This is a genomic window from Paenirhodobacter hankyongi, assembly GCF_003664585.1.
Taxonomy (GTDB): Bacteria; Pseudomonadota; Alphaproteobacteria; order Rhodobacterales; family Rhodobacteraceae; genus Rhodobacter; species Rhodobacter hankyongi.
The window spans coordinates 1-57,671 of the sequence record NZ_RCHI01000018.1 but is presented as its reverse complement, the minus strand read 5'-3'; the positions used below and the strand labels follow the sequence as shown (position 1 = coordinate 57,671).

Here is a 57,671-nt window from a genome sequence, read left to right as displayed (position 1 = left end):
TACCGTCGTGGACAGTGCCCGTCCACCGGCCCGAGCACTCCCAGTTCCTTGCGTATTTTGGAAGATGATTTGAGCTATTCATTGAACGCGTTGGTCCTTTTCGATCTGATTGAAGCGGATGCGGCGGGCGGCTATCCGACATGTTTGGTGTGAGACTGGCGAGGATTGCCGCAGATGATCCATCGGCCAACACCCGCCCTGCGCTGAGAGCCGAGCTCCCAAGCACGCACGTAGACGCATCATCGCCCGCGCTACTGGATCGTTTGAATAGGCTGTGCACTGCTACCACCCCATGCTTGAACGTCATCCGCAATCGGGTGCACGCTTTCATCTTCTGAAGTCTCCAGATCTAGGCGGGCATGATCGTTTTGGACAAGCCACGTCCAGAACAATTCATGCATTCGCTCTCTGCCACACGCAGCGCCCATGACGCATCGAGCCGAAACCGCGCCCGACATCTCACGGTCCTCAGGCCGGCGGTGCGCACGAGTACGGGGCGCGGCATATGCTGCGAACCTACATGCCGATCGAGTGATCCCTGGCCTCGTGACCGAGTTTGGCGCCCCTCCGATTGCGAGCAAGGCTGCACGCCCCTCGGTGGCAAGTGGTTCTTGGTCACCGAGCCCACTCGGCCAAGGCTGATCGCCAAAACTCCGACGAGCAATCCACCTTCGGCAAGCAGGCGATCCCTACGAGTATTTGGCGTGGCGGGAAGCGGTCTGCAACAAATGGCAGAACATGCGACGTGCAAAACAGCAACGGACCGCCGCAAGCCGAAGACTTGACATCGGACTACATATTTCACGGGCCCGACAGGACGCTTCTGCGCCCAGATGACCGCCCCGACCGATAGCCCCATTGTTCTGAGCTATTGGCAAGTTCTGGCCAGCCACTACAGGGAGGGGCAAACCGAAAGATTGTTTTGGCCGTCAATTCCTCCATCCTGTCGTATAATCACTTAGCGACAGGGGAGAGGAGAACGCGCCGCGGGTCTTGGGTGAGGGTAACGCATGCCGGTTCAGATTCACCACATTCGATATGTTATCGCCGCAGTTGAAAACGGCAGTTTTCGACGCGCCGCATCGACACTAAGCGTTCAAGAATCGGCTCTCAGTCGGCGCGTAGGTGAGCTCGAAGCCCGGCTTGGTGTTCCCTTGTTCGTCAGGAACCATTGCGGCGTAAAGCCCACCGAAGCGGGCGAGAAATTCGTCCGGCGCGGCCGCAACGCGATTGAGCAGATCCAACTGGCCCTGGCGGAGGCCCGTTCGGACGCTAAACCTCTCGAAGACACCCTCAGGATCGGTATCTTCTCCTCGCTCGCCTCGGGGTTCCTCGCCGATCTCATTCGCACTTTCGGTGCGGCCTATCCCAATGTGCAGCTCACCTTCACCGCGGCCAATCCGGCCAAGCAGGTTGCGGCCGTGCGCCGGTTTGAGCTGGATATCGCCTTCCTGACGGGCACCGCGCGCTGGGATGGGTGCGAGGTGCAACCGCTCTGGTCGGAGCGGGTCTTTGTCGTCTTGCCGGAAACAGACCCGCGCGGTGACGCCATGACGATGCATCTTCCGGATTTGCGCACCGATCGGTTCATCGTCACCCGTGCGCCTCCCGGCGAAGAAATCCACGACTTCCTGATCCAGCGCCTGGCAGCGCTTGGCCATCACCCCGATATCGTCCGGCATGATGTCGGGCGAGATGATCTGATCCAGCTGGTAGCACTGGGGCACGGCCTCACCCTGACCAGCGAGGCGACGATTGCCGCGAAGGCCCCCGGCGTTCGGTTTCGGCCGCTCGCGGACGAGTTGCTCCCCTTCAGCGCGGTCTGGGCTTCGCGAAACGAAAACCCCGCCTTGCTCATGCTGCTGGAGACGGCCCGTCAACTCTCGCTCGACGCGGCCTATCATCCAACGGCTGAGCCCGAAACCTGACACCGCCGGGGCCTGGCAGGGAGTTGTCCGCTAGGTTCGGACGCCCTTGCGCGCCTTGGCAAAGCCCCGATCGGTCGCGATGAACCTCTCCAGCATCGGCACGATGAGCCGCGCCGGGGCAACGGCCCCCTGCCCGCCTTCGCGTCCGAGGATTTCCCCATAGGTCACCAGATCGCGGTGCAGGCCCGCGGGCAGATCGATCGTCAGCTTGACCGGCTTGTCATCGGCAAGGGGCCCCAGTTTCAGATTGCCCATGTCATCCTCCGTAGGGTTCGAGCACGAGATCGCGGCTGACGATCACCCGCAACGGGAAGCCGGGCCGAATGGTCAGTGTCGGCGCGACGGCCAATTGGCGCTGGACGATCTGCTGTCCGGCATCGTTGACCGTGTCCACCGCACCGTCCTGCAGCGCTTGCAGAAGCCGGTCGTCATCATCGGTGGCGAGCTCCGCGGTGAAAGCGAGAAGCGTGGCAAGCCCTGCGGCCTTGGCCAGATCGCCCCAATGGTGATCGACACCGTCCTCGAGCCCGGCATAGCCCGCGGCATCGGCGCCCGGCAGGCGTTCGAGCACGATCGAGCGGCCATTGGGGAGGATCAGCCGGTTCCAAACCAACAGCACCCGGCGCTGGCCGAAGCTGACGCCATTGTCGTATTCGCCGATGATGCGGGTGCCCTGCGGGATCAGGAGCAGGCTACCGGTTGGGCTGTCATAGACGTTCTGGGTGACCTGCGCGGTGATCTGTCCCGGCAAGTCCGAGCGGATACCGGTGATAAGCGCCGCCGGGATCACCGAGCCTGCCTGAAGGATATAGGGCGAGGCCGGGGCTGCGATGCGGTCGGTTGTGACGGTCTGGCGATCGACAGACCCATTGAGGAAAGCCTGCTGGCGATCCTGCCCGACAGCCTCCGCCGCTCCGGAAAGCGCTGTGCCAACGCCCCCGAGCCCCGCGCCGCCCTGTGCACCCGGCCGGGTCTGGAAGAACAACCCGCTGGTGCGGGCTGCGTCCATCTCGGCCAACCGCCTTTGCTCTTCCGGGTCCACGGCGGGAGCAGAGATCGCCGGAGTGGCAATCGGCTGGCCCCGTTCCTGCGCGCTGTGGATCGCGCCACCGAGATCGCCGGGAAGCGCCGGCCCGAGACGCGGCACGGCATCGTAGCTGCCCGGCAGGTCCCGCAGCCCATCAGCGGGCTGGCGATTATCGGTGGTGATCAGCTCCTCGGGCCCGGCTCCACGATCGGGGCTTTGCAGCGCATAGATCAGCGCACCGCCAATCCCGAGCCCTGCAACGAGGCCAAGACCCGCCAGAACCTTGCGCGAAAGGCGCGTGACCCGGGGCGGATCGGCGCGCAACCGCATCGGCGCGGCGAGATCCTCTTCGGTGCCGGTGCTCGGTTCAGTCATGACCCTGCCTCGCTTTCGGCGCATCGGTGCTTGTGTCCGCCTGCGGTGCGAGACGCAGGATTTTCACCACCTGCTGGTTACGGCCGCTGCCGAGCCGCAACTCGGCGGCACCGAAGAGCCGGTCGACGATCAGCACGTTGCGATAGATGCGGCTGTTGACGATCTCGGGTTTCCCGTCCGAGCCGAGCACGAAGAGCGGCGGCATCTCGCCCTGTGCAATTCCCGCCGGAAAGACGACATAGACGCGGCGGCCATCATCGAAGACCGAGACCGGACGCCAGGGCGGCGCATCGCCCTGCAGCCCGTAGCGGTGGTTGCGCGCATTGAGCGGCGGGATCGCCGGCGTTGCCGCCGTGACCCGCTGGGGTGACGCGCGGCGCGGATAGGCCCAGGAGACCGCGGGCATCCAGGTTTGCTCGCCCGCGCGCAGCTCGATCAGATAGGTCCGCCGGTCGGTGGAGATCACCAGATTGGTGCTTATGTCGCTGCGCGTCGGTTTGACCAGCACGAGCACGCGGCGCGCGCTGCCCGAGCCGCTCTCGGTATCGCCGATGATCCAGCGGGTGGTGTCGCCCGCCGCGATCGGACCGGTGCCGGTCAGCGCCTCGCCGGGTTCAAGCGCGATGGTGGTGATCTGGCCGGGCGCGGCATAAACCTGATAGAGCGCCCCTTCCGACCAGGGATAGATCTGGATCGCGTTGAAATAACCGTCCCGGCGCGGTTCGACCCGGGCGGCAGCATTGGCGTTGGTCACCCGAGCCACGGGCGTCGCGGCGCTGACCCCGCCCCGGCTCGGGGTCCAGGCCGGCGGGGTGCGCAGGGCGCGGGGTTGATCGTCGGAGGTCGTGGTCCGCGTTGCCGGGAGCGGTGGCACCTCGTCGTCATAGGAGAACTCGGGCGCCGGGCGCGTGGCGCAGCCGGCAAGAAGCGACACGCTCAGCAAGGTCACGACGGGCATGGAGGAGGCATGGATCATTGGCTCATCTCCCGCGACCAGTCGATCGCGTTGACATAGAGTCCGAGGGGATTGGCGCGTAGGCGTTCGGGTGTGCGCGGCGGCTGGATCACGATGGTGAGGATGGCGGTCCAGCGCTCGGAGCGGGCGAGCTGGCCGCCCTCGTAATGCCGCTCGCTCCAGGCTACCCGGAAACTGTCGGGCGAGGCACGAATGACCGAGGAAACCTCGACCGAGACCTGTTCCTTGCCGACACGGGTGAACGGATCGCTTGCCCGGGCATAGTCGCCCAGCGCCACCGCGCCGCGATCGGTGGTGTAATCATAGGCGCGCAGCCAATTTTGGCGCACCACGATCGGATCGGCGGAAAGCCCGCGCACCTCTTCGATGAACCGGGCGAGATGGAAGGCGATCTGCGGATCGGTGGGCCGGTAAGTGGCGGTGGCGGCCTCGACCGCGCGCGCCTCGCCATGGCGGTCGATCTCGACCACCCAAGGCACGATGGTGCCGCGCGCCGATTGCCAGACCAGCGCGGCGGCGAATCCGGCGGAAAGAAAGAGCGAACCGAAGGCCATGAGCCGCCAGTTCCGGGCCTGCACGCGGGCGGAGCCGATACGCTCGTCCCAGACCTGGGCGGCCTTTTGATAGGGCGTTTCCGGTTCCGGGGTCTTGCCGTAATGGGGGGATGAGCGTTTGAAGAAGGTCATGAGCGATCCCTTTCCGAGAGGCTGATGGCGGCACCGGCGCCGTGGCTGTCACCTGCACGCAAGGCATGGCCTGCCGAGGTGATGCCGTGGCTCAGCGCCTGTTTGCGGCGCATGGATTTGGCCCAATCGGGTGGGCCGGACGAGAACAATGGCGCTGCTGCGGTTGATCCCTCGGCAATGGTACCCATCGAAGAGCTTCCGCCACTGGCGGCGAACCCTGCCTTGGCCCCGCTGGAATAGCTCTCCTTCGCTGCCTCACCTGTCCGCGTGGCAGCTTTGCGCAGCGGCGACGCCGCAGCGGACCCGGCAGCCCGGGCGACCCCGCCCAGCCCCGAGGCCACGCCGGATACGTCGGACTGGCCGATGGAACCAAGCGAATAGGCGCTCGAGGCAGCACCTGCCGCGCCTATGGCTCCGCGCGATGACGCGACACCGCCAGAAACCGCGGCCCCAGCCCCGCGCGCCGCGAGCATGGCACCACTGCCGGTGGCGAGGGCCGCTCCGCCCACGGCAAGACCTGTTCCCACCGCTGCGCCCGCACCAAGTTGCGGCCCGCCCGAGACCAGGCCCGTGGCGATGCCCGGGCCGAATATGCCGAGACCCAGAAGCGAAAGCGCCGCGAGCACAATGGCCATGGCCTCGTCGATGGTCGGGGTCGCACCGCCGAAACCAGCGGTAAACTGCCCGAACAGCGTCGAGCCGATGCCGATGATCACGGCGAGAACCAGCACCTTGATGCCCGAGGAGATGACGTTGCCGAGCACCCGTTCGGCCATGAAGGCGGTCTTGCCGAACAAGCCGAAGGGGATGAGCACGAAGCCCGCGAGCGTCGTCAGCTTGAACTCGATGAGGGTGACGAAGAGCTGCACCGCGAGGATGAAGAAGGCGAGAAGCACCAGCGCCCAGGCGAAGAGCAGACAGGCGATCTGGACGAAATTCTCGAAGAAGGAGACGAAGCCCATCAGGTCGGAAATGCTTTCGAGGAGCGGCCGGCCGGCATCGAGCCCGGTCTGGGCCACCTGCCCGGGACGCAAGAGATCGCTGGCTGAGAAACTCGTGCCCGAACCCATCAGCCCCAGCCCCGCGAAACTGTTGAAAACGATCTGCGCGAGGCTGTTCCAGTTCGAGATCAGATAGGCGAAGGTCCCGACGAAGAGCGTCTTCTTCACCAGCCGGGCAAGGATGTCGTCATCGGCGCCCCAGGCCCAGAAGAGCGCGGCGAGCGTCACGTCGATCACGATCAGCGTGGTGGCGATGAAGGCCACCTCGTTGCCCAGAAGCCCGAATCCGCTGTCGATATAGGAGGTGAAGACTCCGAGGAAGGTGTCGATAACGCCGGTACCGCCCATGGATCAGTGCTCCGCGTCCCGAGACCCGGTATCGCGTCCGAGGAAGCGGTCGCGGGTCTCGGCCCAGATGGCCATGCAATCGGGATCATTGGCGGCGGCTTCGCCCATTTGCTGGCAGCGGCGTTGCCCCTCGCGCAGGGGATCGGCGGGGGTGATCGCTGGCGCCGCGGAGATTGCGCGCGGCGGCGCATCTTCTGGCCAGCTCATCGCGATCAAAGAGGCGGTGAGCGCGACGGCCAACAGCGCAACCGCCGCGACCCGGGTGAGTGTCCTGCTGTCCATGCGTCCCCTGCCCCTCGGTCTCAGTTGTGAAACATCTGGGCGGAGCCCGGCTGATAGCCGGTGCCCGGGGTCAGGAACCGCTCGCGCTGAACCCGCCCCTGCTCGGCGGCGGCGGCACGTTCGGCCTCGGCCAGCGCCTCGGCCCGACCGTTGGCGGCGGTAACGGCGGTGAGGTCGGCGATTTGCTGGGCTTGCAGCGCGAGGAGTTGGTTGCCCGCCTGCGTGGCCTGAAGCGCACCGACCGCGCTCTGGCTTTCGCCCACGAGGGCGGAGAGCTGAGCGCGCTGCGCGTCGATATTGCCGACGACACCGGCCTGTACGCGCATCGCATCCTGCAGCCCGCCCACCGTATTGCCCCAGCGGGTGCGGGCGTCGGAGAGCAACTGCGCATCGCTTGAGGACAGCGGGATATGGGCATAGTCCTGCTGGAACATCTGGTCGATCTGCTGCACGTCGAAGGCGATGTTCTGCGCCTCGGAGAGAAGCGTGCGGGTACGATCGACATTCTGCTGCAGCGCAGTCAACGCCGAATAAGGCAGGCTCGTCAGGTTGCGAGCCTGGTTGATCAGCATCTGCGCTTCGTTCTGAAGCTGGGATATCTGGTTGTTGATCTGCTCCAGCGCGCGCGCCGCGGTGAGCAGGTTCTCGGCATGGTTGGTCGGATCGTAAACGATGAACGGCCCGCTTCCGAAACCGAAGAGCGCATGCGCCGGCGGTGCCAGAAGCGGCGAGGCGCTCAGCGGCACGGCGAGCGCCAGCGCGAGCATCGAGACACGGGGGAGTTTGAAACGGGCAAGAGTGTTGGGGATCATGATGTCACCTCCTGATCGGGTTGGGGTTGTCGAAGAGCCCCGGCCTCGGGCACGAGGTTCGTGAGCTCCGGGATGAGATTGGCGGCCCAGTCGACCCCGCGGGCGCGCAGCCAGGCGGTGAGAAAGCCCCCTGCCCCGACCTCGGCGAGAATCTGGCCGATGCGGGCCTGATCGGATTTGGCCGAGGCGGCGCAGAGCGCGAGGCCGACCTCGCTGAGGCCAAGCTCGAAGAGCCGGTTGCCGCGCCGCGACTGGCAGTAATAGTCGCGCTTCGGCGTGGCACGGGCGAGGATCTCGATCTGCCGGTCGTTAAGCCCGAAGCGGCGATAGATCGCGGTGATCTGCGGCTCGATGGCGCGCTCATTAGGCAGCAAGAGCCGCGTCGGGCAGCTTTCGATGATGGCCGGTGCAATGGGCGAAGTGTCGATATCCGACAACGACTGCGTTGCAAAAACGACCGAGGCGTTCTTCTTGCGCAGGGTCTTGAGCCATTCCCGGAGCTGGCCCGCGAAGCTCTCATCATCGAGCGCAAGCCACCCCTCGTCGATGATGAGCAACGTGGGGCGCCCGTCGAGCTGGTCGCCGATGCGGTGGAAGAGGTAGGAGAGCACGGCGGGCGCGGCCGCAGTGCCCACCAGCCCCTCGATCTCGAAGGCCTGCACCGAGGCTGTCCCGAGGTTTTCCGCCTCGGCATCGAGCAGGCGACCATGGGCCCCACCCAGGCAAAAGGGGCGCAAGGCCTGTTTGAGCTCGTTCGATTGCAGGAGCACGGCCAACCCGGTGAGGGTGCGCTCGCCGACCGGGGCGGAGGCCAGCGAGTTGAGCGCAGTCCAGAGATGGTCTTTCACCTCCGGGGTGATCGTGATCCCTTCGCGAGCCAGGATCGCGGCGATCCAGTCCGCAGCCCAGGCGCGTTCGGAGGGCGCGTCGATCCGCGCCAGGGGCTGCAGCGCCACGGAGGTGTCATCCCCTTCCGTCAAGTCTCCGCCCAGATCGTACCAGTCCCCGCCCATGGCCAGCGCCGCGGCCCGGATCGAGCCGCCGAAATCGAAGGCAAAGACCTGCGCCTGGGCGTAGCGGCGAAACTGCAGCGCCATGGCGGCGAGCAGCACCGACTTGCCCGCGCCGGTCGGCCCCACCACCAGCGTGTGACCGACATCGCCGACATGGAGCGAAAAGCGGAAGGGGGTCGATCCCTCGGTCTTGCCGTAAAGCAGAGGCGGCGCCTTGAAATGCGCGTCCTCGGCATCACCCGCCCAGACCGCCGAAAGCGGGATCATATGGGCGAGGTTCAGGGTCGAGATCGGCGGCTGGCGGACATTGGCATAGGCATGGCCGGGCAGCGAACCCAGCCAGGCATCGACCGCGTTGATCGTCTCGACCATGGCGGTGAAATCCCGGCCCTGGATGACCTTTTCGACCAGTCGAAGTTTCTCGTCGGCAAGGCGCGGGTCATCATCCCAGACGGTGATGCTGGCGGTGACATAGGCCTGTCCCGCGAAGTCGGCGCCGAGCTCCTGCAGCGCGAGATCGGCATCGGCCGCCTTGTTCGCGGCATCGGTATCGACCAGCGCCGATTGCTCGTTGGTCATCACCTCGCGCAGGATGGCGGCGATGCTCTTGCGCTTGGCAAACCACTGCCGGCGCAGCTTGGTGACCATCCGCGTGGCCTCGAGCTTGTCCATCAGGATCGCGCGGGTCGACCAGCGATAGGGAAAGGCCAGCCGGTTCAGCTCATCGAGGATGCCGGGCGTCGTCGCGGTCGGAAAGCCGGTGATGGTGAGAACGCGCAGATGCGCCCGGCCGAGCTGCGGCTCGAGCCCGCCGGTGAGCGGCTGATCGGCGAGCAGAGCGTCGAGATAGATCGGCACCTCGGGAAGGCGCACGCGCTGGCGATTGGTGGAGATGGTCGAGTGCAGGTAGGTGAGCACCTCGCCATCATCGAGCCAGCGGCATTCCGGCATGAAACCGTCGTGCAGCGCCAACACCCGGTCGGAACGGTCGATGAATCCGCGCAGGATCTCATGGGCGTCCACGCCGGAGTGTTCGCGCCCCTCGTAGAGCCAGGTCTCGGCCCGCGCCGCATCTTCGGCGGGCGGCAGATAGAGCAGGGTCAGGTAATAGCCCGAGATGAAATGCATCCCCTGCTCCTCGAAGGCGGCCTTGCGCTCGGCATCGAGCAGCGCCGAGGCGGGATCGGGGAAGTAGCTCTCGGGATAGGTCGCGGCCTCGGAGCGTTGCGCCTCGACGAAGATCGCCCAGCCCGAGCCGAGCCGGCGCAGGGCGTTGTTGAGCCGCCCGGCGACGGCGACCAGTTCCGCCGCCACCGCGCTGTCGAGGTCAGGCCCGCGAAACTGCGCCGTGCGCTGGAAGCTGCCGTCCTTGTTCAGCACGATGCCCTTGGCCACCAGCGCCGCCCAGGGCAGGTAATCGGCCAGATGCGCCCCGCGGGGACGGTATTCGGAGAGGTTCATCACGCCCCTGCCCTCCTTCAGACCTGCAGATGCCCGGGCAGGCGCAGATGCCTGCGCCCGACCTCGACGAAAAGCGGATCGCGCCGCGCGGCCCAGACCGCCGCCGCGTGCCCCAAAAGCGCAACCGCGATCCCCACCAGCCAGAGCTGGAGCCCGAGGCCGATGGCCCCGGCCAGCGTGCCGTTCAGGATCGCGAAAGCGCGCGGCGCCCCACCGAGCAGGATCGGCTCGGTCAGCGCCCGGTGGACCGGCACGGAAAAGCCCGGCACCTCGGAGAGTTGCTCCAGCATCAGATCAGCGCCCCGCCGCCGAAGCTGAAGAAGCTCAGGAAGAAGGAGCTGGCGGCAAAGGCGATGGAGATGCCGAAGACGATCTGGATCAGGCGGCGAAAGCCCCCCGAAGTGTCGCCGAAGGCCAGCGCGAGGCCGGTGGTAATGATGATGATCACCGCGACGATCTTGGCGACCGGCCCCTCGATCGACTCGAGGATGCTTTGCAGCGGCGCCTCCCAGGGCATGGACGAGCCCGAGGCCCGGGCCGGTTGGGCGAGCACGAGGCTCACCCACGCGAAAGTGGCAGCCGTCGCTGCTTGGCGAGGAAGATGAAGGGGGTTCGGGATCATGCGCTGTCTCCTGTTTCGTGAGCGGTGGAAGTCGGGAATTCGGCCGGGAAAATCCGGTAATCGCCATCGGCGCCGAGCCCTTCGACCCGGGCGAGTTCGACGAGGCGGCGCCCCCCGCCGCGACCGGCGAGAACGGCGACAAGGTCGATGGTCTCCGCGATCAGGGCGCGTGGCACGGTGACCACGGCTTCCTGAATGAGCTGTTCCATGCGGCGTAGGGCCCCGAGCGCCGAGCCCGCATGAATGGTGCCGATGCCGCCCGGATGGCCGGTGCCCCAGGCTTTCAGGAGATCGAGCGCCTCGGCACCGCGCACCTCGCCAATCGGAATACGGTCGGGCCGCAGCCGCAACGACGAGCGCACCAGATCGGAGAGCGAGGCCACGCCATCCTTGGTGCGCAGGGCAACGAGATTGGGCGCAGCACATTGCAGCTCGCGCGTATCCTCGATGATGACAACGCGCTCCTGCGTGCTTGCCAATTCGGCGAGGAGCGCATTGGTCAGCGTGGTCTTGCCAGTCGAGGTGCCGCCCGCGACCAGGATATTGGCGCGCCCGACAACGGCAGCCCGCAACACCCGGGCCTGTTCGGGCGTCATCACCTCGGACGCCACGTAGTCATCGAGCGTGAACACGGCGACGGCCGGTTTGCGGATCGCGAAGGCGGGTGCCGCGACCACGGGCGGCAGCAACCCCTCGAACCGCTCGCCGGTCTCGGGCATTTCTGCCGAAACCCGCGGCGCACCGGCGTGGACCTCGGCTCCGACATGGTGCGCGACCAGACGGATGATGCGCTCGCCATCGGCGGGCGAAAGCGTTTCGCCAGTGTCGGCCAGACCCTCGGACAGCCCGTCGATCCAGAGCCGCCCGTCGGGGTTGAGCATCACCTCGACGGCCATGGGGTCTTCCAGAAACCGGGCGATCGCCGGCCCGAGCGCGGTGCGCAGCATCCGCGCGCCTCTCTTGATCGCTTCTGGTCGCCGGTCGTGCGCCGCCATGTCGTCCCCGTTCCTTTGCCGGACGCCTCCAACAGGCAGCCCTGGATCGGGGTCGATTAAGAAAGCCGGAACTGGCGCCGGTTCAACAGATGTTCAGACGGCGTAGGGCCGTGGCGTGCAACGACAGGGGAACGGCGAGAACGACCAAGTCCGGCCACGTGACTACTTTTCCAGCCGTTCTCTGTGCTTGGCCAAACGCATCCGGTGTTCATCATTCAATGCGAGCCGCCCTTCACATCGTAGAGCGGAAAGAGCATCGGCCGTTAGCCGTCTCGAAAAGAGCGGCGTGCCTTCGTCGGTGAAGCTCACCAAGGCGCGGTCAAACGCTGCGTCCCAAAGCGCTGAAAGCAGCAATCCATTATGCACATTGAGCCGCTCCTCATCGCTTTCGCATTCGCTCCAGGGAATGATGTGAGAGGCGCGCAACAACTCGGGCTCGGTAATTCCGGTCAAAGGGCAACGTCCGCGCCAGTAGCTCATCAGCCGCGCGCGAAAGATATCTTGGCCAACTCGTGCAATCACGAGCCGCTCGGCCTCCGTGGTTGCGGGCATACCTTGCACGGCGGCGCGAAACTCGGCAAATGGCGCATCGGGCAGCGCAACCCCAAGCTCATAGACCCGCGCCAACGTCGTATATAGATTGCCCAATTCGGCAAAGGCGAAGCGAGCAATCCCAGGACCTTTCAGCACAGCGTGAGTGGCACCCAACTCGGCTACTACGCCGGAATGATCGAGCGCGGCAAACCACGGTCCAACCGGACCTGCCGCAGCAAGCCAGAGATCACCACGCGCCGTGGTCGAGCCAAACCGCGCCCACCCCTCTGCCTCGCCCAACTCGCGCCGGTAGCCATTCTGCGCCGCGGCCTTGCGGCACTCTTCGCGGACCACAAAGGATTGTGGCGTTTCGACAATCATAGATCCACCTTGAACAAACGCTCAGAGCTCGGAGTCGAATGCATCTCAAGACGCATTTGTGGACCGTCCTGCAGAAAGTCAGGAGGCGCGGTTGTCGTCGTCACGATGTATTGGAAGGAGCATGGCGAGCTCTCGGATTCCCAGCCGACGACAAACTCGAACAACCTCCTATAAAGAGCGGCATCCAAGTCGGCCTCTCTTGGGCTGTCGTGAATAAGAAAGGCGGGCAAGGTGACCTTGTCTTCGGCGGCCATGTGCAAGGCCACCAAGTCGAACGCGACGATTTTCAATGAGTCCAAAGCCGCCGTTGAGATCTCTCCGCGCCCTGAGAATTGGACATCGGCGCGCAGTCCATTGCCATCGAGGTGCAACTTTCCTTCCGCCCCGCCTTGAAGCCATTGCGCGACAAAGCCTCTGAAACGCTGCTCGACGTCCCCGAGCGCCTTTTGTGCGCGCTCTTGTCCGGCCTTTACTTGAGCACGTAACACATCCAGCCGCAGCTGAGACGCCGATGGCTCGTTATTTTCTGCAGTTGCCTGCGAAAGCCTTCGAACCTGATCCAGACACTGCCGCTGGTGGACGATCCCATCCAGGATTTCTTCGCGGGCTTGCTCCACGGCCTCTTTGCGCTTCTCTGCTTGCTCTTGATCACGCTTAATTTGGCCGAGAGCATCATCAATTTGCTGTATCCGTGCGGTGAGCCGCTGCACCTGTTGTTCGGCGCCGCCGGCCTCTTGCTCTAGGTTTTGGGCTTTGTTCCGCTTGTCACTGATATCTTTTCGCAATTTCGTAGTATCACAGGGCTCCGAGGAAATTTTGCACCCGTCAACCAACACCTGATCCACGGGCACTTTGCACACCGGGCAGACCCGCACGGGAGCAACACTCAGGTCCATCACACCGATCTCAGCTTCACTGCGGAGATGCCCCGCCTCCAGGCGCTTTTCGCTTGCGGCCAGTGTCGCCGCAGCTCGCTCGTCGACCAAGCCCTGCCGCTCTTCATTCAGCGTTTCGCTTCGTGCCAAGAGCCCAGCGTAGTCGGGCGCAAGGGGCAACTCCGCCCGCATCGCTTCTTGCAGGGCAGCCTCGGCCAAGGAAATCAGGCCCTTCCTCTCGAGATCATCTTCAAAGCCAACGCTCTCGTCGACTCCGAACTCCCGCCGCAGCTCGGCCAACTCCTCGTCGCGGAGCAGTTTTTTCGCGTCGGTGCGCTTGCGCTCGGCGTCGACCGCCTTCGAAAGCTTCTGCGCTTCCTCCGCGGCCTTCCGTTCGTCGGCATCAATCGCACGCAGCGCCAGGCGCATCATAGCCAGTTTCGATGCGGCCCCAAGTTGCTGCGCCCGCGACCCTGTTTCGGTCTTGCTCGAACGCCAATCCAGAATGTCCGAAAGCCGACATTCCTGATCCCGGGTGAGCCAGGCGCGCAGAACATCCCAGATGCGATCTTCTCCGACATCCGCGGGCGCCTGCCCGGCGAAGCTCTCGAAGAACGCGCGGGTGATCACCTCGTCAAGCGACGTGAGATCACCTTCCACCCAGCCTCGCGTCAGACCCTCTTCGATACTGTCACAACGAACGACATAATCTCGGGCCAGCCCCCAATGCCGAAACGCCACCCAGCAAACCCCGTCGATCATCACCTCGGCGGCGGCAAAGCCGTTTGGGTAGTGCCGCATCATCCGCAGTTTTTGCTCGGGCGTGGCAAAGTGCGCCTCTCCAAGACACCCCCGGATCAGCCGACACAGGGTCGTCTTGCCGCTGCCATGCGCCAAGGCCCCGCTGCTGGACATGTCCGGCGTCCAGATGATGTTGAGGCCGGGTCGCAGGGGGATGTCGCGGATCGAGGTGCTGGGATCGGCGAAGAGCGCAACGCGACGCACCCATAGCCGGGGCTCGCGGCGGTCGGCCGGCGCGACGGGGGGCTTAAGCTCAGGTGCGAACAGATCAACCTGTGCCATGGCCGAACCTCAAAGGGTTAACAATGTCTGCAGCCCGAGTGGCCTCGGCAAGCCGCTGTTGATCCAATCGCCGGAGCGCGTTCAGAACAAATGCCGTGCGCTGCGCATTGGGCGAGTTCTCGTCAAGAAGCGAGGCGTCAAAATGCGCACCGCGCACCCAATCTCCCTCGGCGTTCTCGGTCAAGTTTCCAGAACGGGTCAGCTCTTGATAGACATCCCGCCACGCCGCATCGATGGGCGCCCTGAGCGGCGCGGCACCTCGTGGCGGTTGCGCTTCATTGCCCACGAGACGCAACCATGCGGCTCTGTCGGACCCGTTCAGGGATTCCGTCATGAGCGAAGGGGTCGCCGTGCTCTGCACAAGCAGGCGCGTTCGAGAGGCATCCTGCCGCGGATCGGCGAGCCAGAGGGCGTAGATCGCTGCGGCGCGCAAGCGGTTGCGCATATCTGCGGCGGCGGGCCATGCCCATGCCCCGTTGCCCAGATCTGCCAGCGGCGGCAGAGTGATCTGGACGGCCGTGTCTGAAACCGTCCGCGCAGCCGCAAGGTCGGGTTGCACGGCGCCGCCCACGGCTGCAAGCCTGTCCCAGGCCTCCATGATCAACCGCTGGGTCCGGAACTCCTGGAACTCGCGCAATTCAGCGTTCCGCAGAGCCTTGAACGTTTCAACGCCACAATCCTGCCCGAGCACATTGTCGGGATCGAGAATATAGAGCATTTCCTGCTGCGTCAGGCCAAACACCTCTTGCGCGACCAAAGCGTTGATTTCGGCGGCAACCACAGCCCGCTGGTCCGGGGCCTCAACGATATCATCTACGGAAGACAGTATTCTGGCTTCGACGGCTTCAGCGCGGAACGCCGCCATCTCCGGGCCGACCGCGCAGAGGGCGCAGACTTTTCGCGCAATCTCAATCGCCGCAGGTGTGGTCTCGAAATCACGCGGAAACGGCAGGCTGTCCATGATGGTATATGACATCTTCAGCGAAACTTTCTTTCGCACCAAGAAATCCATAACGATCGAATTGGCGACCCCGAGCCAAAGCAGGTGATCTCGCGGGTCTGCAGACAGAATAATTGTTGGGACTTTGTCTCCGCAAATCACACTTGGTGGGACTAGAGCAGCAGTTAATGCTCTCTGGTTCGTCGGGCTGGCCACATCGCCGAACCCGATCCGATACCGATACACCCGATCCCCCAGTTTCTCCGGTATCCGCTCATCGAGAATCCGCCATTGCGGCTGAATCCGCTTGCCCGCCGATCCAAAAGCAAAATCCTCCCACACCGCAGACCGGCCGCGCCCCGAAACGTAACCTTTTGCGCGATAGTCAAAGGCGTCGATCATACGCCCCTCGAAAACCGGCAACCCGTCAGAACCTTCCGTGAAGAGTTCCCGGTCGTTCCCCATGTGAGCTTCCGCCATGTAGTGACGGTAAGGAAGGCCCTCCACCTCGACGCCGAATTTCGGATATCGGGCATACATGCGCGCGCAGATGTCGATTTCCGACTGCGCCGCGAATTCCATGACGGCCACCGCCTCGGGCGAAAATTCCTCGACGACGGAAACCGGGATGCGCAAGGCACCGCCCGCCATGAAGGCTTGCAGCTTTTCGAGGCTGTTCACGCGAAACACCGAGTAAAGCTCTTCCGTTCTGCCGCCCTTCCAGGCGGTGTAGAGGCAGAACTTCATACGGGTATCGATCTTGTCGAACCATATCCCTTTCGTGTTCTCGAAACCCGCCAGATGGCTCAGATGGAAGTTGGAGAACATCTCCCGGCGGATCGCCGTCGCATTTGCCCCGTTGTAGAGCCCCTCGGGAACGAACTGCGCGGCCACCCGGCCGTCCCTCGTGGCAGCAAGGGCGGTTTCCACGAACATCCTGTAGACGTTGAAGTCTCCCTTGCCGAGGTTGCCTTCGGCGAACAGCCGGTATCGCCCGCTCGACTTGATGAAATGGACCGCCGCGTAAAGATCATTGCAATGGCGTTCCCAGCGCTCGGCGATGATCGGATCAGCGAGCAATATCCCGTAGGCTTCTCTTTGTTCATCCGGGGACATGCTGCGAATATTCGGATCGTAGACGGAGAAGAACTCCTTGAAGTCCGGGCTCATGGTGTCCCAGGGCGGGTTCCCCAACACCACGTCGAACCCGCCCCGGCTCATGACATTGGGGAACTCGAGCGGCCAGTGGAAGGCACGGGCGTGGGTTGCGGCCTCGGTCGCGGCGGCGAAGAGCGGGCCAAAGGGTATCACCCCGCGCAGCCATTCCCAAAGCGTGCCGGAGGTCGGAACCGTCTCTGCACCGCGCCGGGGCAACCCGTCGGGCCCGGCAAATTGCCCCCCCTCCGTCTTGGGCAGCAGGAAGGCCGCGGTATAGAGATTGCAGGCCTGCTCGAGTTGCCAGGCCCCCTGCCCCTCGGCAGTAAGTGCGCGCCAACGATCGGCCTTGGCCGCGATCTCGGAGACGCTGTCCTCGGGCATCTCGCGCAGGGTTTCGAAATCGCGCATCAGGTCGCGCTGCCGGTGCAGGCCAAAGCCTTGGGTGATGCGGTCGCGCTCGGCCGTTTCGCGGCGGTTCTTCTGCAGGTAATGGCGCGCCACTTTGGTGTCGTCACCGGTCAGCGGCTTGTAGGCCGCATCGGGGATGCCCTCTTGCAGCACGCTCAGGTCGAACACGCCAAGAAGTGCATCGCCACAGCGGATCTGCGCATCGAAAAAGCCAAGCGGTTTGCCGGGATCGACGGTCTCGATCCAGAGCGCAACCTTGGTGAGCTCGACCGCCATCGGATTGCGGTCGACGCCGTAGATGCAATTGCGGGCGACATCGCGCAGCGCGTGGCGGAAGTCCTCGTCCGACGGGGTGCCGTCGGCGCGGAGCCGGGCCAAGCGGCTGGCAATGCGGCGCGCGGCGGCCAGCAAAAAGTGCCCCGAGCCGCAAGCCGGGTCGATGACGGCCAGTTTGAGGAGCGCCCTTTCGGGGGCCTTTTCCTCGGTTTCAATGCGCGCCAGCACCGGATCGAGCGCGGTATCGAGGAGCGCCTGCACGAGACTGTCGGGCGTGTAATAGGAGCCCGTGGTCTTGCGCTGGTTTCCCTTCTGCTCGGCGGCATCGGTCGCAAAGACCAGCGCGCGGCCATCATCGCTGAGCTGCGGCTGCAGTTCGAGCAGTGTTTCATAGACCGAGCCGAGTTCCTCGGTCTGCATCGCTCGCCAGTTCACCGGGATCTTGCCGGATTTCCCGTCGAGCCACGAGAGATGGTAAAGCGCTTCCATGAAGGCGCGATTGCGCAAGCGGGCAGTTTCGAGATGGGGCAGCTTGTCTTGCGTGAAAAGCCCCCCGAGCGCCGGCAGGCCAAGCGCCTCTTCGCCGCGCGTCAGGGCTCGGAACACGACTTTGATGCCCTCGAAACGATCCGCGTGCTTGTCCCAGCTCGCCGCACGGAAGCATTGCTGGCGCAGGGCGGTGAGCGAGTAACCTTCGGCGTAGAGTTTCCGCGCTTCGAGTTTGGCATTGCGTGGATGGAGTTGATCGCGGTCTTCGGCCACCATCAGGAAGATCAGCCGGTAAACGAAGCGCAGCAACTCGTCCTTGAATGCGAGAATGGGGAACTCACCAGAGGCTACCCTTGCCGCCAGTTCCTGATTGGCCTCAAGAAAACCTGTGCCCAGAAGGCGCAGCGCGTCTTCGACCTGTCCGGCAAGGCGGTCACGCGCCACCTCGCCCTCGCGCGCGCCTGTCTCGCGCCAACGCTCGAGCGCGCAATCGGTGGCTGGAGTGCCGGAGGGGCCAAAACTCGTGCGGTGAATGAGCAGCCAGAGAACGGCGAAAGACGCTGCGTCTTCGTTCCCGAAGATCTGCGCCAGATCTGCTTCGATATAGGCAGGGCGCGTGAGCGAGGCATTGTCGCGCATCAGCCGGATCTTGGTGCCGTTGCAGGCCAGGCCCCAGAGATAATCATCTCGTTCGTTCAGGCAGTCTTGTAGCGCGAAAGCGGGCGAGCGAGAGCGGTCTGTCGAAAGCGTAGGGCTGCGTCGATCAAGCTTTTCTTCGCTTGGCGGCACGACGACAATCGGTACGCGAGCACCCGCCGAAAAAGCCAGCACACCCCCACTCGGCACGAGATCAGAAAAGCCAAAGGTCTCGGCAAGGAACTTGCCCAAGAAGCGACGCGTCGCGTCTGCCGAGGGCGCCTGCACACCAGAAAACTCGTCGAAATGCGATTGCCCCACACGGAAGGCCGTAGAGATTTCCTCGCGCAGAGTCAGGCCTTTGCGTACGCCGTAGGCTGCGCGGATTTCCTCGCTGTCGCGCTGAGCGGTTTCTGCAATTTGAGCGAGCATTGCCGGGGCAATGAGGTTGCCCTCGATGGTGATTGAGGGCCATGCCGACATATCAGTGATTTGCGGACGTGCCATGGATCAAACCTCGTCCGGCATAATGGAGAAGAGACCGATGACATCGGGGGGGAGTACTGGCACCACCGTCACCCGCGAGGCCGAACCAGAGGCCGTGCGAAGGCGAGCGTGATCGAGCATCAGCTCTTCGGCACGGGCGCGCGCAAAATCGGCTAATGGGCCTTCGAGAAGCGTGGGCAGCTCGCTCTGCGCTCGTGCAACAAAGCGCTCGCGCGCGCCAGGAGCCAGGTCCGATGTTGCCTCAGTTAGAAGTATCTCGCGTGCCGCCTCGCCAAAATAAACTACCTGCCCGCCCTGACAGGCCACGAGTGCGGCCTCTTCGGCCAGCAACAAACGTTCCTTGCGTGCGTGGACGGTGATCTTGAAGCGGATACGCAAAAGCGCAAGCGTGGTGAGCTTCTGCACAGCTTTGCTCGGCCATGCCCCGGTGCGGCCGATACCGAGTGATCCGAGCGCCTCGGGGTCGAGCGAAGCTTCGACGAGTGACTCGGCGAGCGTGGATGTCAGCGGATGGGTGCGCGTCAGAAGAGCAGTTCCTGTCGGGGCCGGTTCCACCAACGCAAGGCGCACGGAGCCCTTCATCTCGCGCTGTTCCAAGCGCTCGCGCAGGCCCGCATCGAGCCCCTGCAGATGTGCTACAAGCACATTCTTGCGCGGCTCAAGAGGCACCCCGAAACGCGCCATAGCCACTTCGACAAAAGAGCGCGCCTCGGCGGGAGAGCCCAGAAATGCCTTCGCCTTTGCCCATTCAGGCGCAACCTCCTGCGGTTTCATCGCGTTTTGCGCGAACATCGTGCGCGATTTCTTCTCGTTTTCAGAGGCATCGCGCCAGCGCGCGGCAACCGCTTCTGTACCATCCTCGAGTCGCAGATCGAAGGCGAGTTGACGAGTATCGCTGCGGCGCAACATCATAGAGGCCATCAGCGCGTCAGTCACCGCGCCACGTTCTTCTGGAAGCGGGACGGTAACGCCCGTGGCTTTCCGGATTTCCTCGGCCTTGCGAAGGATCACGTCGAGCACAGCACCATCGATCGCACTATCAGGCGAGAACATCATGATGGAGCGCACGAGCTCCGCGGGCTGGCCAAACCGGTCGACACGACCTTCGCGTTGCTGGTGTCGGGTCGGGTTCCAGGAAAGATCATAATGCACGACGGCGTCAAATATCTGCTGCAGGTTGATCCCTTCGGAGAGGCAGTCCGTTGCGACTAGAATTCTCTGACCAGTTTTTTCATCTTCGCTCGGCACCATATCCGCGACACGGTCGCGCCTTTCGTCTGGCGTCAGCACTCCAGTTACCGCCTCGATGCGCAGTTTGGGAAAGGCCCGGCGCAGCGCGTCGCGTACATAATCGGCCGTAGCAAGGTAACGACAGAAGACTACGGGGTTTGCGCCGTCTTTAATGAGCGGCTTCAGAGCCGAAATCAGAGCCTCGAGCTTTGGATCAGACCGGGAGGTAAGTAATTCAGCCTGCTCGACAAGGCTCAACAGGGCCGGATCAGCAGCAAAATTGATGCCAGGTTCCAGATCAACGGCATCCTCGTCGTCGCCGTCCTCGTCATAAATCTGGGATTCCAGACGCTCGCTCTCCTTGGCCATTCGGTTGCGCAATGCCGAGAGCGCCGACTCCGGCGATGAGCCGACACAACGCATGAGCGCGAGGGTGCCCCAAAACGCCAACCGACGTTCTTTTTGGTCACCAGCAGCACGCTCAACACGAGCAAAACAGTAATCGAGAACTGCTTCCTGAAAATCCAGATGTTCTCGAGAAAGCCGATATGGCAAACCGAGTTGCCCAGCGGCGTGTTCATAGGATTCATGCTTTGGAAAAGCACGCCCTTCATCCCAACCTTCAGAAATCAGATCTGACCGGCGGCGCTGCACGAAATGGCGTGCCAGTTGCTGGCGATATCTCTCGCTGCCAAAATTCATCTCGGCGAATTCTGGTGCAATGAGCGACAAAAGCCTTCCGAAAGCTTCTTCATCACCCGAATGCGGCGTCGCTGTAAGCAGAACGATACCGCGGCCAGGATCTTGGGCGAGCCCCGAGAGCAAGCCGAACCGCTGCTGTTTCCCTGCACCGGTGCCTACGCAAGCATGCGCTTCGTCGACAATCACGAAATTCGGGCAGCTGCGGGCAAATCCTTCGCGACGTTTCTCGGCCTTGATATAGTCGAGGCTCACCACAGTATGCGGATAAGCGTCGAACAATGTTTGCGAGAGCGGAAGGCCACGCTCGAGCCGCGCCGCCGTGGCAGAGGTGACGGCGACTGCGTCAATACCGAAGCGCGAGCGCAGTTCGAGCACCCATTGCTCGACAAGATGCGGCGGGCAAAGCACCGAAAAGGCATCAACCTCGCCTCGGTCCATCAACTCACGCAGGATCAGCCCGGCCTCGATGGTCTTCCCGATCCCAACGTCATCCGCAATAAGTAAGCGGGGCACAGCGAGCCGCAGGGCCATCAGGAGCGGCACAAGCTGATAGATGCGCGGTTCGAAGGCAAGCTGTGCCGCCGAGCGGAATGGCCCTGCGCCCCGGCGTAAGGTAAGACGCAATGCATCGGCCAAGAGCGCCGCTTTCGCCTGCACGGTCTGGCGCGCATCGGCCGGCAAATCAAAACGAGCAGGCTCGACAGGCATGATTTCAAGGCGCGGATCCAGGATCACCGCACCACTCTCGCCCCCCGACAACGGGCGCAATGCCAACAGGCCTTCGCGAGGCGCAGGAAGCGCCACCCATTCACGGCCACGGGCCCGAACCAGATCACCGGGAGCGAAACTCAGGGTCATGGGATCAGTCCTTTAGCGCAGCAACAATGCCGGACGGCAGTTCTTGATCGGGTTGCTCCGGGAGTTCGAAGAGAGTCCAGCCTCGATCGTCGCCATATGCGATAGCCTCTGGCCTCACTACCCCAACAACAGCCGCCACCCGGTTGGCTCGCCAGACGAAGGGGAACTCCTGCCCGCCGAACGTGGCAGGTTCACCTGCTGGGGCAGGCAGCCCCGCCTCCTTGAATACCGTCTCCCAGCTTCCTTGCACGACTTTTTGTAGCGTGGATGTCCTCAGACGCACCTCTCCGCGCGCGAGGTCGATCAGCAGTTGATTAGCCCCATGGCTGGTGCGGTCAATCCACTCGTGGTCGGGCTGGTTGAAATAGGACAGTAGGCAACGATAGCAGCCGCGCACGCAGGTGGCATCGGGCTTGTCGACAAGCAAGTTCGGATCGCCAGATGCGATGGCCGCATCAACCCCGTCGAAATGCATCAGCTCGAGCGCTGCGCGTGCCACTCGAGCGAGCGCCTTGGGATCGTCGATAAGGCGACTGAGCACTCCGGCCCCACCTTCTGTCGCCTCGTAGACTAGCACTGTCCGGCGATTGTTGCGCGCGGGCAGTGGTTCCCCCAAGACTTCGCCTTCTTCGAGCTGATACTTGAGTTCGATACCGCGCAACAGTGCATGCTGCACCGTGACGATGGTTTTGGGCGCCAGAGCTTCCGGCTCTTTGAAGCGTAGAAGAAGTGCATTCTTGCGGTCTCTTACAATCGGCACGATTCTGACTGGGCGCACGACATCAGGCGCGGTGTCTGCATCGTCATCTTCATCCTCAGCCTTCGCCCAATAGCCCGAACGCGGATCGATGTTGAAGCCGAGCAGGGTTTGCTCCTTACGCCGCTTCAGTCCCTTGTTGATGCGGCTGATTTCGGCGCCATTCGCATATTGCAGTGCCAAGAGCACCTCCTCACCGGAGCAGAGTTCCGCCTCCGTCACTTGGCGCGGCCATGCGAAAACAGTCTGGATATCGAACCCCTGCCGCACCCGCTCTTCGTCATTTGCGGTAATGCGCTCGGTCGGGGCGGCTTCGACATTGTCGATGCGTAAAGTGCGTTGAACCGGCAGTGCACCGGCCATCGAGGAATCGCAAGCATGACAGCGCTCAACCTCGCCTTCATGGGAGGCCCCGCAGTTCTCGCAGATGTAGATATCTTTCGTCGCCAAGTCGGAGCCGTCGCCGGAGCGTGCTTCCGGGGGAAGCTTCGCTTTCACCACGCGATAAGCTCGCCCCTCGTGATAGATTAGGCTACGCGGCCCAAACTCGGAAATTGCGAGAAAGCGCGCACGTTGCAGGAAGGAACCCGTCTTTCCCTCACCAGGCACGAAAGCATAGAGCGGCAACCGCGGGAAGTTGTAGCCAGGCAAGAAACCTTCCGTGGCAAGGTAACGGTAGGAATAGAAATCTGAACCATTGCTCGCCTTACCCTGTTCGAGGATGGCGATCTGGTCGGTCGCTTGGATCTGCGCGGCCTTGATTTTTTGCCGCTCGTCCTTGGGCAGACCCGCCGTCATCGACCGCTTGTTCGCTTCCGCGAGCTGACTGCGCGCAGAGTGGTAAAGCTCGCGCCAGCGTGCAAACGCCTCATCGAAGCGCTCAGGGGCCTTTTCTGCGATATTTTCGACAAAGACATCCAGCTCGCCCAGCCAGCCGGGAACACCCCCTTCGGAGGCGATGATCTGCTCGAGCACCAGCTTCATCGGCGCATGCGAGGTCGTACGCAGAGACGGCCGCTCGATCACTTCGCGCAGCTCGGGCCTTAGCGGGTAACCCTCGGCCGTCAGATCAAGGATTTCCGGTATATCAGGCGACAGTCTCAGCTTTGCCTCGGCCAGCCAGACCGCATGCAGATGCGAGCGAACCAGCTCTTCATTCGTGATGTCGAGCGCAGGCGGGCGCACTTGCCCAGCCACCATGTCGTTGCGGCGTTCGAAAAAGTACTGGTCGTGCGGCGATTGCGCGGCACAATAAGTGACGATCACTGCAGCTTGACCTGAACGGCCAGCACGCCCCGCGCGTTGCGCGTAATTGGCGGGCGTAGGTGGTACGTTGCGTAGATAGACTGCGTTCAGCGCCGAAATATCAACGCCCAGTTCCATCGTCGGCGAGCAGAAAAGCGCGGGCAGGAACTGGTTGCTTTCACCTGCCGCCTTCAACTCGGCACTATTTTGCGCCAACAAGTTGCGATCGTCGGCCTCGTAGCGGAAACGCCATTCGCGCCATTCGCGCTGCTTTTGTGTGACCTGTGCCGTGTGCTCTCGCCCTTCGAGCCCCCAATAGCTACTGTACCCTTGCTTTAGATCATCGGCGATCGAACTGTAGAGCTCGACGAAATATCGGTTGCCTTTGGGTTGATCGCCAAGCACCGTCGGCCCCGGAATGATCCGTACCGCCGAAGGCGAAAGGCGCCAACCGCGCAGATCGAGCTCGAGATCAACGGGAACGATCAACCCTTCTCGTTCGAAAAGGCTCATAATTCCAGCCATTACCGTCAGGTAGTCGTCGCGCTTCAGCTTCACCCCAAGTTTCGAGATACGGTTGATCTGACGTCCAAGGCGCGAGGTCGGGCCGGCGCGCAGGAACACCTGCTCTTCCCGCAACGACGTCACCTTCTTACTCGGAGCCTGCAAAAGCAGGGTGGACCGCCCGCGCAGCTGTTCCTTGGAATCGATGGCCCAAGGCGCGCGAAGAAAGTTGCGTGATTTCAAACTCACACTGTCGAGTTCCGTACGATCGAGAGCTTCGGTCTGCACCGCAAGCCCTTCGAGGAAGAAACGCAAGATCTCATGCAAAAGTGCGTGCCGTTCGATGCGGTCTTTTTCAGCAAGTGCGGGCAGAATCGAGTTGAGCGCTGAGGTATCTTGTACCACCTCATCAAGGCCTCGGAACTCAACCTCGACCAGTCCGAGTTCGAACAGGTTAGGGTTGGTATAACGCCAACCACGCCGCAAGTCTGTCCAGACTCGATGCTCCAGTACCTTGGCGAGGGCGCGCTGCGCATCTTCTCGCGTCACGGCCCCGGATTCTGGCTCAAGCATCCAGTGAACCCGCGCGTTCTTGTTGTCGGCGGTGAAGCCAAGTGCCCGCACTGTGTTCAGTCCGAATTCGTCGTCGCTCAAACCGGCATTCGATGTATCGAGAACCGCGCGTAAGATTGCTCCGCGCAGCAGCCCAACAAAAAGGAAATCATTGAAATGCCCGGCCTGCAGTGCCGCGTCCTGCCGGTTATCGGTGAAGCCCAACAGCTTGCGCTTCTCCGGTGGAACGCCGCTTCCCTCCCGGTTCATCCATTCGAGCGCGCTAGACACCAGAAGCGTGGTGGCCGAACTGCGCCCTTCGCCGGAAAGCCCCGGAAGCTTGCCGCGCTCCCGCATGCGCGGCTGCGGTTCAAACTGACAACAGGGACAAAATCCGAACTTGCCTGGCATAAACCAGAACTCTACACCCTCGGCACTCATGCGCCCGTTCGCGGCCAGCGAGAAGCGCTCTGGCACGCGTTTGCGATAGTTCGAGCGCAGTCTCTCAACGCCGTTCTTTTCCTCGCGCCAGTCTTCCGGGTAGGTCTCGATATCCCCAGTGAAGATGTAATCCGGGTCCCCCCCCCCGACCGGGGTCAGGTAACCGCCGATCTCGCCCTCGTCGCTCTCGATCGGCAAATCGTCGATGTTCCGAGGCAGAAAAAGCCCGCCCTCAGCATCTTCGGCCTTCGTGACCACATGCATTTCCTGCCCACAGTTTCGGCAAAATCGCGTGGGATACAGCCGGTTGCCTGGCGCCTCTGGGTCTTCGAGCTGCCCCTCGAACAGAACGCGGCGCGGGCGGGCAGTCAAAGTAGTGTAGATTTCGCCTGCACCAGAAATGAACCGATGCAGTTTGAACGCAAGGAATGCGCCTGCCCCGCGGCCTCCGCGCTCTATCTCGGGCAGGCTCACGCGGGTCAGAAACTGCGTGAATGCCTCACGGCAGACCTCGGACTCAACACCGCTTGCCAACGAAAGCCGTTCGACCGCCTCACCAAAGGGTGTTGGCGGCTTGCGGGTCAGGCCTTGCGCGTCATCTAACCCCAACTCGCGCTCCGCCCAGATTGCAAGCGGATGGGTCCTCAGCACCTCGTCGGTGAGAACCTCCGGCAACGGTGCCGTCAACACCTGAGCGAGATGCGGGCGCACGCTGTCGAGCGTTAGCGTGTCGTCAGTTGCACATTCCAACGACTCGTCGATCACAGCATCAGGTCCGATCTGCGCCCCGAAGAGCCGTGTCGCCACTACGGCCACCGCCTCAGCCTTGCTTGCCTCAGATCCCTCGCTGACCATCGTTGCCGAGGTACCGATGCAGATCGGTGCAGCAGTCGGCGCACAGCGGTTTCGCAACCGGCGCACCAGAATTGCCACATCGGCCCCTTGCCGGCCCCGATAGGTGTGCAGCTCATCGAGCACAATGAACTCCAGTCCCGAGGCGTTCGAAATGACCTTGGTGTCGAGCTCGTCCTGTCTGGTCAAAAGAAGTTCGGCCATCATAAAGTTGGTGAGCAGGATATCTGGCGGGTTGTCGGCTATGCGTTGGCGTTCCTCATGGCTCTCCTGCCCGGTATAGCGCCGCACCACCGGGCGCAGATGCTCCGGCAGCCCCGATTGCGCGATGAATTTCTCAATTTCTTTGATCTGGCTGTTTGCAAGCGCGTTCATCGGATAAACGATGATCGCCCGGGTTGAATGCGCCTTGCCAGCTTTCAGGGCGCGCACAACGGCGTCGACGATCGGCACAAAGAAACATAATGATTTCCCGGACCCGGTACCGGTGGTCACCACGAAGCTCTGCCCCATGCGCGCCTTGGAAATCGCCTGTGCCTGATGGCGATGAAAGCGGATCGGGTCTCCATCAAAGCGAAAAATCTGCCCTGTCGCCTCGTCGAGATCACTCGACGAGACGAGCTCATCAACTGTCGGCCCCTTCAAATAACGCGGGTTCAGAGAGAGCAGACTCTCAGGCCAAAAACGCCCCGCGGAATATTCCGCTTCAACTTGCTCACGCAGATCATCAGCACGAATGGTGCTGAAAGAACGGGAAAATCGGGAGTAGGTCTCGACGATTTCAGAATCGAACTCGAACGCTTTCATAAAACCTCCCCGAAATAGTCTTGCTATAACAGGGATATCTTGAAGCGCTACAGTTCGGCAACTCGCGTGTTCCAATCAGGCCAACCACTCCACCTGGAGTTGTCGCCTAGGCTTCTGGCGAGCCTTCATCGAAAAACCTGCTCCCCTTCTGCACTCGCCGCCCAAGCGTCTCGACGAAGCCCTCGAAACGCTCACGCCCCTTGGCCTGCGCGGTGGCCTGGTCTTCGGTCGGGATCGGCGGTGTGACGGTGAGCCAGAAGCGCACGAAGAGCGCCAGGGTTTCTGAGGTGATATGCTGATCGCGTTCCAGCCGCGCGAGCTGACGGGACAGCCGGTCGAGCCGGCGGGTCATCGCCGCTTCCTGGAGATCGACGTGATCGGGCGACAGGAAGCTTTCGACCGAAGCCTCCACGACGGCGGAGCGTGTGATCCGCTTGCGATCGGCCAGATCGTTGATGCGCCCGATCATCTCCACGGGCAGTGAAACATTCAGGCGGCTACGCATCCCCGGCCCTCACAGCGCGATGCCATCGTCATGATCGAGCGTCGCCTGGCGCGCCACCTGCCCCATCTGGCGCCGGAGCACCTGGCGCTGACGAGCCGCGTCTTCCGGCCCGTCGTCCAGCATCATCTCGAATTCCTTCGCGGGGGCCGGATCACTCTGGTGAACAATCTCGACATGTTCGGGCAGATCCGGTTCGCGCCGTAGCCCGGCGTTGGCCTCGTCATCATCGCTCGAGCCCGCTTGCGCCTGAGGCTTGGTCTCGGTCACAGGCAAGGGCAGATCGGACCAGCCATCCGGCTTTGTCAGCATCGCCACTGGGCCCGCTTCGGGCGGCGGCAAGACGCGTTCGAGGAACCGCCGGTCGAGATAGTATCGCGCCTTCTTCGCCCGGATCGGCGAGGATCCAGCGACCATGACGATCTCGTCATCTGAAGGCAGTTGCATGATCTCGCCCGGCGTCAGAAGCTGGCGCGCGGTTTCTGATCGGGAGACCATCAGATGGCCGAGCCAAGGTGCCAGCCGGTGCCCGGCATAGTTGCGCATCGCCTTCATCTCGGTCGCCGTGCCGAGCGCGTCTGAGACCCGCTTGGCCGTGCGTTCGTCATTGGTGGCGAAGCTCACCCGAACGTGGCAATTGTCGAGGATCGCGTTGTTAGGGCCATAGGCCTTTTCGATCTGGTTGAGCGACTGGGCGATCAGGAAGCTCTTGATCCCGTAGCCCGCCATGAAGGCCAAGGCGCTCTCAAAAAAATCGAGCCGCCCGAGCGCCGGGAATTCGTCGAGCAGCATCAGCACCCGGTGCTTGCGGTCCTTGGCGTGCAGATCCTCCGTCAGGCGGCGACCGATCTGGTTCAGCACCAGCCGGATCAGCGGCTTCGTGCGCGAGATGTCGGAGGGCGGCACCACGAGATAGAGCGTGGCGGGCCGCGGATCGGTGATCAGCTCGGAGATGCGCCAGTCACAGCGCCGCGTGACATGGGCGACGACCGGATCGCGATAGAGGCCGAGGAAGGACATGGCCGTCGAAAGCACGCCGGAGCGTTCGTTGTCGGACTTGTTGAGCAATTCCCGGGCAGTCGAGGCGATGACCGGGTGCGGACCCACCTCTCCCAGATGGCGGGTGGTCATCATCGCCTGCAGCGTGGCTTCGATCGGACGGCGCGGATCGGAGAGGAAGGCCGCGACACCCGCCAAGGTCTTGTCCGCCTCGGCATAGAGCACATGCAGGATCGCGCCCACGAGCAGCGAATGCGAGGTCTTTTCCCAGTGGTTGCGCTTTTCGAGCGAGCCTTCCGGATCGACCAGAACATCCGCCACGTTCTGAACGTCGCGCACCTCCCACTCGCCGCGCCGCACCTCGAGCAGCGGGTTATAGGCCGCGGAGGCCATGCTTGTCGGATCGAACCGCAGGACGCGGCCATGCCTGGCGCGAAATCCCGCGGTCAGCTCCCAGTTCTCGCCCTTGATGTCATGGACGATCGCGGATCCCGGCCATGTCAGCAGCGAAGGGACGACCAGCCCAACGCCCTTGCCAGACCGCGTGGGTGCAAAGCACAACACATGCTCCGGCCCGTCATGGCGTAGGTAATCCTGATCGAGCTTGCCGAGAACCACACCATCGGGCCCGAGCAACCCCAGATCTTCGACCTCCTTTCGTTCGGCCCAGCGGGCTGAGCCGTAGGTGTCGACATCCGCCGCCTCACGCGCCCGGATCACCGAGAGCGAGATCGCCACGGCGATGGAGATGAAACCGCCGGAGGCCGCGATGGCCCCACCTTCCCAGAAGATCGAGCGGGCATAGGCATCGTAGAAATACCACCACCAGAAGAGGGCTGGCGGGGGATAAACTGGCATGCCGAGAAGCTCGAACCATGGCGCCCCCAGCTGTGCTTGAAACCCCAGACGCCAGGCAACCCACTGTGTTCCGCCCCAGGTGGTGGCGAGCACGATCAGGAAAACGGCGAGGATCTGGCCCCAGAGGATTTTCGTGGCTGTCATGCCGCGACATGTTCGGCCCCTGAAACGTCGGATCAAGTGGCAGCAATCATCCCCGGCAGACCCGGCTAGCGTGGCGTGCGTAAAGGAGGCTCGATGCTTCCAGTGTCAGGACCGTTGCCGGAAAAGGTAATCGCCACGGCATTTGGCAAGTGCCCGGTCCACCGCTTTCTGCGTTTTGCCCAGATCGAACTTTTCCGGGTCAAAGGCCTTTCCGACCCAGGCTCGATTTTGTCGATGCTCCGAATGATGCGGGTCTTTCAGGGACAGCACGAAATCGCCGTAGGAATGGCGCCCGCCACAATCCTCGGGCGGCCCCGCGCGTTCGCCACCCAACACGGCCGCCTTCATCTCTGGCCGATCAAACTGAACACGCGTTTCCAGATCGAGTTGATGAACCCAGGCATCCCCGAAATCATACTCATAAAGCAGGTACGGTGACGCGATCCGACGAAAATCGAGGTCCCGAAGCTTCACCTCGGCCGCCTCGAGTGTCCGGCGACCGGCGATGTCGTCATCATTGATCTCAGGTGCCCCGACGGTGAGCCCTCCGATGGTGAACTGGTGCATATGGCTGTCTTACCAGCCGAAGGCGGCCTGGATCACCTCATGGAGCTCGGCGAAGTTCAACTCCGGCGAGAGCAACAGCCGGCGCCAAATCTGGGGCTCTATCCCCCATAGCCAAACCCGAAACTGAAGCGCGTAGTCCTTAGCCATGTCGATGTCTCGCCCCTTGCCTCACCGTCCCTGTCCTTGATGTCGTCTTGCCGACCTCGAAGCAAGTTTCCGAGACGGTGACCTGACGACCTCATATCCCCAGCCCACGTTTACGGCCCAGGGTCCAATCCACGCCGCCCCCCGACCGTGCAACGCCCGAGATGTGCTGGCCAAGTTTCTGTTCGATCTCCCGAGACCAGGGTACGAGCTGGAAGCCGCGCCCGCCGTCGGGGCCGATGCCCTCGATCATCGCGTAGCGCCCCGAGGAGAGCGTGAGCTGGCGTCGATAGGTTCCGGCAACATGTTCCCCCGTCTTCGCCGCATGCCGGGGCAAACCGGTTTCGATGCTGAGCCTTTCGCCCACGGCGTCCAACTCGCGGCGCCGGAGCGTGGCGAGCAAATCGCGCTGCAGGACGACCCGTTGCCCCTGACGCTGCGCGAGGCCATTTGCGGCCAGGTGATCGACCCTGGCCTCCAGCGCCTCACGCACCTCACCTCCGAAGCCGCCCAGGGCGAGCGGGGTCCGTTGTCGTTCGACCAGCCGGTGATCAAGCCAGGTTGCCCCGGGCGCGGCGATCTGACTTTGCAGATCGAGATCGGATCGGTTGGCAAGCACCAGCGTCGGGTGCGGATCGTCCGTGCCTCCAAACCGGCGCAGCTCAACAATACCGCCCTCGGGCGGCGCATGATCGAAGGCCTCGAGGCCGCGGAAACGCACATGATAGGCCCGCCCGTCCGTCGCGTCGATCACCGCATAGGCCTCGCCGGTGAGTTCGTTGTGCAGCCCTTTCTCGACCAGCCGTCCGATAACGGGTGCCCCTGCCCCGCCCGGCTCCACCACGAAAGCGTCGCACCCGCGATCTTGCCCGCGGGACGCGAAGGCCCGGTGCATCGTCTTGATAATGTCGCCGCGCGTGCCGAGGTCCCGCAGGGTGCGCTCGGCTTCGAGACCGAGGCTCCACTCACCGGGCGCGGCTTCGACTGCGAGCCCCATCTTCCGAAGGTGTTGCAGTCGGCCGACCATCAACCGGCGCAACTCCGGATCGTCAGGGCCCTTCGCCGCTGGCCTCAGATCGATCTGCCCCAGATCATCCGCACGGAAACGGATTTCTCGATCGATCCGGGTCCAGCGCTCTGCCGTGACCTCGCGTTCAAGCGCGTTGCGGATTTCGTGCTCAGGCTTCGGTCCCAGTTCCAGCGCGACCAGGTCCTCGGCCCGCGAGCGCAAACCGGCGCTGATATAATCGCGCGAGATCACCAGGTCGGCTCCCGCCTCATCGACCCCGCGCAGGAGCAGATGGACATGGGGATTATCGGTGTTCCAATGATCGACCGCGACCCAATCGAGCCTTGTGCCCAGATCCGCCTCCATCTGACGGACCAGATCGCGGGTGAAGCTCTTGAGATCCTCGAGCTCGGCAGCATCCTCCGGGGAGACGATGAAACGGAAATGATGGCGATCCTCTTCACAGCGCCGCGCGAAGCCCAGATCATCCGCCTTGTCGCTCGCAGCATCGAAAGGCACCCCCGCCTCCCCGTCCCGGCTGACACCCTCGCGCTTCAGATAGGAGAGGTGTTTGGCGAGCGGGGCAGACCGATAGGCGCGCCCCTTGTGGCGGGCGATGCGCGCGGCCACCACAACACGGCGGGTTGGCACAAAAAGCCGCGCCCGCCCAAAGCGGCCATGCCCGCGCCCGAAGGTCGAGGCGCTATGGGCCGATGATGAACGCGACGGCGTGCCATGCCCCGATTTCTGAGCCGCCCGCAGCACCTGGCTGACGAAGCTCTTGGACCGCGGTGCTGAGCGAGCGCGCGGCTTGCCGGGGCGGATGCGAAACTCCCGCTCACGATCGCTCATGGGCGGGCTCCGAACCAGCTCGCAATGGCGCTGTGCATGTCGAAGCGTTGAATTCCTTGGGGAAAATCGGGCAACCTGCCCGCGACCGATCCGCATGCACAGGAAAAGCCGTGCCGCGCCAGCGGCTTACGGCGTTCGTGGCAGGCGCTTTTATCTTGCACTCCTGCCTTCCCGCCTTTCTTTTCCGCCCGCCCTTCCGCCGATCTTGCCCGTGCGCACGCCCGTCCACTCTGCAGCCCGATCCGGCTCATGGAGCACCCCGCTCGTCAGATCGGGCGACGAACAGCCCGGTTTCAGCGCCCGGAATGAGTTCGCGGAGCGGGTCCAAGGGGGCCGCCAACCTGTCGCCAGATTGCCCTGGGGCTGCATCGGAGACACCGACGAAGAGCGGCGCAGCGCGCCAATCCGGAGCACGGGGAATGGCCGGAAGCGGTGCGCTACCGTTGAGCATCGGCACCAGCGTGGCGACATAGGCGCGGGTTTCAGGTGGCAAGGCTCGCCCGGTGGCGAGATGGTCCTCGTAGCGCGCAGGCCCCGCGTTATAGGCTGCCAGCATCGCCCCGACCGAGCCGTAGCGATCGAGCAGCTCACGCAGATAGGCGGCGCCCGCAAGGATGTTGTCGCGCGGTGCAAACGGGTCTGCGCCGAGACGGTGGCGCAGGCGCAGCTCCGCCCAGGTCGCGGGCATGATCTGCATCAGCCCCATCGCACCAGCCGCCGAGACGGCGCGCCGATTGCCCGCACTTTCCACTTGCATGACCGCTCGGATCCAGCGCTCAGGCAGGGCAAAGCGCTGCGACGCGTCGGCAATCAACGCGGCATAGGGATCCTGCGCAGTGGTCTGGCTCCCCGGCATGCTCTGGGCCAGCACCGGCACACCCGGAATGACGCCGAGATACAGGCCGGAAAGAAGACAAAGGAGGATGCGACGGGGGCCGACGCGCCCCCTCGCCGCAGGTGAAGAGCCATGGCGCATGTACGAACATGGCATGGCTCAGCCCCTCTCGTCGCGCTTCGGCGGGCGGTTCCAGTGTAGTGACCACGAGCTGGCGTCGCTGCCGTTCTGGAAGAGATGCGCGCGGATCGGACGGGCGAGCATCGGGTCGTCGATCAGCACCGAGAGGTAAGCGCCGGCCTTCTCGCCCGTGCGGCTCCAGGCGGCGCCGATCTCGCGCGCGTCGTCCTCCAAACCATGATGCAGGCGGTAATCCGGGGCGTTCTCGGCGTCCGTCGTCTCTGCGGGCGTGATACTGACTTCGAGGTCGAGCGTGAGCGTCTGGACGCGCCCGAAGAAACCTTCCGCGTTGCGGGTGAATTCACCGATCTGTGGCATGGGCTTGGTCCTTTCTGCTGGGGTGAAACTGAGGGGAAATCGAGGTCGGGGGGCCGTCGGTGCGCCATGTAAAACCCGCGCCATGCCCTGCATCCGTCCAGAGCGGGATCAGACGGGCAGTCACGGCGCTGGCAGGAAGCGGCCCGAAATATCGTCCATCGAGACTGTCCGGTGCCGCCGGGTTCATCAGGAATATCCTGCCGTCCGGGATCACCTGGCAGCCCTGCCAGACCGGCAGAGCACGGCCCCGCCGGTCGCGCGCCTGCGCCTGCCCTTGGAACGCTCCACCGACGGTGATGGCATCCCCCGTACGGCAGACCTCCGTGCCGGGCAGCGCCAAAACGCGCTTGATGAGCGGGACGCCGCGGGGCAGATATCCCCGCTCATCGAGAAAGACCGCGAGGCCCTCAGGCGGTCGCACCGCGACCCATTGGTCGCGTTCGATGCGCCCCGGGGAGCGCGCGAGGTAAAGGCCAATCGGCGCACTGGCAGAGGCGTTCCAGACCAGACGCGGCGACCACGAGAAAACTGCCGGAGCGGCCAAAAGCGAAACGGCGGCTGCGGCCACGAGCAACGTCAAGCGATGCCGTTTCATCGCAGGATACTCCGGCGCTTGAGCCAGGCCCGGTGCTGAAGCCGCGTGTAGGGATGAGCCTCCTGCCCCACGCTCAGCCGGTTGTGCAGGTGTCGCCAATAGTCCGGCGCGGCCGCGGCCGGATCGATCGAAAGCGCCATGATCGCGTCGATGCGTTGCAGCACGCGCTCGACCTTCGGCCAGCCATGGATGGAGAGAAGCAACTCGCCGCCCGGGCGCACGAAAGGCAGCGTCTGATAGGGCGCGAACCGATCGACGGCCTGCAGGATGTCGATGCGCGACGACACGGTGCCATAGTCATTCGAAGCCCAGCGAACGAAGCCGAAGATCGCGCCGGGCGCGAAGCCCAGCAAGCGGCTGTGCTTGTCGAGAAAATGCTCGTAATGCGGATGGCCGAAGCGGATCCAATGTTCGATGCGCCCTTCCTGCCAGGTCAGTGCGACCAAAGCGCCGTCCTGCGGTGCATCGACCGGCAGGGGACGTCCGGCCATGCAGGAGGAAAACCCGATGCTCATGCCCTGCCCTCCGGCCCGAGGTCGAGCGGCAGCTGAGGCGACGTTTCATCGCCTGAACCCGTAGTGGTTTGCGCCCCGCGCCGGTTGGATTTCCGGAGATTTTCGGCAGGACTGTCGACGTTATCCCCAATCGCCTGCGCCCTACAAAGGTTAGAATCTGTGTTAGAATCTAAGTTAGGAGAGCGATTTTCACCGGCGGCATCGGAGGTTAACCCCAGCCCGGGTTCCCGAAAGCACGAGGAGACGGTTCCCGATGGCACGAGGGTGCGGGTTCCCGATGGCACGATCCCATTCACAGTTTGTCCACAGGGGGCGAAGGCAAGCAACACGCGCCCCTGTGGTGCGCGTTCAAGGCTCAGCCAATAACCCGGCAACGGCTGACGGCGGATGATCTCGCGCAGCTCGAAGGCGAAGCGCTTGAACGGCGAGAGGCTGCCGGATTTGCGATGCAGGTGCCGGAACTCGAACCGCCAGCCCGCCTTCTGGCGCCCGCCATGCTTGCGCACGATCCGGTAAAGCCAGCGTTCGAGCCCGCCGGTGAGATCGAAATAGGCCGGGTCGATGGTCAGGATCAGCGCATCCTCGAGCACCGCGCGGTAGAACCAGTCAGGCACCACCAGTTCGATCCCGTCCGGCCGCCCTGCCCCGTCGGTGCGCTCCTGCCACTCATTGATCCAGGAGAACCGGTGACGCCGGCCCTCGGCGGACTGGCGGATCGTGGTGCAAATCGTGGTCGACTGCAGCCGGTCGAGCGCCGCCTTCAGGCGGTGATAATCGCGCACCGATGTGCCACGGCCGATATAGGTGAGGATCTCGTAGGGCGTTGCCGCCATGAGCCGCGAGGTGCGCAGCCCCTCGTCACGCGCCTCGACGATCTGGCTCGCGGCCCAGATCAGAATATCGGCATCCCAGATCGTGGCCATGCCATGATCTGGCACCGCTTCGACATGAATTTCGACCCGGCCCGAGATGAACTCGATCGGACGGGTGCGGCGGGATTTGGAGAGCGAGAAGAAGGGATAGGCCATCAGGTCCTGCGCGTCGCGCGGGGCGAAATCCCCGGGAAGCGCGCGGACGAGATCGAGTTGGCCGCGTTCGGAAGGCACCTTGATCATGGGAAACTCCGGACACTCAACGCCTGCGTTGCCCGGAGGGCGGCAATACCGTCAGAACCCGGCGCTTGGCGGGCAGAACCTGCCCCCCGCGCGGATCGGTTGTGGAGGTGACGGAGCCACGGTCCACCCAGGCTTGCAGATCCTCGATGGCATAGACCACGCGCCCACCGAGCTTGTGATAGGCCGGGCCGGTGCCATAGGTGCGGTGCTTTTCCAGCGTCCGCGCCGAGAGGCTCAGGAAATAGGCGGCCTCCTTGGTGCGCAGGTAGCGCGGCGGCAGTTCGGGGGAATTTGCGGGCATGGGGTTGTCTCCGTGCTGATCCTGGAAACCACCGGGAAACGGCGGCTGACAGAGGTCAGAATGGAGAAGCGGGCGCGGCGGGATGGAGTGCGAAGATGGGGAAGGCTAATTCGCACAGCGGACAGCCGGCGCGTTACCCGCGGTGGCGATGGCGCAGCAAGCGCCGATAGCCGCCCTCGATCATCGCCTGCGCATCGCGCAACAGTGCCATGACCGCATAACGTTGCGAGGCGCTTTGCCATTCGTCGCGCCGGATCGGCGACATGCGGAAGATCACCGCGGCGATGTCACGCCGCGAAGCCCCCGAGCGCTGGCCATCATGGGCCTGCAACATGCGGCGCAGGCGGGCCTTTTGCTGGGGCGTGATCCGGCTGTCCGGCGGCACGGTGCGTCCGTGCAGGCTCGCGAGCAAGCGATGGATCGCTTCCAGGCGGTCGAAGCCCTCCCGCGTGAGTGGCACCACCGCCACCACCGGCGCCTTCAGCACCTTGGAATAAACCACCTGCAGGCGTTGCCCACCGCCCAGATCATGGAACGCATGGGACAACTCGGCCTCGGATACCACCTGCCCTTCAACGGGAAGGGAAGCCTCGTTCTCATCAGCCAGCAAGCTGGGGGACGGCTCCAGCAGCACGACGCTGGTATCGTCGCGTGGCTCCCAGATGACCGAGGCTTTCGGCGCAGGCAGCGCGGGATCGGCGGCGAAATCGCACCCCCCAATCCCGCCGCATGCGCTCTCTCAGCGCCTGGCGGTCCGGGCCCGCCGCCGCGCATGCGGCGTAGTCCCCGGCGTATCTGTCATTGCGGCGAAGCCACTCCCAGGCAAGATCAGACGCGCTCAGCGTTTCGATGTAGTCGTAACCTGCCGCAGAGCGCCAACCAGTCGGTGCCGATCCCATGGCATCCCCCTGTTCGCATTGAAACCGTAAGGCGTTCAGGCTTCCCGCAGAGGTTGAGTTCCGGAAGCCCCCGCCGCGGCATCGCGCGATGCCGCCTTGGCATCACCTCGCGCTCAGCTGTCCCGCTGGCCGAGTTCCCGGAACCCCTGCCGGACCATCCAGCGGGCCCGAGCAAGGTGACTATCATAGACGTTCTGGCACCGTTCCGGTTCGGCTCCTGGGTCGAGGCCGAACAGCACCTCGACGACCTCGCGCCAGTCCGCGCCTTCCTGTGCTGCATCGAACAGGCGCAGATAGAGCGCCATATGCGCACGATCATAGGCAGTGACCTCGTCGCCACCGGGCGCGTCATCGAGAAATGTCGGATCGACCTGAACCATGGGGTCAAAGCCTCTCATGGAGCCCGCGCGCCTTACCAGTTGTCGTTTTGTATAGGCCCGAAGTATCGCCTGAATAGGGCGATTTATCGGGGTCTCGCCTGCAGGTTCCGCTCATTGAGCAACAACACCCCTTCCCCCTTGTCGGTGGAAAGCAGCACAATCCCCGCGGCCTCGAGCGCGCGGCGCACCTGATCACGCGTGCTCTCATAGACCTCGAGCCCGCTTTCGGATTCGAGGCGCTTGAGCGCAGTCAATGATACGCGGGCGGCATCCGCGAGCGTCTCCTGCGTCCAGCCAAGCAACGCGCGCGCAGCCCGGGATTGTCGGGCGGTGATCATGATTGATCACCTCCCATTCGGACAGGTACGCGCGCCAGAACTACGACTATTTTAGTCGCGCATGACATGATGGGGTAGTAAGGCGCTGCGGCCTGCTCCAGGTCAGTGGCCGCGAACGATTACGAATTTCACCGGGTAGCGAAACCCTGCCGGGCGTCCGTAGGGAATGGCGGCTTTCCGCCGAAACTGGGCAGAGAGTGGCTTTTCATGTAGGCTGCAGTGCAACAAGCCACTCCACGATCATCTCGCCCCATGTCCCAGATAGCTGAAATTGAAAAGCTACATCCGCCCGGAAAGCTCGACGCCTTCCCGAAAGAGCCCGGAACTTTGCCAAGGAGACGCGCATACGATCAACTTGCGGGGACGATCTTGAACCGCCATCTACATCTCGTCTAGATAGAGCCTAACGCGTTGCTTGCACACATAACCATGCAGAGCCATGCATGGCATGTCTCAACATAGCGCGTAGCAAACGAAAGTAGAAAGAAGTCAAACATCAATAGTCCGCATGCCGACCACTCCGAGCACGGCCCGAAATCGTCGCCAAATTAGGTTGATGCGATTTCTTTTTTTCGGAAGCGATCCAACAAAGACATTAAAATGCCTGAGAATCTACCGGGATTAAATCTACCAGAACTTGAACCGAGCCATGATTGAGTGGCTAATTGGGGCGACGCTGCTTGGCGGATTACTATTTGGGGGCGGAAAGAAAAAGCCGTCAATTTCAAACGGCGCTGCTACCGCTCGGCGTAGCCTGCTGGAGCTAGAACGCTCCTACGAAATCAATCCGGATTCCGGTTTTTCCGAGTGGCGCAAGACGTGGGCGGGTTTGGTCGATGCCACTGGGTGGATCCCCAAGGGCCTGGCCTCTGAAATCATCCGTAGATTTCCGCCGCATCGGAATGGTAGCGCCACCCCGCTGCCGAACGCAGAGCACCCACGGTTAGAGAAAGCGCTTCGATCCGAGTTTTCAAAGCACAACGCAACGTTCCTCCAAACGCAGAAAGAAAAACGGCAACATTTTTTTTCGTCGGTGGAGCGCAACCCTCTGACAGATGAACAAATGGATTGTTGTATCTGCATGGACGATGCCGTTCAGATCGTTGCGGCTGCGGGATCGGGAAAGACATCGACCATCGTCGCTCGTGTCGGATATGCTCTGACTGAAGGCCTCGCCACACCCGATCAGATCTTGATCCTGGCTTTCAACAAGTCGGTGCAGCAGGAACTCACGGCGCGTATTAAGGCACGCCTCGGCCATCTAGAAAATGCCGACCGGATCACCGTGCGAACATTCAACGCTTTTGGCTTGAGCGTCATCGGGCAAAGCACTGGTCGGAAACCAAGATTGGCGGAGTGGGTCAAGACCGGCAAAGACATACAAGAGCTATCGCAGATCGTGGAGGACCTGCGACAGCAAGACCCTCGTTTCCGGACAGACTGGGATATTTTCCGAACCGTCTTTGGGCGTGATATCGGTGATTGGGAGAGCACCAGACAACCGGGCTCAGACAGCCGCAAGGGCGGGATTCAAACTGCTGATGGAAAACTCGTAAAAAGCCAGGAAGAGCGGATGATCTGCGACTTCCTTTTTTATCATGGTGTTTCGTATGAATATGAACGCGCTTACGAGTACGACACCGTTTCCGAGGATCACTCTCAGTATCATCCGGATTTTTACTACCCAAATATCGAACTCTATCACGAGCATTTTGCGCTGGACGAAACGGGACGTACCCCGGCCCACTTTACGGGTGACTATGTCGCGGGCGTGCGATGGAAAAGAACGCTGCATGCCGAGAAGGGAACGCCGTTCTTCGAAACTACGTCGCATGGATTGCGCAACGGGAACGACCTTGATCGGCTGAAAGAAGAGCTCGAACGCCGTGGCGAAGTGTTGGAATTCGACGAGAACCGCTCGCCTCCAGGCCAGCCCCCCATTCCCACAGCGCAGCTTGTTTCCACAATCCGCACCTTCCAGCAGCATGTCAAAAGTAATGGTCTGACCAGTCAGGATCTTCACCGCGCCATCGGAGCGACCGATCGAGGGCATCGAGGGCGCCTCACCCGCTTTGTCGAACTTTACGAGAGGGTTGCAAATGAATGGCAGCGGCGCCTGAACTCCGAAGGATGCGTGGACTATGACGACATGCTGCTCGGCGCTATTCATCACATCGAGGACGGTTCCTATCGTAGCCCCTACACGATGGTTCTCGCTGACGAATTTCAAGACGTTTCGCAAGCAAAACTGCGCCTTCTGAAGGCGTTGAAAGTAAATGCGGTGCCAGAAGCGAACCTGTGTGTCGTGGGCGACGACTGGCAGGGCATCAACCGCTTTGCTGGCGCAGATATTTCGGTGATGACCGGCTTTCAGAAGACCTTTCCGCATTCCACCCAGCTGACGTTGAGCAAAACGTTTCGATGCCCCAAAGGTTTATGTGATGCGTCAAGCGAGTTCGTTCAAAAAAATCCGCGCCAGATCAAGAAGGTCGTCGAAACCACCAACGAGTATAATGTTCCGCCACTCCACGCGTTTGCATCCGAGACCCTCGAAGCTTCGATGGATATCGTCGAAAGGCATCTCAAGCAACTCCATGGCTCAGTCTATGCAGGTGATCGCGGCATGCCACAGTGTCGGAGAGTCAGCGTGATGCTGCTTGGGCGATATCACAAAGACAGGCCGGTGAGCCTCGCAACATGGCAGCACCAACTTGGCGATTTTCTCGATATAAGATTCACGACTGCCCATGCCGCGAAAGGTCTCGAAGCCGATTATGTGATGCTGCTCAACTTGACCGAAGGTCTGATGGGGTTTCCAAGCCAAATTGTCGATGACCCGGTCTTGCAGTTGGCGATGCCCGAACCAGACGGCTTCCCATTTGCAGAAGAGCGCCGCCTGTTCTACGTGGCATTGACCCGAGCTCGTCGACAGACGCGTATTTACACCCTGAAAGACAAACCTTCGCGGTTTGTGGTCGAGCTTTCCAAGGATGGCCTCGTCGAGATCAAGAGCGAGGACGCGACTCTCAAGGTTTGTCCGAAATGTGGGGACGGAATTCTCCAGCGGAAAACTGGCCCGTATAGCCTTTTTGATGCATGCAGCCGATATCCAGAGTGCGACTACACCAAACGAATTCTGACCTCGGAACCTAAAGAGCACGCGGCACATCGCCGGGTCAGGTTGCAAGAACCAATATCCGAGGGCGCTATCTGCCCGACCTGTGGGCGCGGCAAGATGGTCGTTCGCAAAGACAGAAACGATCAAGAATTCTTGGCCTGCTCGGCATTTCCAAAGTGTAAAACGACCGCAGCATTCCGAGAAGGGGAGAAAAAATCAGTTGGAAATGGGGGTAATATATAGTCGAGCGCCTCCGAAACGCACTTCGATGGCTCCCGGCGGCTCGCGCCGCCGGGGCTTCGTATCCGGCTCAGAACGGGACGTCATCGTCGTCGATGAACTTGCCCTCGTCGTTCTCGGCCTGCTTGGCCCGGCTCAGGAAATCGACCGTCTCGGCGATGATCTCGCAGCCGTAGCGATCAACGCCCGCAGCATCGGTCCACTTCGTGTAGTGGATGCGGCCGCGCACCAGAACCTTCATGCCCTTCTCGCAATGCTCCTGGACCGTCTTGCCGAGGCCGTTGAAGCAGGTGATGCGGTGCCATTCCGTGTCCTGGACCCGGTAGCCGTTTTCATCACGGATGACGCGGCCTTCGGCATAGCGCGGGCGCGAGGTGGCCAGGGTGAAGTGGGTGATGCCGGTGCCGCCCTGGGTGGTGCGGGTTTCGGGGGCCTGACCGATGTTGCCGGCGAGGATGACGATGTTCTGCATGGGTTTTCTCCGTTGCTTCCTCGGAGGGACCATCCCTCCGACGAGACCCGGCCAAGGCCGTCGGGAGACGCCCGCAATTGCCGCCCTGGCGGCAGCCTGCCCCCAAGGCCCTAGGTGGAGCGGGCAGCCGCGCCCGGCGCGGCAACACGGCTGGGAGCCGCGGGGGTTGCTGGTGGAAACCGAACGGACTTAGGGGATCAGTCAGTCGGAGGGATTGGTGCTTTCGAGAGCGAAACGGAGAGGCCCTGCGATACCCCATCGTCATTGCCGGCAATAGCGTCTAGTCGGGCCCCGAGCCGAAACCACTCGGCACAGGATCTGTCCACACGCGTTCTCGCCCCGGCCAACCTGCGCTCGATGCTGCTAGGCAACGCCATCCGTTATGAGAACGAAGCTGCCATCGGGGTTCCAGACGCGGCAAGGCAAAGCTCCTGTCTTGAGGCGCAAGATCCGGCCGAAGAGCATTGCAAGAAGTGGCATTGAAGCGGTTCGTGGCGGCATCCGCAGCACGATGTGCGGATGCTGTAGAAGCGAGCAATTCGGCAGCGGGTGCGTCCGAGCGATATGTTTTCAAGCCGGGCAGAGCAGCCCGGAAGACACGCGGGGCAAGTGCTACGATGATATGACCGCCTGATCTTCGTGTGGGACCGCCAGCCTGGCGGCATAAGCCGCCGGGTTTCATGTGGCTCAGGATCGCCTCCACGGTCTCAGCGCGAGAACACCGCCTCGCCAAGCGCATTGAGGTTCACCATCGCGGCAATTCCGATGAAGAGCCCTCCCCCGCCACAAAGGAGCATCAGCCCGAAACCGGGATCAAGCATGTTTCTGGTAATGCCATGGACGAGCGCATAGCCCGCGGTGGCGGCGGGCACAGCGAAGAGAGAAAGTGCGGCCAAGCGCAAGACGGGGTTGCGGGCGAATCCAACGACAGCGATCACCAGCACGGTGGAAAGCAGAGCGGCAGCAGCAGCCGCGATACTGGACAGCAGCACGCCTGCCCCGGCGCCCCAAGCATACTGGGCAGCAGAAATGGCGACCAGTACCGGCAAAGCATAGATCGCGAGATTGTAAGCGATGACGCAGATCACGATGGTGAGCGATACGGCGAGCAGGATCAGAGTCATGGAAGCCTCCACATGAACGGTCAGGGATCACGTCAGGCTGCCGAAAGATACGCTCCGCCTGCGACTATGCTGCTTCACCGGTTCTGCAAAGTTGCTTCATCAAAAGCCCGACCAACCCCCGTGTCAAGATTGGGTGGCCGAAAGCCGCCGAACGGCGGCGCTTACGCGCCGCCATCGAACTTCATGACCGGGATGCCGAGCTTACGGGCCTTATCGGCGAGGTTATCCTGAATCCCGGTGCCGGGGAAGACAAGGACGCCGACCGGCAGCACGTCCAACATGGCATCGTTACGCTTGAAGGGCGCGGCTTTGGCGTGCTTCGCCCAGTCAGGCCGGAAGGCCACCTGGGGCACCTTGCGATGATCGGCCCATCGCGAGGCGATCAGTTCCGCACCTTTCGGTGAGCCGCCATGCAGGAGGACCATATCCGGGTGCTTGGCATGGACCTGATCGAGCTTCGCCCAGATCAGCCGGTGATCGTTGAAGTCGGCGCCACCGGTCAGCGCCACCTTCGGGCCTGCGGGCAGCATCACCTCGGTCTCTGCCCGACGTTTCGCAGCCAGGAAGTCGCGGCTGTCGATCATCGCGGCGGTCAGGTTGCGATGGTTGACCATCGAGCCGGTGCGGGGCCGCCAGGCGCTGCCAGTGTGGTGCTCGAATGCCTCGGCAGCGAGGTCACGGAAGAGTTCCATGCTGGCGCGCCGTTCGATCAGAGTCTGCCCCTCTGCCGTGAGGCGTTCGAGTTCGACCGACTTCACCTCGCTGCCATCCTGCTCGCGTTGCATCCGGCGCTGCGCTTGCTCATTCATGTCGAGATCACGTTCGACCCGGCTGGTAGCGCGGTGGAAGAGATTGACGGTCCCCCAGAGCAGTTCTTCGAGATCGGGTTCGAGGCGGGTGTCGCCAAGCGTCGTCACGAGGGCGTCGAAGATGTCGGTGACGGCACTGGCGACGGTATTGCCCTCGGGCAGCGGTCGAGGATCGGGTTCATCCTGGAACGGACGCCAGCCGTAGAGCTGGAGCTCGGTGAGGGCGTGATCGGTCTGGGAGGAGGTGTGGGCGGGCTCAGCCCCTGCATATTCGGTTTCGTCTTCCATCGGGAGCGTCCTTCGTCTGGAGGCCGCGCCCATCGCGGCCTTCGCAGGCATCGAAGCGCACGGGCGGGACGGGTCGGCAGTCCTCGCCCCTCCGCGAGGGCCTTGATGGCCGGGAGCGGACTATTTTGACTTTCGCGATGCAAAGGCGGCTTGCCGCCGGCGGAAAATAGTCCGCTCCCGGCCATTGCCTGCCCGGCCCGTTTGTGCGCCGATCGCCCTCTCCGAAGGCCGTGGGGCGGACCTCTCGGGCGATGGTTGCGGTTGCCGATGGCCAGAGAACGAAACCGGCAGGAGACGCGGCCAGGTCGCGCCGCAAGGACCGATCACGGTGTCACCCCTCCATGAATCGGCGGAGGTCCTCAGGATGAAGCTGATCCTGCAGACGCGCCCGGAGGGCATCAGCGCCATGGCATCGCAGATCATCGTTGAAGTCGCCCTCGACCGGCGTGAGCGATATCGTTTCGATCCCGGCGCTCGCGGCTCGGACCACCAAGCTGTCTCCGGCGCCGTCCCCGGCCGGGTCGCGATCGCGCAGAATATAGAGCCGGCGCAGGGATGGCGGGAACAGGATAGCAGCGAGGTGAGCGGCCGAAAGCGCCGCCAGCATCGGCATGCGGGGCAGAACCTGACGGGGCGACAGCACGGTCTCGATGCCCTCCCCGGCGGCGAGCACCTCAGCGGCGGTGCCGAAGCGGACTGCGTGGCCGAGAAGGTCACCCATCGCCCGCCGCGGTGTCTCCAGAGCCGCCTTGCCGGATCCGTCCGGGGCAAGCCAGGTGCGATGCGCACCGGTCTGCTGGCCGGCCAGATCGGTGACGGCGGCAACGAGGGCCGGCCTGACCTCGGTGGGCGACTGCGCGTCTGGCCTATAATAGCACTTGGGATGGAACCGTAGCGCGGCGGTGTCCGAGAGGGAGGAGATCGCCCGCCCGCGCAGGTAGGTTTCCGCAAGAGTGCCCCTGATCGGCTGCGCCATGGCGAAGAGCCGCCGTGAAGCTTCAGGTGAACCGGGCGCGCTGCTGGAGGTGTTATCGACCGGGGGCCTCGACTTTTCCAGCTCGGGATGCGGGAGGGAGAGGAAACGGCGCGCTTCCTCAGCAACGTCCCTGAAATCGGCGAGAGCAAGCGCCTCACCGATGACATCGAGCAGATCGCCATGCTCCCCGGTGGCCATATCGGTCCATTTTCCCGCCGCCCCCTTGCCACTGTCCCGGCCGGCGAGGCGGACGAACATGGAACGCCCCGGTGTGTTCTGTACATCGCCGACCACCCAGTATCGGCCGGCGCGATGGCCGGACGACAGGTAGTGGCGGCACACCGCCTCGGCCTGCCGACCGAGACGCTGCGCCAGCTCGGATGCGTCGTGTCCGGGCATCAGGCTGCCACCCGCTCGCCGATGCGCTCGACAGGCCAGCGGTCGAAGAGTTTGCCGAGGATCGTCGGGCCGCTGGCATCAACGGGCACGAAGAAGCGCAGCTTCCAGGAGATGATCTCGCTGAAGAGGCCATAGGCCCGCAGACGCTCGCGCATCGCATCGGTGAAGCCCGTCAGTTCGATCCGGTTCGTGCCCATGACACGGGACCGTCGCAGTTGCAGCCCCTGGGCGAGATCAAGGATCGTGCGACCTTCGATCAGCGCGGCATAGGCGGCGTCCGGCGTCATGCTGCTGGTGACGCCGCTGGCCGAGGCGCTCGCAGCCCAGGCCGGCGAGACCCGGCGACCAATGATGCGCTCGCCCTCGTCGGTCTGGAGCCGATAGACGCGGGAGGAGTCCTGTGGCAGGCGCTTCCAGATCGGGAGCAGAAGTCCGGTCACCATATGCAGGATGCTGTCGGTGAACTCCGGCACCTCTGCCAGTTCCGCGTTCCAGGCCGTGGCGAAGTCGGCATGGTCGGCCTCGATCCAGTGGGTTTCGCCCATCGCCCGCACCGGAATGTTCATCGCCTCCATAGGCCGGATCAACCGCACGCGCCGTTCGATCTCGCCGTCATCCAGCATGACGCTGGCGGTCGGGATCTGCACGGCGGCACGACCGGATCGCTCGTTGATGAGCAATCTTGCGCGGGGATCACCCAGTTCCGCCAGGGCTGCAGCGAGCGTGACCGGCTGATTACGTTTGCGCTCGATGAGCGTCAGGAGCCGGGTTTCTGCCCCTGTGCCCGGATGCGTGTGAATCACCTGCCGGTCTGTGACGATGAAGCTTTCGGCTTTCAGCGTTTCCAGCCCCATGTCATAGGTGCCGGATGCGATAGCCCCGTCGATCCGCGCCTGCAGAAGCTGTTCGAAGGCCGAGAACAGGATGCCCTGCAACTCGATGGTCAGCGCCAGCAGGCGGTTGAGGAAGGTGGTGATCGGCGGCAGTTCGTCCTTCACACCGTTGCTGTCCATCAGCTTCAGGCCGGTGGCCGATTCAAACCTCTCCAGCGAGCAACCCTCCACCTTGCCGCGCACTACAGCCAAATAGAGCTGGCGCAACGCATCGCGGGCATAGGCGGATTCCAGATTGTCCTCGGGCCGGAACAGCCCCTGACCACCGGTCTGGCGCTGCCCGCGCGTGATCGCGCCCAGCGTGTCGAGGCGGCGGGCGATGGTCGAAAGGAAGCGCTTCTCGGCTTTGACATCCGTGGCGATGGGTCGGAACAGCGGCGGCTGCGCCTGATTGGTGCGGTTGGTGCGCCCGAGCCCCTGAATAGCGGCATCGGCCTTCCAGCCCGGCTCCAGCAGGTAGTGCACCCGCAGGCGCTGGTTCCGCGCTGAGAAGTCCGCATGATAGCTGCGCCCGGTGCCCCCGGCATCCGAAAAGACCAGGATGCGCTTCTGGTCATCCATGAAGGCCGAGGTCTCTGCCAGGTTTGCGGAGGGCGCGCGGTTCTCGACGGCGAGGCGGGCCGATGTGCCATCGCCCTTGCGCACAATCCGGCGCGAGCGGCCCGTGACCTCCGCCACCAGATCGGCGCCAAAGCGCTGAACGATCTGATCGAGCGCACCGGGAACCGGCGGGAGCGAGCCCAGCTGTTCGAGCATCTCGTCGCGCCGCGCCACGGCCTCGCGGCTCTCGACCGGCTGCCCATCGCGGAACACGGGCCGCGACGAAAGATTGCCCTCGCTGTCGGTGAAGGGCTCGTAGAGCTGCACCGGGAAGGAATGCTGCAAATACGAGCCGACATATTCCCGAGGCGTGATGTCGACGGAAATATCGTTCCATTCGTCGGTGGGGATCTCGGCCAGCCGCCGTTCCATCAGCGCCTCGCCGGTCGAGACGATCTGGATGACGGCCGCATGGCCCGCCGCCAGATCGGCTTCGATCGAACGGATCAGCGTCGGGGTTTTCATCGAGGTCAGCAGATGGCCGAAGAAACGCTGCTTGGTGCTCTCGAAGGCCGAGCGCGCGGCGGATTTGGCCTGCCGGTTTAGCGTGCCTTCACTGCCGGTGATGTTGGCCGCCTCCATCGCCGCGTCCAGGTTTCCATGGATCACGGCGAATGCGGCCGCGTAAGCATCGTAGATGCGGCGCTGCTCATCGGTGAGCTTGTGCTCGACCAGTTCATATTCGACGCCATCGTAGGAGAGTGAGCGGGCGGTATAGAGGCCGAGGGACCGCAGATCGCGCGCCAGCACCTCCATCGCCGCAACGCCGCCGGCCTCAATCGCCTCGACGAACTCGGCCCGGGTGGCAAACGGGAAGTCCTCGCCACCCCAGAGACCGAGGCGCTGCGCATAGGCAAGATTGTGGACCGTGGTGGCTCCGGTTGCCGAGACGTAAACCACTCGGGCATCGGGCAGCGCGTGCTGGAGCCGCAGGCCCGCACGTCCCTGCTGCGAGGCGGCGATATCGCCGCGCTCTCCTTTTCCACCACCGGCATTCTGCATGGCATGGCTCTCGTCGAAAATGATGACCCCATCGAAGTCCCTGCCCAACCATTCGACGATCTGCTTCACGCGCGAAACCTTCTCGCCCCGGTCGTCGGAGCGCAGCGTGGCATAGGTGGTAAACAGGATGCCTTCCGTGAGCGTGATCTTTGCGCCTTGAGGAAAGCGCGAGAGCGGCGTGACCAGCAGCCTCTCCATGCCGAGCGCCGACCAGTCGCGTTGCGCGTCCTCGATCAGCTTGTCGGATTTGGAAATCCAGATCGCTTTGCGGCGTCCCCGTAGCCAGTTGTTGAGGATGATCCCGGCCGACTGACGGCCCTTGCCAGCGCCGGTTCCATCACCGAGCATGAAGCCCCGGCGGAACCGGATTGCTCCGGCAGCATCCTCGGTCGCGGCGCTCACATTGTCGAAATGCTCGTCCACGATCCAGGCACCCGCGAGATGATCGGCATGGGCTTCCCCCGCATAGATCACCGTTTCAAGCTGGGCGTCCGACAGTCGGGTGCGGATGTCGGCGGGCAACATCGGCCGACAGGACGGTTTTGGCGGTGCAACCGAGGCCATGGCCGCCGATTGCACCAGCTTAGTCGGATGCGGCTCGGCGCCGGGAATGCGCAGAGATTGCAGAGCGTATTCCTCGTAGATTGCATCCGACAGGCGCGCGCCCTCTGACGGCGTCCAGTCCACGGTCTCATAGTCGAGCTCCACCCCCTCGGAATCGGACGCCGGTGCGGCGGCAGGTCGGGATGCTGCGGCGCGAGTGAGATAACCGCGCACGGTCTTCGGGGCAGCCGCCGGAACGGGAGATGCGACCTTCGGCAGCGAAACCGGCAAGCGCGGCGGAAGCTGGCTTTCGATCCAGCCGAGCAGCGTGGCGACGTCGGGTGCTATGCCCTTTGATGCCGGGAAGCGGGACGGATCGTCGGCGGGCAGCTTGTCGATGACTGTCAGCCGCGTGTCGATACTGGTACCGTGCTTCGCAAAGACCGCGCCATCGATGGCCGCTGTGAAGACCACGCGGCCGCGTTCCTGCAGGCGCATGAAGGCCTCGCGCCAGGCTGGAGCTTCCGGTCCGAAATTGGCACCGGTGATTGTGGCCAGCCGCCCGCCGGGGACGAGCCGGGCCAACGCCGAGGCGACATGGCGAAGCGCAGCATCCGCCATCCGTCCCTCGACATTGGCCATGACCGAGAAAGGCGGGTTCATCAGCACCACGGACGGCACGGCCTCCGGGGCCAGATGATCGTCGATCTGGGCGGCGTCGAACCGGGTGACGGGAAAGGCCGGAAAGAGGGAAGAGAGAAGATCGGCGCGGGTCTCGGCGAGTTCGTTGAGGATCAGCGAGCCGCCGGCAGCCTGTGCCAGGATCGCCATCAGGCCGGTGCCCGCCGAAGGTTCCAGCACCACATCGTCCGGCGAGATCCCGGCCGCCGCCAGCGCAGCAAGGCCGAGCGGAATCGGCGTCGAAAACTGCTGGAAGCTCTGGCTTTCTTCGGAGCGGCGGGTCTGCGTAGGCAGTAGGCCCGCGATCTTCGCTAGCGGAGCGAGCCGGGACACCGGAGAGGCGGCTTTACGGAAGAGCGCCTTTCCGTATTTGCGCAGGAACAGCACCGTGGCGACCTCGCAGGCCTCATAGGCGAGCTTCCAGTCCCACGCGCCGCTGGCGTCGGAGGCACCGAAAGCGGTTTCCATGGCGCTGCGCAGGATCGCAGCATCGACGCGTTGACCGCGTTCGAGATGGGAAAGGAGGAGATGGGCGGCGGCCAGGATCGCGGGGGCCGGCTGCGTGACCGGATCTGTCACGGGAGACGAAATGTTCATATCGGGGAACCTCGGAGAGCGGGAACGGGAAGACCCGGACAGTGCTCTCTCTCGACCACCCGGACTCACCCCGTCCCGGCCCCTCTCTGACTCGGCACCTCATGCCCCATCACCTCGCAGACCCGAGGGCGACAGCGCTCCGCTATTAGATTTCGCAAGGTTTCGTTGATTTTAATCCATATTCATGAGATGCACGAATTTGAAATCAATCATCAGGGCTGAGATCTGAATTTCATGGAACAGGCGCAAAGGAATCCGTTTTCAGGTGCCGTAACCGTTTTTCACGAGCGCTGGCTTCCCGAGGAGGCCACACCTGCGGGCTATGCCGCGCTGATCGACGCCTATGCGCTCGCAACACCCCTGCCCCGGACACTTTCCGCTATCGGCCCACGTCACAAGGTCTACGCGGCCGACGGCTGGCGCCTCTACACGCCCCGCCATGAACCCGAGGCGAGCCTCATCGGTCACCTGACCTTCGCGCTACGCTACGAGGGGCTGGATCTGGCAGTTCTCAAGCAACTGTTCAAGGCAACCGGCCCGGGACCGATCCAGGCCATTGTCGAGGCTGCCCCGACGGGCAGCTACGCGCGCAGGATCTGGTTCCTCTATGAGTGGCTCCTCGGCGCGGAATTGGATCTGCCCGACGCCACGCGCGGCAATTATGCGCCCGTGGTCGATGCCAAGCTCCAATGGGACGCAGAGGGCCCCCCCTCACCGCGCCACCGGGTCCGCAACAACCTGCCCGGCACCCCGGATTTCTGCCCGATGATCTTCCGCACAGCGGCAATCGAGGCCTTCATCGCCCGCGATCTGGCAGCCGAAGCCCGCGCAGTGCTGGCGGAGGTGCCCGCCGATCTGCTCGCGCGCACGGCGGCCTTCCTGCTGCTCAAGGATTCACGGTCGAGTTTCCAGATCGAAGGCGAGAACCCGCCCCAGGATCGCATCCGGCGCTGGGGCCAGATCATCGGTGAAGCCGGACGGCATCCGATCGACCGGGCAGAACTCGAACGTCTCCAACGCATCGTCATCGGCGATGCCCGCTTCGTCCATCTGGGCCTGCGGCAGGACGGCGGCTTCATTGGCGAGCACGACCGCGCGACCGGCGTGCCCCTCCCCGATCACGTCAGCGCCCGGCATGAAGACCTGCCTGCGCTGATCGCGGGGCTCGAAGCGTTCGACCGCGATATCGCCCCGGGACTCGACCCTGTTCTGGCGGCCGCCGGCCTCGCCTTCGGCTTCGTCTATATCCACCCGTTTGAGGACGGCAACGGGCGCCTCCATCGCTACCTGATCCACCACGTGCTTGCTGCACGCGGCTTCAATCCGCCCGGGCTGGTCTTTCCGGTGTCGGCGGTGATCCTCGAACGGATCGAGGCTTACCGGCAGGTCCTCGAAAGCTATTCGCGTCGACTGCTGCCCCATGTCAGCTGGCGCCCAACCGATCGCGGAAACGTCGAGGTGCTGAACGACACCGGCGATTTCTATCGCTTCTTCGATGCCACGCCCCATGCCGAATTCCTCTTCGCCTGCGTGGCCCAGACAATCGACCATGACCTGCCAGCAGAGACGCGGTTCCTGCGTGCCTATGACGGGTTCAAGTCCCGCGTCTCGGGCCTGATCGACATGCCCGACCGCGTGCTCGACCTGCTGTTTCGCTTCCTGCACCAGAACGGTGGCAGACTCTCCGGACGCGCCAGAGCGAAGGAGTTCGCCGCTCTGACCGACGAGGAGGCCGACCGGATCGAAGCCATCTATGCGGAGTTGCAGGAGGAGTTCTGAGGCGTTGCACCTCACCCGAACCGCTGGCCGGCCTCAGTGAAGGTGTAACAGTTGGCGATGATGGTCTCATCGACGACGTCATCCGAAGACAGATAGTCGTATTCGCGCTCGAGCTGGCGGTATAGCCAGCGAGCCAGATCGCGCAACGCCTCAATCATGGTGTCCTCCGCATCGGCGGTCATGCCCTGCCAGCTCGGGCTGTCACGCTCGGCCGAGATCGCCATGCAGTACTCGTGGTAATAATGGCCGCGATGGCTGGCCTCGGCGCGAAGCTGGTAGAAATTGCGCCGCTGGATCGCCTGCAGGGCATCGGCGATGCGGTGCAGCTCGGAGTCCTGCGGCGCGTATTCCCTGATCCGGCGCGGCGCGCCCTTGCGGTAGGCATAGAAGGTGTCGAAGCAGGCACCATCGCCCTGGCTCCAGAAGCCCCGGAACCAGATGCAGGGTTTCTGCTGTGTGCCGCCGCCCATCAACCGGACGGTTCGGGTCTTGAGGTTCAGCCCGAGGATTTCGGCGACGCGCTGGAAATCCTCATAGACGGCATCGTACCAGTCATCGTCGAAGCCACCTTCGCGATACCAGGCGCGGGCTCTGTCCCGTGCCGTTTCGGAAAGCTCGTCGAGGCGATAGACGGTAATCTCGATGACCTCACTCATAGGGATTGCCTCCCTCCAGAACGGTGGAAAGCCAGCCATCGGTATTGGTCCAGTCCAAAGTCTCTCCGGTGGCGAGATCGAGGACGTGCGCCCCGCCGCCGAACCCGTCCAAACGCGGCCTCGAGCAGGTATTGGCGTATTGCAGTCCCCAAAGGCCGGTCAGCCCGAACTCTTTCGCGCAGCGTTTGACGAATCGGATGACGTGCTCGAGATCGCCGGTGCCATCGTCGCGCATCCAGAGCTGAGTCCCACCATGTTCTGGCTGGATCGAGAGCTGGAAGCCGTCCGAAGGCGGATCTTCGGCGGTATTGTCGTCCGCCAGAGCGTTGTAGAGATCGAGTGCGCGGGCAGCATTGTCGTGCGTCCCAACGTCGAGCAGGCAGGAAAAGTGCGTGAAATAGTCGGCCATGATGGTCTCCGGGCATGACATGGCCCGGCGTGAAACCGGGCCGAATGGAATGGAAAGGGTGAAGCTCAGGCGGCCTGTGGCAGGTGGAGAAGATCGGCCGCGGTCTCGCGCCAGAAGGGATCGACCAATCGGGCCTCCAGCGCCGCGGCGCGGTAACGCAGCCGTCTCGCATCACCGGGCTCGGAGGCTCGGAATGCCATACCGCGCAGTCGGCTGGCCTCGGTCACAATCCTGCGTGCCTCGGCATCGGAGGCGACCGGCTGCTGCCAGAGGATAATGCCGGCGCGGATTTCGCCGGCGAGGACCAGGCGCTGATCGCGATCCTGAATGAGCATGATGTGTGGCTGGAAATACGGAAAGCTATCCGTCCCCGTGCAAATCTCACCACGCGACAGGCGCAAGGCTGCGGCCTGGATGGCCTCTTCCGATGATGGGCATTCCCCAAGCGGAATCACGCAATCGAAGCGGCTCGTCTGGTCACTGGCGTCATAACTCGCGACGCCCAGGCACGAGATGCGCAGCGGCAGCTTTTGCGACCGATAAAGCGCGGGCAGAACATCGGCGGCGAGAATTTGGCCGATGGGGCGGAAGGTTTCGGAACGGGCAAAGGTCATCGGGATCACTCCATGACGGGCGCCAGAAAGCCTCTCTCTCCAGCCCTCAACCCGTCACGGCCGAACGGCCCGCACTCTTCCTCTCTGACCGGGCTTGTTCCCGGTTCCAGTGCCGGCGATGGGGGCCATCGTGAGGCACAGAAGACCCGAAGCGCGGGTCTCCGCGCTCGGGCCGTCGGGGATGAGGCGCTTTCGCGCCTCACTCCCATGGATCCAGTTCCAGCTTCACCATGTCCTCATCACCGTCGAACTCGGCGGCGGGGCAAGCGGCGTGAGTGCCGTCTCCGGCCTGGAATACAACGATCGAGACCATAAGCGTGGCGGCGAGGCTGGCGGCGAAGGCGGTGGCATCTGCATAGGACATGGGTTCCGGCTCCTGTCTTGGGAGGCGGGGGACCATCCCCCGCGCGACAGGCGCCCGACGTGTCTGACCGGATCTGCACTCACCCCCGGGCGTTCGGACTTTTTCCGAATCCCCGAGGGCGGCACGTATGCGTAAGCCGACCCCTCCGGGGTTGAATGTCAAAGAGACGGATCAGACCAAGGTTAGCGAATGGAAGCGGGGGTGGTGTCTTGCATCCGACAGGCGCCGGATACCCCCTTGCAGATGCCCCGCCTGGCCAGCCCTTGCTGCCACGCTGGCAGCAGGAATGTGGTCAAGGACGGGGGCGGAATCCGATGCCGAACATGATGAGCGGCACCTTGCTGAGCTGGAACCGGAGCCATACAGGCCGATGACAGGAAGACGGTGGCGGCTATCGTCGGACGTGAACGGGCTTTCAGCCCCAAAGCCCATCGGCAATTTCGCGGGCGATCATCGCGCGTGCTTTCATCATCAGATCGTCGCCCGAAGTGTCGATATGACCGTAGAACCGGGCATGACCGCCGTTCGCGGTCCAATCGGCGTAGCGGCAATATTCGCGGGCTTCGAGACGGAAGGCGCGCATGTCATCCGACCAATGCGGTTTTGGCTCCACCACCACGGTGATGCCATCGCGGGTTTCCTCCCAGGGCAGCGTTCGTTCCGAAGGCGGGTTGGCGCGGTTCTCACGGAATATTCGGTCGATATCGATCGTTGCAGGCATCAGGGTTCTCCAAAGAAAAGCCCGGTCACGAGGACCGGGCGAATTGCGGAAACGGAAGGGATGAGGCGGGGCAGCCGACGCCGCCCCACCTGAAGATCATTCGGCGGCGACCATCAACTGGTCTTCGTCCTCCGTGGCTTCTTCATCCTCGTCATCGCCGGCAAGGAATTCAGGCAGATCATCCGCCTCGGTGTCGCCCCCGGCGTCCGCATCGGGATCGACCATGCGCAGCGGCTCCGGCAACCAGCCGGTTTCGGCCAGCAGGCGCTCGGCTTCCGTGGCCATATCGCCTTTCTTCAGATGGTCGATGAGTTGCGCCGCCCGCTCGCCAGCGCCCTCGCGCACCGCCTCGATGATCCGCGGCTTGGTCACGCGGCCGAGATAGTTGGCGACGGTCGGGCGCCAGCCCACGGCCACCATGTCGAGGTCGGTTGCCCGCGCCAGCCTGTCGGCCTGGGACAGGCGCACGTCGAGCCCGTGCTGGCTGACGCCCATGCCGCCATAGGGGTTGGGCTTCTCGTGCAAGGCGTTGACGCCGAAGCTGATGCAATGGGCGAGCAAGTCCATGCGGGTGTCGTCGTCCTGATCGACCAGCCAGTCCCAGAGCGCCGCATCGTCGGCCGGGATATGATCGCCCAAGCGTTCGTGCCGCTCGGCGATGGCGCGCGCCGACGCGCTTTCGCCCAGCTCCTCGGCCTGCGCAGGGAAGTGAACCTCCCGGACATGGGCCTCCAGGCACCCTTTGGTGGAATGAGGCAGGAAGCAATCGGTGACCAACCGATGCAGGAGCGCCGTCACGGCGACATGCGGGTTGGACGCCACGGCATCGCGGAGCGCCAGCGTGCGATGCGCGGTCAGCTCGCTAACGAGGCGATCGGGCAGCGGCCGGATGGTCTCAAGCTCTTCGTCCTCATCGGGTTCGGTCGCCGTGCCGCCCACCGTAATGACAGCGCGCTGCATACCACCGGACTCGCCACCCTCGGGCGAACACCCATCGGCCCCCTGCCCTTCCTGACCTTCCATCGCCTCGTCGTCGGCACGGACATAGCCACGCTCGACGGCGAGCTGGCCGTCATGGCGGATGCCGACGAAGACACCTGCACGGGCCATCTGATCGGCGTCATAGCGCATCGGCCGGGCCTCGAAGGCCTCCAGCGCCTCTTCGATCTCGCCGAGGCGGGCATCAACCTCGTCGGGGAACTCGTCGGCCTGGGCATATTCCGCCTCCAGCGCGTCGAACTCGTCCCGCAGCTTTTCACGCTCGGCACGTTCCTCGTCGGTCAGGTCGATGGTGGTGCCGCTCAGGCGACGCAGGCCGCTGGTATGGCCATAGGAGAAATCCACCGCGACCTCGATCCACTTCCAGCCCTCGGCGGCGATGGTCTCCGCCTCGGTCTTCAGCTTCTCGCCGGCCAGCCGGTCGAGCAGCACCGGGTCCTGCAGCCAGCCGCCATCGTCCTGCTGGAAGAGATCGCGCAGCACATGGCCGCCCGCCGCCTCATAGGCCTCGATGCCGACGAAGAGCGCCCGCTTGTCGGAGGCCCGCACCGTGGTCTCGGTCAGCATGCGACGGATGGTGTAAGGCTCCTTCTGCCAGCTATCCTTGATCGACTCCCAGACCTGTTCTTGGCGGGCGTGGTCGTCAGAAACGGTGAAGGCCATGAGCTGTTCCAGCGTCATGCCCTCCTCGGCATAGGTCTCGAGCAGCGACGGCGAGACCGAGACCAGGCGCAGACGCTGCTTCACCACCTTGGCCTCGACGAAGAAGGCGGCGGCGATTTCCTCCTCGCTCATGCCCTTCTCACGAAGGACCTGGAAGGCGCGGAACTGGTCGAGCGGATGCAGCGGCGCGCGCTCGATATTCTCGGCGAGCGAGACCTCGTCGATCAGGATATCGTTTCCGGCATCCGAGACGGTACAGGGCACCGGCGTGGTCTTGTTGAGGCGTTTCTGCTTGACCAGAAGTTCCAGCGCCCGATAGCGACGGCCGCCAGCCGGCACCTCGAAGAGGCCGGTTTCCTGCCCCTCGGCGTCGAGCTCGGGACGCACATGCAGCGACTGGATCAGCCCGCGACGGGCGATGGACTCGGCCAGTTCCTCGACCGAGATGCCGGCCTGCACGCGCCGGACGTTGGACTGGCTGAGCACCAGCTTGTTGAAAGGGATGTCGCGCGAGGACGACAGGGTGATCTTCTGCGTGGCAGTGGCCATGTCAGTGTCTCCATGACGGACGCCGGGGAGCCTCTCTCTCCGGCTACAAGCCCGTCACGAAGCGAAGCGCCGCCCTCTTCCTCTGAAGAGAGCGACACCGAACCCGCAGAACCACAAACCCGGCAATCAGGAATGCCGGATCTGCGTATCGGAGGTATCCCGGTCAACCGAAGCCAGAGCGATAAAGCAGGCGTTCGGCATAGCGAATACTGCCGGTTTCGCGGGCGGTCTCGGCCCAGACCGATATCGGCAAGTCCCCCGTGAACAGCAGATCCCGCTCGATGCCCATGCCGAAGGGCAGCCGGATCGAGCGCAGTTCGTTGAGACTCCAGGAGCCAAGCTCGGGGTAGCCAATGTCGGCCAGGCCAAACATGATGTCGCCGTCCTCATCGAGCTCGGTCGCGAGCCAGACACCGGCGCCAAAGGGATTGAAGAACTTCACGACCGGGATGTGATCGGTATCAGCCTGGCGACCATTGGCCAAAAGCTGCGCACGTTGTGACGCCGTCAGGAGGATCATGCCGCAGCCCTCCCTTCCGTCGAGGTTTGCCGTTCAACATCGGTGCTGTTGTCCGGCAGATGGGCCAGCAGCCAATCGGCCGCCTTGCTGGCCTGCGAGGCTGCACGAACGATCGCGCGGGAATCCTCGCGCAACACCTCCAGCCACGCGCCCACGTAATCTGCGTGGCGCACCGTCGGGATAATCCCGAGCGAGGCGCAACAAAACGCACTCGAAATCTCGGCGATCAGTTCCTCGAAAGCGTATGTCTTCGTGCCGAAACTCCCCGAGAAGTCCCGCCCCAACCGTGAGGCATGTCCTGTCGCGTGCCCCATCTCGTGCAGGGCGGTCCTGTGCCAGTTGATCGGCTCAAAATAAGCCTGCGGAGGTGGCACCTGCACATAATCGAGCGCGGGGACATAGAAGGCGCGGTTGCCACCGATCCGGAAGTCGATGCCGGTCGCTTTGATCAGTGCCTCGACCCGCGGCTCGATCAGCCCGGGCGGCGGTGGCGGTGCCTCGACGGCGATGTCGTCGGGCAGCCCCTCGCATTGCGCCGCATTGAACACGGTAAAGCGCTTCAGGAACGGGATGCTGTTGGCGTCTCCCCCGACCTCCCGGGCGCGGCGCTTCTCGTCTTCAGGCGTGAAACGATCAGCATAGACGACGGTTGTGCCCCGCTCGCCCTTGCGGACATTGCCACCGATTGACAGCGCCTGGCGGAAGGTCAGCCAATGCTGGGTTGGATAGCCCTGCTGGATGACCGCGCCCCAGAGGATCAGGACATTGATCCCGGAGTATTGCCGACCTGTGCTGGCGTTGCGCGGCATGGCGAGCGGCGCCTCCGCCGCCGCCGTTCCCCAGGGCTGAACCCAGGGCAGCCGGCCGTCCTCTAGTTCGGCGATGATCTTGTCGGTGATGTCGTCATAAAGGTTCGTGCGCGGGCCGCTCTTGCGGGCTGCGCGATGCTCTCTCGCCATCGGATTGATCTCCGCGACGGGCGCCGGAGGCCTCTCCTCCAGCCCTCAACCCGTCACGGAAAACCCGCCCGCACTTTCACTCTCAGGGGGCGTTACGGGGTCTCCCCGCTGATGGGGGGGGTGTCGGTAACGCCAGTGCCGACCAGGGGGAAGGCTTTCCCTCGGCAATCCTCGTATTCAGCCGAGTCAGGTGTGAAATGGCAAAAGCCACCACTCGCGAGCCCTCAATCCCCGACGTGTTGTAATTCCCGTGATATCTGCGCTTATCTGTTGCGCAATCGCTAGGCTCAGGACTTCGGTAACGGGGTCGCCCCAGTCAAGCGGTTTTGGGCATACGGGATGTGCCGCCGGAGCGCGCGGCCTTGTTCTTTGAACAAGTGATCT

The 57,671-nt window shown here is 63.4% G+C and carries 45 protein-coding genes and 1 pseudogene; 3 read left to right on the top strand and 43 right to left on the bottom strand.

Annotated features, from left to right (window positions below; all coding sequences use genetic code 11):
• Positions 1-1,010 precede the first annotated feature (1,010 nt).
• Positions 1,011-1,928, top strand: coding sequence for a LysR family transcriptional regulator (locus DYS74_RS15720; RefSeq protein WP_121534626.1), 918 nt, complete (start codon positions 1,011-1,013; stop codon positions 1,926-1,928).
• Positions 1,929-1,958: 30 nt separating this feature from the next.
• Here the strand turns inward: DYS74_RS15720 and DYS74_RS15715 are convergent, their stop codons facing one another.
• The 30 genes and pseudogenes from DYS74_RS15715 to DYS74_RS15570 all read right to left on the bottom strand — a co-directional run bounded on the left by DYS74_RS15715 (position 1,959) and on the right by DYS74_RS15570 (position 37,312).
• The gene (locus tag DYS74_RS15715) at positions 1,959-2,183 is read right to left on the bottom strand and encodes a DUF2274 domain-containing protein (protein WP_121534625.1); all 225 of its coding nucleotides are present in this window, start codon (positions 2,181-2,183) and stop codon (positions 1,959-1,961) included.
• A gap of 1 nt (position 2,184) precedes the next feature.
• Positions 2,185-3,330 (bottom strand): TrbI/VirB10 family protein, encoded by a 1,146-nt coding sequence (locus tag DYS74_RS15710; protein WP_121534624.1) that lies wholly within the window; start codon positions 3,328-3,330, stop codon positions 2,185-2,187.
• The gene (trbG, locus tag DYS74_RS15705) at positions 3,323-4,306 is read right to left on the bottom strand and encodes a P-type conjugative transfer protein TrbG (protein ID WP_245965300.1); all 984 of its coding nucleotides are present in this window, start codon (positions 4,304-4,306) and stop codon (positions 3,323-3,325) included. The genes DYS74_RS15710 and trbG overlap by 8 nt, the downstream gene beginning before the upstream one ends.
• Positions 4,303-4,992 carry a conjugal transfer protein TrbF gene (gene trbF, locus DYS74_RS15700; protein ID WP_121534623.1) on the bottom strand — a complete coding sequence of 230 codons (690 nt, stop codon included), beginning with the start codon at positions 4,990-4,992 and terminating at the stop codon, positions 4,303-4,305. Before trbF ends, trbG begins: the two co-directional genes overlap by 4 nt.
• The gene (gene trbL, locus DYS74_RS15695) at positions 4,989-6,341 is read right to left on the bottom strand and encodes a P-type conjugative transfer protein TrbL (RefSeq protein WP_121534622.1); all 1,353 of its coding nucleotides are present in this window, start codon (positions 6,339-6,341) and stop codon (positions 4,989-4,991) included. The genes trbF and trbL overlap by 4 nt, the downstream gene beginning before the upstream one ends.
• Positions 6,342-6,344: 3 nt before the next feature.
• On the bottom strand, positions 6,345-6,623 hold the full coding sequence (trbK-alt, locus tag DYS74_RS15690; protein ID WP_121534621.1) for a putative entry exclusion protein TrbK-alt: 279 nt from the start codon (positions 6,621-6,623) through the stop codon (positions 6,345-6,347).
• A gap of 20 nt (positions 6,624-6,643) precedes the next feature.
• The gene (gene trbJ / locus DYS74_RS15685) at positions 6,644-7,435 is read right to left on the bottom strand and encodes a P-type conjugative transfer protein TrbJ (protein WP_121534620.1); all 792 of its coding nucleotides are present in this window, start codon (positions 7,433-7,435) and stop codon (positions 6,644-6,646) included.
• Entirely contained in the window at positions 7,432-9,912 is a 2,481-nt protein-coding gene (gene trbE / locus DYS74_RS15680) for a conjugal transfer protein TrbE (protein WP_121534619.1), read from the bottom strand. The genes trbJ and trbE overlap by 4 nt, the downstream gene beginning before the upstream one ends.
• A gap of 14 nt (positions 9,913-9,926) precedes the next feature.
• Complete coding sequence (locus DYS74_RS15675) at positions 9,927-10,199, bottom strand: VirB3 family type IV secretion system protein (RefSeq protein WP_121534618.1); 273 nt, start codon at positions 10,197-10,199, stop codon at positions 9,927-9,929.
• A complete protein-coding gene (locus DYS74_RS15670; protein ID WP_121534617.1) occupies positions 10,199-10,531 on the bottom strand; it encodes a TrbC/VirB2 family protein in 333 nt (110 codons plus the stop codon). Before DYS74_RS15670 ends, DYS74_RS15675 begins: the two co-directional genes overlap by 1 nt.
• Positions 10,528-11,478, bottom strand: a complete 951-nt coding sequence (gene trbB, locus DYS74_RS15665; protein ID WP_449295446.1) for a P-type conjugative transfer ATPase TrbB — start codon at positions 11,476-11,478, stop codon at positions 10,528-10,530. The genes DYS74_RS15670 and trbB overlap by 4 nt, the downstream gene beginning before the upstream one ends.
• A 210-nt stretch (positions 11,479-11,688) precedes the next feature.
• Positions 11,689-12,441, bottom strand: a complete 753-nt coding sequence (locus DYS74_RS15660; protein ID WP_121534615.1) for an HNH endonuclease — start codon at positions 12,439-12,441, stop codon at positions 11,689-11,691.
• Positions 12,438-14,399, bottom strand: coding sequence for a hypothetical protein (locus DYS74_RS15655; RefSeq protein WP_121534614.1), 1,962 nt, complete (start codon positions 14,397-14,399; stop codon positions 12,438-12,440). The genes DYS74_RS15660 and DYS74_RS15655 overlap by 4 nt, the downstream gene beginning before the upstream one ends.
• A complete protein-coding gene (locus DYS74_RS15650; protein ID WP_121534613.1) occupies positions 14,386-18,813 on the bottom strand; it encodes an Eco57I restriction-modification methylase domain-containing protein in 4,428 nt (1,475 codons plus the stop codon). The genes DYS74_RS15655 and DYS74_RS15650 overlap by 14 nt, the downstream gene beginning before the upstream one ends.
• Before the next feature lie 3 nt (positions 18,814-18,816).
• Complete coding sequence (locus tag DYS74_RS15645) at positions 18,817-21,603, bottom strand: DEAD/DEAH box helicase (protein WP_121534612.1); 2,787 nt, start codon at positions 21,601-21,603, stop codon at positions 18,817-18,819.
• A gap of 4 nt (positions 21,604-21,607) precedes the next feature.
• The gene (locus DYS74_RS15640) at positions 21,608-26,761 is read right to left on the bottom strand and encodes a DEAD/DEAH box helicase (RefSeq protein WP_121534611.1); all 5,154 of its coding nucleotides are present in this window, start codon (positions 26,759-26,761) and stop codon (positions 21,608-21,610) included.
• A 106-nt stretch (positions 26,762-26,867) separates the two neighbouring features.
• Positions 26,868-27,266 carry a CopG family transcriptional regulator gene (locus DYS74_RS15635; protein WP_121534610.1) on the bottom strand — a complete coding sequence of 133 codons (399 nt, stop codon included), beginning with the start codon at positions 27,264-27,266 and terminating at the stop codon, positions 26,868-26,870.
• Between the two features lie 9 nt (positions 27,267-27,275).
• Positions 27,276-29,264 carry a conjugal transfer protein TraG gene (locus DYS74_RS15630; protein WP_121534609.1) on the bottom strand — a complete coding sequence of 663 codons (1,989 nt, stop codon included), beginning with the start codon at positions 29,262-29,264 and terminating at the stop codon, positions 27,276-27,278.
• A 105-nt stretch (positions 29,265-29,369) separates the two neighbouring features.
• Positions 29,370-29,978, bottom strand: a pseudogene (locus tag DYS74_RS15625) (plasmid pRiA4b ORF-3 family protein).
• A 91-nt stretch (positions 29,979-30,069) separates the two neighbouring features.
• Positions 30,070-31,836, bottom strand: a complete 1,767-nt coding sequence (locus DYS74_RS15620) for a relaxase/mobilization nuclease domain-containing protein (protein ID WP_121534608.1) — start codon at positions 31,834-31,836, stop codon at positions 30,070-30,072.
• Between the two features lie 247 nt (positions 31,837-32,083).
• Positions 32,084-32,827 carry a lytic transglycosylase domain-containing protein gene (locus tag DYS74_RS15615; RefSeq protein ID WP_121534607.1) on the bottom strand — a complete coding sequence of 248 codons (744 nt, stop codon included), beginning with the start codon at positions 32,825-32,827 and terminating at the stop codon, positions 32,084-32,086.
• A 3-nt stretch (positions 32,828-32,830) separates the two neighbouring features.
• Complete coding sequence (locus tag DYS74_RS15610; protein WP_121534606.1) at positions 32,831-33,169, bottom strand: DUF736 domain-containing protein; 339 nt, start codon at positions 33,167-33,169, stop codon at positions 32,831-32,833.
• Positions 33,153-33,764 carry a S26 family signal peptidase gene (locus DYS74_RS15605; protein ID WP_121534605.1) on the bottom strand — a complete coding sequence of 204 codons (612 nt, stop codon included), beginning with the start codon at positions 33,762-33,764 and terminating at the stop codon, positions 33,153-33,155. The genes DYS74_RS15610 and DYS74_RS15605 overlap by 17 nt, the downstream gene beginning before the upstream one ends.
• Positions 33,761-34,279, bottom strand: coding sequence for a DUF2840 domain-containing protein (locus DYS74_RS15600; RefSeq protein ID WP_121534604.1), 519 nt, complete (start codon positions 34,277-34,279; stop codon positions 33,761-33,763). Before DYS74_RS15600 ends, DYS74_RS15605 begins: the two co-directional genes overlap by 4 nt.
• The gene (locus tag DYS74_RS15595; RefSeq protein ID WP_121534603.1) at positions 34,276-35,394 is read right to left on the bottom strand and encodes a replication initiator protein A; all 1,119 of its coding nucleotides are present in this window, start codon (positions 35,392-35,394) and stop codon (positions 34,276-34,278) included. Before DYS74_RS15595 ends, DYS74_RS15600 begins: the two co-directional genes overlap by 4 nt.
• Positions 35,395-35,410: 16 nt before the next feature.
• Entirely contained in the window at positions 35,411-35,695 is a 285-nt protein-coding gene (locus tag DYS74_RS15590; protein ID WP_121534602.1) for a helix-turn-helix transcriptional regulator, read from the bottom strand.
• Positions 35,696-35,828: 133 nt separating this feature from the next.
• A complete protein-coding gene (locus DYS74_RS15585; protein ID WP_245965299.1) occupies positions 35,829-36,329 on the bottom strand; it encodes a DUF2285 domain-containing protein in 501 nt (166 codons plus the stop codon).
• Positions 36,295-36,594, bottom strand: coding sequence for a transcriptional regulator domain-containing protein (locus DYS74_RS19150; protein WP_220668861.1), 300 nt, complete (start codon positions 36,592-36,594; stop codon positions 36,295-36,297). The genes DYS74_RS15585 and DYS74_RS19150 overlap by 35 nt, the downstream gene beginning before the upstream one ends.
• Before the next feature lie 113 nt (positions 36,595-36,707).
• Complete coding sequence (locus tag DYS74_RS15575) at positions 36,708-36,974, bottom strand: DNA -binding domain-containing protein (protein ID WP_121534600.1); 267 nt, start codon at positions 36,972-36,974, stop codon at positions 36,708-36,710.
• An 83-nt stretch (positions 36,975-37,057) separates the two neighbouring features.
• On the bottom strand, positions 37,058-37,312 hold the full coding sequence (locus DYS74_RS15570) for a helix-turn-helix domain-containing protein (protein WP_121534599.1): 255 nt from the start codon (positions 37,310-37,312) through the stop codon (positions 37,058-37,060).
• Positions 37,313-37,961: 649 nt separating this feature from the next.
• On the opposite strand from DYS74_RS15570, the gene DYS74_RS15565 reads away from it, so the two are divergent.
• On the top strand, positions 37,962-40,673 hold the full coding sequence (locus DYS74_RS15565) for a UvrD-helicase domain-containing protein (RefSeq protein ID WP_121534598.1): 2,712 nt from the start codon (positions 37,962-37,964) through the stop codon (positions 40,671-40,673).
• Between the two features lie 67 nt (positions 40,674-40,740).
• Here DYS74_RS15565 and DYS74_RS15560 read toward each other — a convergent pair whose 3' ends face one another.
• The 5 genes from DYS74_RS15560 to DYS74_RS15540 form a co-directional block, all read right to left on the bottom strand.
• The gene (locus DYS74_RS15560) at positions 40,741-41,142 is read right to left on the bottom strand and encodes a single-stranded DNA-binding protein (protein WP_113902108.1); all 402 of its coding nucleotides are present in this window, start codon (positions 41,140-41,142) and stop codon (positions 40,741-40,743) included.
• Positions 41,143-41,849: 707 nt separating this feature from the next.
• Positions 41,850-42,266: a hypothetical protein gene (locus DYS74_RS15555; RefSeq protein WP_113902107.1), complete on the bottom strand. Its 417-nt coding sequence runs from the start codon at positions 42,264-42,266 to the stop codon at positions 41,850-41,852.
• Between the two features lie 161 nt (positions 42,267-42,427).
• Positions 42,428-43,363 carry a DUF2493 domain-containing protein gene (locus DYS74_RS15550; protein WP_113902106.1) on the bottom strand — a complete coding sequence of 312 codons (936 nt, stop codon included), beginning with the start codon at positions 43,361-43,363 and terminating at the stop codon, positions 42,428-42,430.
• A gap of 331 nt (positions 43,364-43,694) precedes the next feature.
• The gene (locus DYS74_RS15545) at positions 43,695-44,738 is read right to left on the bottom strand and encodes a DUF7146 domain-containing protein (protein ID WP_121534597.1); all 1,044 of its coding nucleotides are present in this window, start codon (positions 44,736-44,738) and stop codon (positions 43,695-43,697) included.
• Positions 44,738-49,054 (bottom strand): strawberry notch family protein, encoded by a 4,317-nt coding sequence (locus DYS74_RS15540; protein WP_113902104.1) that lies wholly within the window; start codon positions 49,052-49,054, stop codon positions 44,738-44,740. Before DYS74_RS15540 ends, DYS74_RS15545 begins: the two co-directional genes overlap by 1 nt.
• A 234-nt stretch (positions 49,055-49,288) precedes the next feature.
• Between DYS74_RS15540 and DYS74_RS15535 the strand changes: the two genes are divergently transcribed.
• The gene (locus tag DYS74_RS15535; protein WP_121534596.1) at positions 49,289-50,833 is read left to right on the top strand and encodes a Fic family protein; all 1,545 of its coding nucleotides are present in this window, start codon (positions 49,289-49,291) and stop codon (positions 50,831-50,833) included.
• An 11-nt stretch (positions 50,834-50,844) separates the two neighbouring features.
• Here DYS74_RS15535 and DYS74_RS15530 read toward each other — a convergent pair whose 3' ends face one another.
• The 8 genes from DYS74_RS15530 to DYS74_RS15495 form a co-directional block, all read right to left on the bottom strand.
• Entirely contained in the window at positions 50,845-51,489 is a 645-nt protein-coding gene (locus DYS74_RS15530; protein WP_113902102.1) for an antitoxin of toxin-antitoxin stability system, read from the bottom strand.
• Positions 51,482-51,898, bottom strand: coding sequence for a hypothetical protein (locus tag DYS74_RS15525; protein ID WP_113902101.1), 417 nt, complete (start codon positions 51,896-51,898; stop codon positions 51,482-51,484). The genes DYS74_RS15530 and DYS74_RS15525 overlap by 8 nt, the downstream gene beginning before the upstream one ends.
• 65 nt (positions 51,899-51,963) lie before the next feature.
• Positions 51,964-52,512 (bottom strand): hypothetical protein, encoded by a 549-nt coding sequence (locus DYS74_RS15520; protein WP_183077564.1) that lies wholly within the window; start codon positions 52,510-52,512, stop codon positions 51,964-51,966.
• A 199-nt stretch (positions 52,513-52,711) separates the two neighbouring features.
• Positions 52,712-52,876, bottom strand: coding sequence for a hypothetical protein (locus DYS74_RS15515; protein ID WP_183077563.1), 165 nt, complete (start codon positions 52,874-52,876; stop codon positions 52,712-52,714).
• Positions 52,877-53,291: 415 nt separating this feature from the next.
• Complete coding sequence (locus tag DYS74_RS15510) at positions 53,292-53,597, bottom strand: hypothetical protein (protein WP_113902098.1); 306 nt, start codon at positions 53,595-53,597, stop codon at positions 53,292-53,294.
• A 96-nt stretch (positions 53,598-53,693) separates the two neighbouring features.
• Positions 53,694-55,808, bottom strand: coding sequence for a ParB/RepB/Spo0J family partition protein (locus DYS74_RS15505; protein WP_121534595.1), 2,115 nt, complete (start codon positions 55,806-55,808; stop codon positions 53,694-53,696).
• A 163-nt stretch (positions 55,809-55,971) separates the two neighbouring features.
• Positions 55,972-56,328 (bottom strand): DUF2958 domain-containing protein, encoded by a 357-nt coding sequence (locus tag DYS74_RS15500; protein WP_113902096.1) that lies wholly within the window; start codon positions 56,326-56,328, stop codon positions 55,972-55,974.
• Positions 56,325-57,287 carry an ArdC family protein gene (locus DYS74_RS15495; protein ID WP_113902095.1) on the bottom strand — a complete coding sequence of 321 codons (963 nt, stop codon included), beginning with the start codon at positions 57,285-57,287 and terminating at the stop codon, positions 56,325-56,327. Before DYS74_RS15495 ends, DYS74_RS15500 begins: the two co-directional genes overlap by 4 nt.
• Between the last annotated feature and the right edge of the window lie 384 nt (positions 57,288-57,671).

Coding starts and splice junctions, on each gene's coding strand:
- DYS74_RS15720 (WP_121534626.1), top strand. CDS start 1,011: ATGCCGGTTCAGATTCACCACATTCGATATGTTATCGCCGCAGTTGAA.
- DYS74_RS15715 (WP_121534625.1), bottom strand. CDS start 2,183: ATGGGCAATCTGAAACTGGGGCCCCTTGCCGATGACAAGCCGGTCAAG.
- DYS74_RS15710 (WP_121534624.1), bottom strand. CDS start 3,330: ATGACTGAACCGAGCACCGGCACCGAAGAGGATCTCGCCGCGCCGATG.
- trbG (WP_245965300.1), bottom strand. CDS start 4,306: ATGATCCATGCCTCCTCCATGCCCGTCGTGACCTTGCTGAGCGTGTCG.
- trbF (WP_121534623.1), bottom strand. CDS start 4,992: ATGACCTTCTTCAAACGCTCATCCCCCCATTACGGCAAGACCCCGGAA.
- trbL (WP_121534622.1), bottom strand. CDS start 6,341: ATGGGCGGTACCGGCGTTATCGACACCTTCCTCGGAGTCTTCACCTCC.
- trbK-alt (WP_121534621.1), bottom strand. CDS start 6,623: ATGGACAGCAGGACACTCACCCGGGTCGCGGCGGTTGCGCTGTTGGCC.
- trbJ (WP_121534620.1), bottom strand. CDS start 7,435: ATGATCCCCAACACTCTTGCCCGTTTCAAACTCCCCCGTGTCTCGATG.
- DYS74_RS15675 (WP_121534618.1), bottom strand. CDS start 10,199: ATGCTGGAGCAACTCTCCGAGGTGCCGGGCTTTTCCGTGCCGGTCCAC.
- DYS74_RS15670 (WP_121534617.1), bottom strand. CDS start 10,531: ATGATCCCGAACCCCCTTCATCTTCCTCGCCAAGCAGCGACGGCTGCC.
- trbB (WP_449295446.1), bottom strand. CDS start 11,478: ATGCTGCGCACCGCGCTCGGGCCGGCGATCGCCCGGTTTCTGGAAGAC.
- DYS74_RS15660 (WP_121534615.1), bottom strand. CDS start 12,441: ATGATTGTCGAAACGCCACAATCCTTTGTGGTCCGCGAAGAGTGCCGC.
- DYS74_RS15655 (WP_121534614.1), bottom strand. CDS start 14,399: ATGGCACAGGTTGATCTGTTCGCACCTGAGCTTAAGCCCCCCGTCGCG.
- DYS74_RS15650 (WP_121534613.1), bottom strand. CDS start 18,813: ATGGCACGTCCGCAAATCACTGATATGTCGGCATGGCCCTCAATCACC.
- DYS74_RS15645 (WP_121534612.1), bottom strand. CDS start 21,603: ATGACCCTGAGTTTCGCTCCCGGTGATCTGGTTCGGGCCCGTGGCCGT.
- DYS74_RS15640 (WP_121534611.1), bottom strand. CDS start 26,761: ATGAAAGCGTTCGAGTTCGATTCTGAAATCGTCGAGACCTACTCCCGA.
- DYS74_RS15635 (WP_121534610.1), bottom strand. CDS start 27,266: ATGCGTAGCCGCCTGAATGTTTCACTGCCCGTGGAGATGATCGGGCGC.
- DYS74_RS15630 (WP_121534609.1), bottom strand. CDS start 29,264: ATGACAGCCACGAAAATCCTCTGGGGCCAGATCCTCGCCGTTTTCCTG.
- DYS74_RS15620 (WP_121534608.1), bottom strand. CDS start 31,836: ATGAGCGATCGTGAGCGGGAGTTTCGCATCCGCCCCGGCAAGCCGCGC.
- DYS74_RS15615 (WP_121534607.1), bottom strand. CDS start 32,827: ATGCCATGTTCGTACATGCGCCATGGCTCTTCACCTGCGGCGAGGGGG.
- DYS74_RS15610 (WP_121534606.1), bottom strand. CDS start 33,169: ATGCCACAGATCGGTGAATTCACCCGCAACGCGGAAGGTTTCTTCGGG.
- DYS74_RS15605 (WP_121534605.1), bottom strand. CDS start 33,764: ATGAAACGGCATCGCTTGACGTTGCTCGTGGCCGCAGCCGCCGTTTCG.
- DYS74_RS15600 (WP_121534604.1), bottom strand. CDS start 34,279: ATGAGCATCGGGTTTTCCTCCTGCATGGCCGGACGTCCCCTGCCGGTC.
- DYS74_RS15595 (WP_121534603.1), bottom strand. CDS start 35,394: ATGATCAAGGTGCCTTCCGAACGCGGCCAACTCGATCTCGTCCGCGCG.
- DYS74_RS15590 (WP_121534602.1), bottom strand. CDS start 35,695: ATGCCCGCAAATTCCCCCGAACTGCCGCCGCGCTACCTGCGCACCAAG.
- DYS74_RS19150 (WP_220668861.1), bottom strand. CDS start 36,594: ATGGGATCGGCACCGACTGGTTGGCGCTCTGCGGCAGGTTACGACTAC.
- DYS74_RS15575 (WP_121534600.1), bottom strand. CDS start 36,974: ATGGTTCAGGTCGATCCGACATTTCTCGATGACGCGCCCGGTGGCGAC.
- DYS74_RS15570 (WP_121534599.1), bottom strand. CDS start 37,312: ATGATCACCGCCCGACAATCCCGGGCTGCGCGCGCGTTGCTTGGCTGG.
- DYS74_RS15565 (WP_121534598.1), top strand. CDS start 37,962: ATGATTGAGTGGCTAATTGGGGCGACGCTGCTTGGCGGATTACTATTT.
- DYS74_RS15560 (WP_113902108.1), bottom strand. CDS start 41,142: ATGCAGAACATCGTCATCCTCGCCGGCAACATCGGTCAGGCCCCCGAA.
- DYS74_RS15555 (WP_113902107.1), bottom strand. CDS start 42,266: ATGACTCTGATCCTGCTCGCCGTATCGCTCACCATCGTGATCTGCGTC.
- DYS74_RS15550 (WP_113902106.1), bottom strand. CDS start 43,363: ATGGAAGACGAAACCGAATATGCAGGGGCTGAGCCCGCCCACACCTCC.
- DYS74_RS15545 (WP_121534597.1), bottom strand. CDS start 44,738: ATGCCCGGACACGACGCATCCGAGCTGGCGCAGCGTCTCGGTCGGCAG.
- DYS74_RS15540 (WP_113902104.1), bottom strand. CDS start 49,054: ATGAACATTTCGTCTCCCGTGACAGATCCGGTCACGCAGCCGGCCCCC.
- DYS74_RS15535 (WP_121534596.1), top strand. CDS start 49,289: ATGGAACAGGCGCAAAGGAATCCGTTTTCAGGTGCCGTAACCGTTTTT.
- DYS74_RS15530 (WP_113902102.1), bottom strand. CDS start 51,489: ATGAGTGAGGTCATCGAGATTACCGTCTATCGCCTCGACGAGCTTTCC.
- DYS74_RS15525 (WP_113902101.1), bottom strand. CDS start 51,898: ATGGCCGACTATTTCACGCACTTTTCCTGCCTGCTCGACGTTGGGACG.
- DYS74_RS15520 (WP_183077564.1), bottom strand. CDS start 52,512: ATGACCTTTGCCCGTTCCGAAACCTTCCGCCCCATCGGCCAAATTCTC.
- DYS74_RS15515 (WP_183077563.1), bottom strand. CDS start 52,876: ATGTCCTATGCAGATGCCACCGCCTTCGCCGCCAGCCTCGCCGCCACG.
- DYS74_RS15510 (WP_113902098.1), bottom strand. CDS start 53,597: ATGCCTGCAACGATCGATATCGACCGAATATTCCGTGAGAACCGCGCC.
- DYS74_RS15505 (WP_121534595.1), bottom strand. CDS start 55,808: ATGGCCACTGCCACGCAGAAGATCACCCTGTCGTCCTCGCGCGACATC.
- DYS74_RS15500 (WP_113902096.1), bottom strand. CDS start 56,328: ATGATCCTCCTGACGGCGTCACAACGTGCGCAGCTTTTGGCCAATGGT.
- DYS74_RS15495 (WP_113902095.1), bottom strand. CDS start 57,287: ATGGCGAGAGAGCATCGCGCAGCCCGCAAGAGCGGCCCGCGCACGAAC.